The organism is Chthonobacter rhizosphaerae (assembly GCF_013839525.1).
Taxonomy (GTDB): domain Bacteria; phylum Pseudomonadota; class Alphaproteobacteria; order Rhizobiales; family Pleomorphomonadaceae; genus Chthonobacter; species Chthonobacter rhizosphaerae.
Genome location: NZ_JACDIS010000007.1, coordinates 227,200 through 284,537, shown reverse-complemented (window position 1 = coordinate 284,537; position 57,338 = coordinate 227,200). Strand labels below are relative to the sequence as shown.

The 57,338-nt window shown below is 69.8% G+C and carries 49 protein-coding genes and 1 pseudogene (2 of these 50 only partly in view); 24 read left to right on the top strand and 26 right to left on the bottom strand.

What is annotated here, in order from left to right; all coding sequences use genetic code 11:
* The 6 genes from HND91_RS15005 to pyrF form a co-directional block, all read right to left on the bottom strand.
* Positions 1-206 carry the 5' portion of an MFS transporter gene (locus tag HND91_RS15005; RefSeq protein ID WP_181707417.1) on the bottom strand. The gene continues 1,033 nt to the left of window position 1, outside the view, so only the first 206 of its 1,239 coding nucleotides appear in the window; the start codon lies at positions 204-206; the stop codon falls past the left edge of the window.
* A gap of 204 nt (positions 207-410) precedes the next feature.
* Complete coding sequence (locus HND91_RS15000) at positions 411-1,430, bottom strand: putative bifunctional lysylphosphatidylglycerol flippase/synthetase (RefSeq protein WP_181707397.1); 1,020 nt, start codon at positions 1,428-1,430, stop codon at positions 411-413.
* A 182-nt stretch (positions 1,431-1,612) separates the two neighbouring features.
* On the bottom strand, positions 1,613-4,051 hold the full coding sequence (locus HND91_RS23240) for a mechanosensitive ion channel domain-containing protein (RefSeq protein ID WP_181707396.1): 2,439 nt from the start codon (positions 4,049-4,051) through the stop codon (positions 1,613-1,615).
* A gap of 99 nt (positions 4,052-4,150) precedes the next feature.
* Complete coding sequence (locus HND91_RS14990; RefSeq protein WP_181707395.1) at positions 4,151-5,482, bottom strand: methyl-accepting chemotaxis protein; 1,332 nt, start codon at positions 5,480-5,482, stop codon at positions 4,151-4,153.
* Between the two features lie 189 nt (positions 5,483-5,671).
* Positions 5,672-7,477, bottom strand: a complete 1,806-nt coding sequence (locus tag HND91_RS14985; protein WP_181707394.1) for an ABC-F family ATP-binding cassette domain-containing protein — start codon at positions 7,475-7,477, stop codon at positions 5,672-5,674.
* Between the two features lie 52 nt (positions 7,478-7,529).
* Positions 7,530-8,381, bottom strand: coding sequence for an orotidine-5'-phosphate decarboxylase (gene pyrF, locus HND91_RS14980; RefSeq protein ID WP_181707393.1), 852 nt, complete (start codon positions 8,379-8,381; stop codon positions 7,530-7,532).
* A 190-nt stretch (positions 8,382-8,571) separates the two neighbouring features.
* Here pyrF and purU point away from each other — a divergent pair, with 190 nt between their 5' ends.
* Positions 8,572-9,459, top strand: a complete 888-nt coding sequence (gene purU / locus HND91_RS14975; RefSeq protein WP_246329491.1) for a formyltetrahydrofolate deformylase — start codon at positions 8,572-8,574, stop codon at positions 9,457-9,459.
* On the opposite strand, the pseudogene HND91_RS23365 reads toward purU, so the two are convergent.
* The 9 genes and pseudogenes from HND91_RS23365 to HND91_RS14930 form a co-directional block, all read right to left on the bottom strand.
* Positions 9,428-9,757: pseudogene (locus HND91_RS23365) on the bottom strand (HepT-like ribonuclease domain-containing protein). The gene purU and the pseudogene HND91_RS23365 sit on opposite strands and share 32 nt — an antisense overlap.
* Before the next feature lie 45 nt (positions 9,758-9,802).
* Entirely contained in the window at positions 9,803-10,111 is a 309-nt protein-coding gene (locus HND91_RS14965; RefSeq protein ID WP_181707392.1) for a nucleotidyltransferase family protein, read from the bottom strand.
* Positions 10,112-10,194: 83 nt separating this feature from the next.
* The gene (locus HND91_RS14960; RefSeq protein WP_181707391.1) at positions 10,195-11,340 is read right to left on the bottom strand and encodes an iron-containing alcohol dehydrogenase; all 1,146 of its coding nucleotides are present in this window, start codon (positions 11,338-11,340) and stop codon (positions 10,195-10,197) included.
* Between the two features lie 231 nt (positions 11,341-11,571).
* On the bottom strand, positions 11,572-12,975 hold the full coding sequence (locus HND91_RS14955) for an aldehyde dehydrogenase family protein (protein ID WP_181707390.1): 1,404 nt from the start codon (positions 12,973-12,975) through the stop codon (positions 11,572-11,574).
* Positions 12,976-12,992: 17 nt separating this feature from the next.
* Positions 12,993-13,409: a PIN domain-containing protein gene (locus tag HND91_RS14950; RefSeq protein WP_181707389.1), complete on the bottom strand. Its 417-nt coding sequence runs from the start codon at positions 13,407-13,409 to the stop codon at positions 12,993-12,995.
* Entirely contained in the window at positions 13,402-13,824 is a 423-nt protein-coding gene (locus HND91_RS14945; RefSeq protein WP_181707388.1) for a hypothetical protein, read from the bottom strand. Before HND91_RS14945 ends, HND91_RS14950 begins: the two co-directional genes overlap by 8 nt.
* A gap of 66 nt (positions 13,825-13,890) precedes the next feature.
* Positions 13,891-15,249 carry a glutamine synthetase family protein gene (locus HND91_RS14940; protein WP_210272718.1) on the bottom strand — a complete coding sequence of 453 codons (1,359 nt, stop codon included), beginning with the start codon at positions 15,247-15,249 and terminating at the stop codon, positions 13,891-13,893.
* Positions 15,250-15,341: 92 nt separating this feature from the next.
* Complete coding sequence (locus HND91_RS14935; RefSeq protein ID WP_181707387.1) at positions 15,342-16,907, bottom strand: amino acid permease; 1,566 nt, start codon at positions 16,905-16,907, stop codon at positions 15,342-15,344.
* A gap of 85 nt (positions 16,908-16,992) precedes the next feature.
* Positions 16,993-17,760 carry an N-formylglutamate amidohydrolase gene (locus HND91_RS14930; protein WP_343057348.1) on the bottom strand — a complete coding sequence of 256 codons (768 nt, stop codon included), beginning with the start codon at positions 17,758-17,760 and terminating at the stop codon, positions 16,993-16,995.
* Between the two features lie 175 nt (positions 17,761-17,935).
* On the opposite strand from HND91_RS14930, the gene HND91_RS14925 reads away from it, so the two are divergent.
* The 4 genes from HND91_RS14925 (at position 17,936) to HND91_RS14910 (ending at position 21,220) form a co-directional block, all read left to right on the top strand.
* On the top strand, positions 17,936-18,793 hold the full coding sequence (locus HND91_RS14925) for a MurR/RpiR family transcriptional regulator (protein ID WP_181707385.1): 858 nt from the start codon (positions 17,936-17,938) through the stop codon (positions 18,791-18,793).
* Positions 18,794-18,886: 93 nt separating this feature from the next.
* Positions 18,887-19,405: a bifunctional adenosylcobinamide kinase/adenosylcobinamide-phosphate guanylyltransferase gene (gene cobU / locus HND91_RS14920; RefSeq protein ID WP_181707384.1), complete on the top strand. Its 519-nt coding sequence runs from the start codon at positions 18,887-18,889 to the stop codon at positions 19,403-19,405.
* Complete coding sequence (locus tag HND91_RS14915; protein WP_181707383.1) at positions 19,402-20,868, top strand: cobyric acid synthase; 1,467 nt, start codon at positions 19,402-19,404, stop codon at positions 20,866-20,868. The genes cobU and HND91_RS14915 overlap by 4 nt, the downstream gene beginning before the upstream one ends.
* A gap of 172 nt (positions 20,869-21,040) precedes the next feature.
* The gene (locus tag HND91_RS14910; protein ID WP_181707382.1) at positions 21,041-21,220 is read left to right on the top strand and encodes a DUF1328 domain-containing protein; all 180 of its coding nucleotides are present in this window, start codon (positions 21,041-21,043) and stop codon (positions 21,218-21,220) included.
* Between the two features lie 136 nt (positions 21,221-21,356).
* Here the strand turns inward: HND91_RS14910 and HND91_RS23235 are convergent, their stop codons facing one another.
* From HND91_RS23235 to HND91_RS14895, 3 genes are all read right to left on the bottom strand, one after another.
* Positions 21,357-22,985: a histidine kinase dimerization/phosphoacceptor domain -containing protein gene (locus HND91_RS23235; RefSeq protein WP_181707381.1), complete on the bottom strand. Its 1,629-nt coding sequence runs from the start codon at positions 22,983-22,985 to the stop codon at positions 21,357-21,359.
* A 209-nt stretch (positions 22,986-23,194) separates the two neighbouring features.
* Positions 23,195-23,782 (bottom strand): sigma-70 family RNA polymerase sigma factor, encoded by a 588-nt coding sequence (locus tag HND91_RS14900; RefSeq protein ID WP_181707380.1) that lies wholly within the window; start codon positions 23,780-23,782, stop codon positions 23,195-23,197.
* On the bottom strand, positions 23,779-24,087 hold the full coding sequence (locus HND91_RS14895) for a NepR family anti-sigma factor (RefSeq protein ID WP_181707379.1): 309 nt from the start codon (positions 24,085-24,087) through the stop codon (positions 23,779-23,781). Before HND91_RS14895 ends, HND91_RS14900 begins: the two co-directional genes overlap by 4 nt.
* 311 nt (positions 24,088-24,398) lie before the next feature.
* On the opposite strand from HND91_RS14895, the gene HND91_RS14890 reads away from it, so the two are divergent.
* The 10 genes from HND91_RS14890 (at position 24,399) to HND91_RS14845 (ending at position 36,010) form a co-directional block, all read left to right on the top strand.
* Positions 24,399-25,199, top strand: a complete 801-nt coding sequence (locus HND91_RS14890; RefSeq protein ID WP_181707378.1) for a response regulator — start codon at positions 24,399-24,401, stop codon at positions 25,197-25,199.
* A 150-nt stretch (positions 25,200-25,349) separates the two neighbouring features.
* Complete coding sequence (locus HND91_RS14885) at positions 25,350-26,351, top strand: diacylglycerol/lipid kinase family protein (protein WP_181707377.1); 1,002 nt, start codon at positions 25,350-25,352, stop codon at positions 26,349-26,351.
* A gap of 192 nt (positions 26,352-26,543) precedes the next feature.
* A complete protein-coding gene (locus HND91_RS14880) occupies positions 26,544-27,440 on the top strand; it encodes an ROK family protein (RefSeq protein WP_181707376.1) in 897 nt (298 codons plus the stop codon).
* A 372-nt stretch (positions 27,441-27,812) separates the two neighbouring features.
* Positions 27,813-29,003 (top strand): ROK family transcriptional regulator, encoded by a 1,191-nt coding sequence (locus HND91_RS14875; protein ID WP_343057347.1) that lies wholly within the window; start codon positions 27,813-27,815, stop codon positions 29,001-29,003.
* Positions 28,990-30,534: a sugar ABC transporter ATP-binding protein gene (locus HND91_RS14870; protein ID WP_181707375.1), complete on the top strand. Its 1,545-nt coding sequence runs from the start codon at positions 28,990-28,992 to the stop codon at positions 30,532-30,534. The genes HND91_RS14875 and HND91_RS14870 overlap by 14 nt, the downstream gene beginning before the upstream one ends.
* Positions 30,535-30,607: 73 nt before the next feature.
* Positions 30,608-31,618, top strand: a complete 1,011-nt coding sequence (locus HND91_RS14865; protein ID WP_181707374.1) for an ABC transporter permease subunit — start codon at positions 30,608-30,610, stop codon at positions 31,616-31,618.
* Positions 31,619-31,889: 271 nt separating this feature from the next.
* Positions 31,890-32,831, top strand: coding sequence for an ABC transporter substrate-binding protein (locus HND91_RS14860; RefSeq protein WP_181707373.1), 942 nt, complete (start codon positions 31,890-31,892; stop codon positions 32,829-32,831).
* Between the two features lie 197 nt (positions 32,832-33,028).
* The gene (locus HND91_RS14855) at positions 33,029-34,045 is read left to right on the top strand and encodes a Gfo/Idh/MocA family protein (RefSeq protein ID WP_181707372.1); all 1,017 of its coding nucleotides are present in this window, start codon (positions 33,029-33,031) and stop codon (positions 34,043-34,045) included.
* A gap of 436 nt (positions 34,046-34,481) precedes the next feature.
* The gene (locus HND91_RS14850) at positions 34,482-35,198 is read left to right on the top strand and encodes an FCD domain-containing protein (RefSeq protein ID WP_181707371.1); all 717 of its coding nucleotides are present in this window, start codon (positions 34,482-34,484) and stop codon (positions 35,196-35,198) included.
* 197 nt (positions 35,199-35,395) lie between these two features.
* A complete protein-coding gene (locus HND91_RS14845; protein ID WP_181707370.1) occupies positions 35,396-36,010 on the top strand; it encodes a hypothetical protein in 615 nt (204 codons plus the stop codon).
* A gap of 28 nt (positions 36,011-36,038) precedes the next feature.
* Here HND91_RS14845 and HND91_RS14840 read toward each other — a convergent pair whose 3' ends face one another.
* The gene (locus tag HND91_RS14840) at positions 36,039-36,938 is read right to left on the bottom strand and encodes a metallophosphoesterase family protein (RefSeq protein ID WP_181707369.1); all 900 of its coding nucleotides are present in this window, start codon (positions 36,936-36,938) and stop codon (positions 36,039-36,041) included.
* A gap of 609 nt (positions 36,939-37,547) precedes the next feature.
* Between HND91_RS14840 and HND91_RS14835 the strand changes: the two genes are divergently transcribed.
* Positions 37,548-38,024 carry an NUDIX domain-containing protein gene (locus tag HND91_RS14835; protein WP_181707368.1) on the top strand — a complete coding sequence of 159 codons (477 nt, stop codon included), beginning with the start codon at positions 37,548-37,550 and terminating at the stop codon, positions 38,022-38,024.
* Positions 38,025-38,306: 282 nt separating this feature from the next.
* Positions 38,307-38,846 carry a GNAT family N-acetyltransferase gene (locus HND91_RS14830; RefSeq protein ID WP_181707412.1) on the top strand — a complete coding sequence of 180 codons (540 nt, stop codon included), beginning with the start codon at positions 38,307-38,309 and terminating at the stop codon, positions 38,844-38,846.
* 18 nt (positions 38,847-38,864) lie between these two features.
* On the opposite strand, the gene HND91_RS14825 is transcribed toward HND91_RS14830, so the two are convergent.
* From HND91_RS14825 to HND91_RS14810, 4 genes are read right to left on the bottom strand one after another with little or no spacing between them, the layout of a single operon-like run.
* A complete protein-coding gene (locus HND91_RS14825) occupies positions 38,865-40,940 on the bottom strand; it encodes a hypothetical protein (RefSeq protein ID WP_181707367.1) in 2,076 nt (691 codons plus the stop codon).
* Between the two features lie 24 nt (positions 40,941-40,964).
* Entirely contained in the window at positions 40,965-43,790 is a 2,826-nt protein-coding gene (locus HND91_RS14820) for a DUF4159 domain-containing protein (RefSeq protein WP_181707366.1), read from the bottom strand.
* Entirely contained in the window at positions 43,787-44,716 is a 930-nt protein-coding gene (locus HND91_RS14815; RefSeq protein WP_181707365.1) for a DUF58 domain-containing protein, read from the bottom strand. Before HND91_RS14815 ends, HND91_RS14820 begins: the two co-directional genes overlap by 4 nt.
* A gap of 5 nt (positions 44,717-44,721) precedes the next feature.
* The gene (locus HND91_RS14810; protein ID WP_181707364.1) at positions 44,722-45,732 is read right to left on the bottom strand and encodes an AAA family ATPase; all 1,011 of its coding nucleotides are present in this window, start codon (positions 45,730-45,732) and stop codon (positions 44,722-44,724) included.
* Between the two features lie 203 nt (positions 45,733-45,935).
* Between HND91_RS14810 and HND91_RS14805 the strand changes: the two genes are divergently transcribed.
* The 3 genes from HND91_RS14805 to HND91_RS14795 are packed head-to-tail and all read left to right on the top strand — an operon-like array spanning position 45,936 to position 48,384.
* Positions 45,936-46,547 (top strand): DUF1285 domain-containing protein, encoded by a 612-nt coding sequence (locus tag HND91_RS14805; protein ID WP_181707363.1) that lies wholly within the window; start codon positions 45,936-45,938, stop codon positions 46,545-46,547.
* Positions 46,544-47,191, top strand: a complete 648-nt coding sequence (locus HND91_RS14800) for a CoA pyrophosphatase (RefSeq protein ID WP_181707362.1) — start codon at positions 46,544-46,546, stop codon at positions 47,189-47,191. The genes HND91_RS14805 and HND91_RS14800 overlap by 4 nt, the downstream gene beginning before the upstream one ends.
* Positions 47,188-48,384, top strand: a complete 1,197-nt coding sequence (locus HND91_RS14795; protein WP_181707361.1) for a CCA tRNA nucleotidyltransferase — start codon at positions 47,188-47,190, stop codon at positions 48,382-48,384. The genes HND91_RS14800 and HND91_RS14795 overlap by 4 nt, the downstream gene beginning before the upstream one ends.
* A gap of 1 nt (position 48,385) precedes the next feature.
* Here the strand turns inward: HND91_RS14795 and HND91_RS14790 are convergent, their stop codons facing one another.
* The 3 genes from HND91_RS14790 to HND91_RS14780 form a co-directional block, all read right to left on the bottom strand.
* The gene (locus HND91_RS14790) at positions 48,386-48,622 is read right to left on the bottom strand and encodes a hypothetical protein (RefSeq protein ID WP_181707360.1); all 237 of its coding nucleotides are present in this window, start codon (positions 48,620-48,622) and stop codon (positions 48,386-48,388) included.
* Between the two features lie 97 nt (positions 48,623-48,719).
* Complete coding sequence (gene hemF / locus HND91_RS14785; protein WP_181707359.1) at positions 48,720-49,634, bottom strand: oxygen-dependent coproporphyrinogen oxidase; 915 nt, start codon at positions 49,632-49,634, stop codon at positions 48,720-48,722.
* 96 nt (positions 49,635-49,730) lie between these two features.
* On the bottom strand, positions 49,731-50,207 hold the full coding sequence (locus HND91_RS14780) for a tRNA (cytidine(34)-2'-O)-methyltransferase (protein ID WP_181707358.1): 477 nt from the start codon (positions 50,205-50,207) through the stop codon (positions 49,731-49,733).
* A 631-nt stretch (positions 50,208-50,838) separates the two neighbouring features.
* On the opposite strand from HND91_RS14780, the gene HND91_RS14775 reads away from it, so the two are divergent.
* From HND91_RS14775 to HND91_RS14760, 4 genes are all read left to right on the top strand, one after another.
* Positions 50,839-52,701 carry an ABC transporter ATP-binding protein gene (locus HND91_RS14775; RefSeq protein WP_181707357.1) on the top strand — a complete coding sequence of 621 codons (1,863 nt, stop codon included), beginning with the start codon at positions 50,839-50,841 and terminating at the stop codon, positions 52,699-52,701.
* Between the two features lie 683 nt (positions 52,702-53,384).
* Positions 53,385-55,286, top strand: a complete 1,902-nt coding sequence (locus tag HND91_RS14770; RefSeq protein ID WP_181707356.1) for an ABC transporter ATP-binding protein — start codon at positions 53,385-53,387, stop codon at positions 55,284-55,286.
* Positions 55,287-55,761: 475 nt separating this feature from the next.
* Complete coding sequence (gene petA, locus HND91_RS14765; RefSeq protein ID WP_181707355.1) at positions 55,762-56,325, top strand: ubiquinol-cytochrome c reductase iron-sulfur subunit; 564 nt, start codon at positions 55,762-55,764, stop codon at positions 56,323-56,325.
* Positions 56,326-56,351: 26 nt separating this feature from the next.
* Positions 56,352-57,338, top strand: partial view of a cytochrome b gene (locus HND91_RS14760; protein ID WP_181707354.1) — the 5' portion only. 306 nt of this gene lie beyond the right edge of the window; only the first 987 of its 1,293 coding nucleotides appear in the window; its start codon is at positions 56,352-56,354; its stop codon lies beyond the right edge, outside the window.

Below are 57,338 nucleotides of genomic sequence, written 5' to 3'. Positions count from 1 at the left end.
GCGAGGGCCGGCAGGAACTGGACAAGGCCCACGATGCCGAGGGAGAGCGGGTCGCGGGTAAGGTCGTAGACCTTCCAGCCGACGCAGACCGACACGATCTGGACGCCGAAGGTGCCGAGGGTCCGGCTCAACCAGTAATAGACGAACGGCCGGTAGGCGAAGGCATTCGGCGACGGACCCGCCGAAGCGGTTGCGGACAGGGACATGGTGCGGGCGGTCTCGGGACGACCGGACGGGTGGGCGCCGAAGCCCCTCGGCTCACCCGCCTGGGAGGCGGGCGCGAGGGCGGCCATGCCCGGGTCCGGTCCGGGACGATCCGGATAGCACGGATGGCGCGCCGCCGGAAAGTCTCGCGGGCGCGATCGGATGGCGGCGGGGCGATCGGGAGCGGGGCAGCCGGCGGGGGCTCGTCAGTCGGCGTAGTCGTCGCCGAAGGCGATCCGCTCGCGCGTCTGCCGCCGGTGCCGGACCTCGATGGCGCCGAGGAGGGCGAGCGCCAGGACGAGCGGGACGACGAAATAGATCATCCGGAACAGGATGAGGGCGGCGGCGACGTCCGGACGTTCGGCGATGCCGAGGCCGGTGACGAGCGCCGCCTCGAACACCCCGATGCCGCCCGGGGTGTTGGAGGCGATGCCGGCGATGAGGCCGACCGAATAGGCCACGATGTAGCGGGCGAGGTCCGGCGCGGCGTCGGCCGGCAGCAGCACCCACAGCGCCGCGGCGGCGGCGACGAGATCGACCGCCCCGACGGCGATCATCCCGACGGCCATCCAGGCGTTCGGCAGGCGCACGGTCCAGCCGCCGAGACGAACGGCGCGGCGCTTGCTGCCGACCCAGACCACGAAGCCGACGACGAGGAGGATGAGGACGACGCCGATCAGCCGGTCGACCGCGTGGTGTCCGAACACGGCCTCGGCGCGGCCGGGCTCCAGGGCGAGGCTGAAGCCGAGCACGGCCACGATGCCGGACCACATGGTCATCCAGCTCATGGCGATCAGGCGCCCGACGACGGAGAGGCCCGCGCCCACCATGGAGTAGATGCGATAGCGGGCGGAGCCGCCGGACAGGAGCGGCAGGCCGAGCACGTTGGCGAAGATGTTGGCGATCAGGCTGCCGAGCGCCGCGCGACGGTTGCTGAGCACAGGCTTGCGGCTGATCACCTGCACGGCGATCAGGTCGTAGCAGGCGAGGGACACGAGGCCGAGGCCGGTGAACAGGAAGCTCGCCGCGATTCGCCAGGGCGACATGGTGAGGATCGCCCGCTCCACGTCCGCGTAGGACATGGAGGTGATCATCTGCCACAGCACGAAGGAGGCGGACACGATCAGCCCGATGGCGACGACGGGACCGGCCCAGCGGATCAGGCGATGCACCGAGCCGGCCTCGACGGACCGCGCGTCCGGTTTCTCGTCGACGGGCTGCAACACGACCTCGATTACCTCCAAGGCGCCTCAGGGGCGCGGCGTCCATCGACGGTGTAGGCTGCCCAGTCGGCAGCGGTATGACAGAACGGTGTCCTCGATGTGCGAGCCGTGGACGGAAATCGAGACCGGCGCCGAGCAGAAAGCCCGAGACGGCAGATCCGTCAAGGGGGTAAGTCGCCTCATCGTCACCGGTGGGCCATGTCGTCGGCCTCGTCCTCGGCGTCCTCGTCGCGCTTGCGGGGGCTGTCGGGGACGTCGACCGTGTCGAGGGGCGTGGGCTTGCGGCGGCGCGGCCGGGGGCTGCGGGCGGGGCGTTCGGAGCCGTCCCGGCCGGTGTCCTCGGCCAGCACCCGGAGATCCGGCTCGCCGGAGCCCTTCGGGTGCCCGAACCAGACCGTCTGCTGGGGGAAGGGGATCTCGACGCCGTTCTCGTCGAACACCTCCTTGACGAACTCCGTGTAGGCACGGCCGACGCCCCACTGCTGACCGGGCACCGTCTTGATGCGGCCGCGGATGACGACCGCATTGTCGGTCAGCTGCATCACGCCGTTCATCTCCAGCGGTTCCAGGATGTGCGCGCCATGGGGCGTCGCCATCAGGCGCTCGAAGGCGACGCCCATGAGGCGCTTCACCTCGGGGATGTTCTCCTTGTAGGCGACAGACACGTCGGCCACGTGGAAGGCGAACCCGCGCATCGCGTTGGAGACGCTGTCCACGGAGGAGAAGGGGATCACGTGGTAGACGCCGTTCACGTCGCGCAGGCCGACGGAGCGGATGGTGAGCCGCTCCACCACGCCGGAGATGTTGAAGACGGTCACCACGTCGCCTTCGTTCATGGCGTTCTCGAACTGGATGAAGGCGCCGGTGATGATGTCCTGGACGAGCTTCTGGGAGCCGAAGCCGACCGCCAGGCCGAGCACGCCCGCGCCGGCGATGAGCGGGGCGATGTCGACGCCGAGCTCCGACAGGGCCAGCATGGTGGTGATGACCACGAGGAGGATCGAGAAGGCGTTCCGGAACAGGGAGAACAGGGTGCGGGCGCGCGCCGTGGAGACGCGGCCGGATGCGGGGTTGAGCCGGTACTCGATCCAGGAGGTGGCGGCGATCCAGATCACCATGGCGATCACCACGATGATGAGCGCCGTGATGATGCGGCCGACGAGGGCCCGGCCGGGCTCGGTCTCCATCCAGCCGGCGACGTCGATGACCTCCCAGGCCTGCAGGATGGCCGCGACCACGACGATGAACATCAGGATCCTGAGAACGCCGAGGAAGCTCGGGATCAGGAGGTTGAGGCGGTTCTCAAGAAGAGGCAGCGCGCGCTTGATGTCGGCCGGCAGGCGGATGCCGCCGGTGATGGCGCGCGACATGAGGCTCATCAGGCCACCGCCGAGCACGATGATGACGAGTGTCTGGACCGTGGCGGTCGCCATGTAGCTGACCGCGTCGAACGGGCGGCTGACCCAGATGGCGAAGGCGACGAGCACGTAGGAGATGACGAACAGGTGCCAGGCGCGGGCGGCCACCGCCAGCGAGGCGGAGAGGGCGCCGCCGCGGATCAGCATGGCGGCGTCGATCAGGCCGTCGCGCACCCGGGCGCGGTTGCGCAGCACCAGGGTAATGGTGGTGACGAGGGCGATGAGCACGATGGCGAGGCGCACCCCGAGGCCGACCGCGAAGGCGATGGTGGAGTTCACGATCGGGACCACCAGCATGACGCCGTAACCTAGGAAGCCGATCAGGCGCGCGATCCACCAGTTCCAGTAGCGGGCGGTGGCGTCGGTGATCGGAAACACCCGCAGCGCCGGACGGCGCGGCTGGAAGACGGCCCGGACCACCACCTTGGTGACCTCGATGAGCGCGAAGGCGTTGAGGAACAGGCTCTCGATGAGGTCAATGCGGGTGCCGGCGGTGTTGGCGACCAGATAGGTGCCGGCCGCCACCCAGCTGAGTCCGACGATGATGAGGTCGAGCGCTGTCGCCATGATGGCGAGCACCACCCGGTTGACGGGTTGACCGCTTTCGGCGGCGAGGTCGGCGAGCCTGTTCATCGGCCACTGGGCGAACCAGCGGATCGTATAGAGGGTGAAGAAGGCGACCAGGACGAGCCCGAGGAGAGGGACCACCTCCTGGCCGACCCGGTTCCAGTCGATCTCCATGGAGCCGTTGAAGAGACGGAACAGGTTGGCGAGCCCGCGCCAGATCTTGGTGACGAAGTCGGAGATCTCGCGGGCGAGGCTCTGGGTGTATTCGCCGAGTTCGCGGGCGAGGGTGTCGTCGGTGAGATCGAGCGGCGGCGAGACGGCGGGGGGCGCCGGGGCGGCTGCCTGGCCGGGAGCGGGGGCGGCGCCCGGCGCCGGCGCCGCGGGGGCGTCGGCCGGCTTGGCGAGACGGCTGAGCTCCTCAACCAGCCGGGTGCGCGCCGCCTCGTCGTTCAGGACCTTGATGAGCGCGTCGGCGGCCTCCTGCGAGGTGAGCGCGTTCGGCTCGGCCCCGTCGGCCGCCTCCGGCTCGGCCGGCTTGGCGAACCCCGGAAGGCCCGGGATGGTCTGGGCCGAGGCTCCGCCGAGGGCGGCGAAGACCACCACGAGGATGGCGAGCAGGCAGGATCGGAAGTGCGTCACGAAGCGGAGGCCCCTGATCTCGTCGAACGGGGACCCATTCAACGCCCAAGTTGGGCACGATCAAGGCTCGACGGCGCGACGCAGGCCGAAACCGTGGGCTCAGGTGGGCAGGCCGAGCGACCGGGCGAGGTCCACGATCTTCTGCATGGCTTCCGTGGACGTCTTGTCCATCGCCACATAGTGGTCGATCGCCTTGCCCATGTTGCCGCCGGAGACCTCCTGCACCATGCGGGCGGCGTCCTGTGCCATGGAGTCGGCCATGGGCGCCAGCGCGCGGAACGCCGGATGGGAGCGGACCTCCGGATCGGTGACGAGGTCGTAGGCTTCGCCGAGGGGCTTGTTGCGGGTGCCGAAGCTGCGCGGATCCAGCGGCCTCAGCCCGACGAGGCATTCCGCGAGGCTCCGCTTCCAGCGCATGTGGTCGGCGCGCATGCGCCGCTCGTTCATGCCGCTGATGCCGAGGGCGCGGGCGTCGTCCAGCTTGCGGCCGAGAAGCTGCTCGGCCTTCTCGATGTAGTTGGCGGAGCTCTTGGTATCGGTCTCGTTCTGGCCGGCGAGCCGCGCGATCTCGGTCAGGCTCTTGGCGATGGACTCGGTCGCGTTCTGCTGGTCCGCCAGCATGCTGGCGATCGAGCCGATCGACCCGTTCACCTCGCCGACGCAGCCCTGGATGCTCTCCATGTCGTTGACGACCGCCTCGAAGGTGGCGGCGCCGTCACGGACCTTGGAGCCGCCTTCGGCCATGGCGTGCAGCATGGACTGCATGACGTCGGCGAGGGTGGAGAGCTGCCCCCGGATGAGCTCGGTGGTCTTGGACGTCTCCTCCGACAGGGCCTTCACCTCGGCGGCCACGACCGCGAAGCCGCGGCCCGCCTCGCCGGCGCGCGCCGCCTCGATGGTGGCGTTGAGGGCGAGGAGCTTGGTCTGGCTGGAGATGTTCTCGATCTCCTTGGCGAAGCCGCCGATCGACTCGGTGGCGCTGCCGAGCATCTGCATGCGCTCGTCGAGACCGCTGAACGCGGCGGAGATCTCCGACATGGCGCGGCCGGCGGACTGTGCCCTGGCGGCGCCGACGCCGACCAGTTCGCGGGCGTCGCTGGATCGCTGCTGGGCGCCCTCGCTCAGTTCGGCGATATTCTGGATCGTCCGGGCCATCTCCTCGACGGCGCCGGAAATCGCCACCGTCTCGCCGGACAGTTTGCGGACGTTGCCGTTCGACCAGGCCATCAGGCACATGAGCTCGCTCATGTTGACGGAGAGGTCCACCGTCTGCCCGAAGTCGACCGAAAGCCGGCCCCTGAGATCGGCAAGATCCTTGTGCGCGGCGGACAGCTGAGCCTCGCTTGCCGCCGCAAGCGCCCGGATCTCCTCGGAGCCGGTGCCGGACGACGCCGGGTTTGCGCCGACCGATTTCTTCGCCAGACCGAACATGGTCCCCCCTTCAATCAACCTTCAAGGCCGACCTGGAGTGGACCACGCACCTGTTAAAGTTCCATTTCTGTTGATAATGCCGACAAGTTTGCTGCAGTGCAGTACAGGTCGGGCCAATAAGTAGATGTGCGTATAGTAGCTTAGAGATTTACACGGCGTTGGAGATCGAGCCTAGATAGATTCGCGGGCTCAGCCCAGCTCCTCACGGAGCATTTCAAGCCTCAACCATTCCTCCTCCATGGATGCAATTTCCGCTTCCGTATTTGCGAGGAGATTGGCCGTTCGAGAAAACTTCCCGTGATCGGTCCCGTAGAGAGCCGGGTCGGCGAGTTCTGCCTTGAGCTTGGCGGCCTTGGCGGTCAGAGCCTCGATCCGGCCCGGAAGCGTCTCCAGGGCATGCTTGTCCTTGAACGACAGCTTCGATCGGGTCTTCTGGGGAGCCGTAGTCTGCTGCGACGGCCGCGTGGTCCGCTCTTCGTCCGGCGCCCGGCGGGCCTCGACGCCCTTCCCGCGCTGGGCGACCATGTCGCTGTAACCGCCCGCATACTCCGTCCAGCGCCCGTCACCCTCGGCCATGATCACGGACGTCACCACCCGGTCGATGAAGTCGCGGTCGTGGCTGACCACGATCACCGTGCCGGCATAGTCGCCGAGCAGATCCTCCAGGAGATCGAGGGTCTCCAGGTCCAGGTCGTTGGTGGGCTCGTCGAGGACGAGGAGGTTGGACGGCCGGGCGAGCGCGCGTGCCAACATGACGCGACCCCGTTCGCCGCCGGAGAGGGCGGACAGGGGCGTGCGGGCCTGTTCGGGCGTGAACAGGAAGTCCTTCATGTAGCCGATGACGTGGCGCTTCTCCTCGCCGATCACCACCCAGTCGCCCTTGCCGTCGGTGAGGGCGTCGGCGAGCGTGGTGTTCGGGTCGAGGCTGGCGCGGCGCTGGTCGAGGGTCTGCATCTCCAAAGAGATGCCGAGCTTCACCGTGCCGGCGTCCGGCTCCAGGTCGCCGGTGAGGAGACGCAGGAGCGTGGTCTTGCCGGCGCCGTTGGGGCCGAGGATGCCGATCCGGTCGCCGCGGGCGACGCGGGTGGAGAAGTCCGACACGATCGGCCGCCCGGCGTAGCTCTTGGAGAGGCCCTTCGCCTCGATCACCAGCTTGGAGCCGGCTTCCGCCTGGGCCGCCTCCATCCTGACGGCCCCTGTGGGGCCGCGGTGCTCCCGCTTCTGGCGGCGCATGTCGGCCAGGAGACCGACGCGTCGGACGTTGCGCTTGCGCCGGGCGGTGACGCCGTAGCGCATCCAGTGCTCCTCGGCCTTGATGCGCTGGTCGAGCTTCTGGAGTTCCCGTTCCTCCTCGGCGAGCACCTCGTCGCGCCAATCCTCGAAATGGGCGAAGCCGCGCTCGAGGGTGCGTGTGACGCCGCGGTCGAGCCAGACCGTGGTGCGCGACAGGTTCTCCAGGAAGCGCCGGTCGTGGGAGATCAGCACGAGGGCGGAGCGGAGCGACTTCAGCTCGCTCTCCAGCCACTCGATGGCGGGCAGGTCCAGGTGGTTGGTGGGTTCGTCGAGGAGCAGGATGTCGGGCTCCGGGGCGAGCACGCGGGCGAGGGCCGCCCGGCGCGCCTCGCCGCCGGAAAGGCCGGCGGGCTTCTCCTCGCCGGTGAGGCCGAGCTCGGTGAGGAGATACTGGGCGCGGTAGGCGTCGTCGCCCGGGCCGAGACCGGCCTCCACATAGGCGAGCGTGTTCGCGTAGGCGGAAAGGTCCGGCTCCTGCGGCAGGTAGCGGATCGTCTTGCCGGGCTGGACGAAACGTTCGCCGTCATCGGCTTCCACGAGGCCGGCGGCGATCTTGAGGAGCGTGGACTTGCCCGACCCGTTGCGGCCCACGAGCGTGATGCGGTCACCCTCGCCGACGACGAGGTCCGCCCCGGTGAGGAGCGGAGTCGCCCCGAAGGTGAGGCGGGTGTTCTTCAGGAAGAGGACGGGAGGCGAAGCCATGAGCGAGCGATCTGTCCGGAACGGATGGGGCTGAGGGCCGCGGACCTGGAGGTCAGCCGCGAAGGGCGAACGCCTCGTCGCGGAGGCCATCGGTCACCTCGCGGATGCGGGCGCGGGTCGGCCCGGCGTGGCCGATCTGGCGCGAGACGGTGGGAAGCGTGCGCCTGGAGGCGGCGGAGCCGAAGCGCAGGCGCACATCCTTCATGGTGGCGCCTTGCGCGCCGATGCCGGGCGCCAGGATGAGCGACGTGCCGAGCCGCTCCAGCACCGCGTCGGCATCGTCGAGGGTGGCCCCGACGACGGCGCCCACGGGACCGATCCTCTCGCCGGTGAGGTGGGCGGCGTTGAAGGCGGTGAGATCGTCGGCGAGCGCGTCGGCCACGGTTCGGTCGTCCTCCTGGCGGGCGTTCTGCAGCACGATGCCGTCCGGGTTCGACGAGCGGACCACGACGAAGAGGCCGGCGCCCGCCGCGATCGCGCGCTGGACCACCGGACGGAGCGAGCCGGACCCCATGTAGGCGCCGAGGGTGATCGCGTCCACCGGCAGGCCCGCGTCGTCGCCGAGCCAGGCGGCGGCGTAGGCTTCCAGGGTGTGGCCGATGTCCATGCGCTTGACGTCGGCGAGCGCCAGGGCGTCGGCGGAGCGGATGTGGCTCACGACCTCCTCGAGCGCCTTCAGGCCCCGCCAGCCGAACCGTTCGTAGAAGGCGACCTGGGGCTTGAACACGCCGATCCGGTCGCCGAGGGCTTCCACCATCTCCAGGCCGAACACGCGGACGCCTTCGGCGGAATAGGGCAGGTCCCAGAGCTTCAGGGTTTCCGGCGCCGGATCGATGCCGACGCAGAGCGGCGATCGGGCGGCGGCAAGCTTGGCGAAGCGGTCGGCGAAGGCGGTGACGGGCATTTCGGGTCTCGCGTCGGGACTTTTCGAGAGGGTCTTAGACCGTTCCGCCGGAGCCGTGAAGGCTTTGATGGATTCCGCCGCGAAAGCGACGGCGGATGCTGCGTACCGGTCGCGTTCGGACTAGAAGCGGGGGCGGAAAACCGTGAACCTCACGGTCGGCCGATCAACACAGACCAAAAGACCGTCCCCCATGTCCACCCTGTCCCCCATGAGCACCGAAACTCCCGCCGAGACCCGTTTCATCCTGACCCTGTCGTGCGACGACAAGCCCGGCATCGTGGCCGGCGTCGCCTCCACACTCGCCAACGCGGGCGGCAACATCGTGGAGAGCCACCAGTATGGCGACGCCGAGACCGGCCGCTTCTTCATGCGCGTGCTGTTCCAGGCGCCGGCCGGCGTGATGGCCGGCGACGTGAAGGGCGCGCTCGGCGCCATCGCCAAGCGGTTCGAGATGACGTGGGACGTGGTGGACAGCGCCGCCAAGGCGCGGCTCGTCGTGATGGTGTCGAAGTTCGACCACTGCCTTCAGGACCTGCTCTATCGCTCCCGGATGGGCGCCCTGCCGGTGGAGATCGTGGCGATCGTCTCCAACCACCAGATGAGCCGCGGCACGGCGGAGAGCCACGGCATCCCCTTCCACCATTGGCCGGTGACCCCGGAGACCAAGGCGGCCCAGGAGGAGCGCCTGTTCGCCCTGGTAGACGAGGTGAAGGCGGATCTCGTCGTGCTCGCACGCTACATGCAGGTGCTCTCCGACGCGGCGTCGCAGCGGATCTCCGGGCGGGCGATCAACATCCACCACTCCTTCCTGCCGGCCTTCAAGGGCGCCGCCCCCTACAGCCAGGCGCACCGGCGCGGCGTGAAGCTGATCGGCGCCACGGCCCACTATGTGACCGGCGACCTGGACGAGGGGCCGATCATCGAGCAGGACGCCGAGCGGGTGACCCACGCGGACAGCGCCGAGACGCTGATGATCAAGGGCCGCGACATCGAGGCGCGTGTGCTCGCCCGCGCCGTGAAGGCGCACGTGGAGCGGCGGGTGTTCATCAACGGGGTGAAGACGGTGGTGTTCGGGTGAGGAGGGAGGCCGGGGCATTCCGCTCCAGGATACCCTGGACGACGACGACCAGCCCCGGCAGATCGGTGACGACCATGTCGATGACGCGATCCCTCAGAATGCCGTCGTAGTCGTGGCGGAGGATGTTGCCGAGGCTCCTGAGCGCCTTCCAGGGCTAATCCGGCGCTTGATCCTCCGCCCAAGACCCGAGCTTGGTTGCCGCTTCGGAGATGCGTCCGAGGCATCGCTCGACGGCATCATAGGCCATGTCGCTTCTTTCCAGCGTGTCGCGATCGAAGCCATTCGAGTAGCGCCGGATCCGCTCGGCGTTGTCAGGATATCCTCCAGACGTACGAGCGGCCGGCTAGAAGACAACGGAGCGGTCCTTCGCGATCTCCCGTTCCAGGCGCGAGCCGGGTCGCGGCTCTGGGATGACATCCACGCTCCGGCCGAGCATCCGGCCGAGGTCTTGCTGAAGGTCGTCCAGGAAGCCGAAAAAGCCGAGGCCCTTCGGCACGCGTCTTTCATCGAGGCGGACCACGATGTCAATGTCGCTTTCCGGCCCGGCGTCGCCGCGGGCCACCGAGCCGAACAGGGCGGCACTCACCACCCCGCGGGACCGAAGATCCCGCTGGTCCTGTCTCAGGCGCTCCATGACGTCGGTCTTGCTCATGGCTCAAGCATACAGCAAGAGGCGACCTGGCTTCCACTCCGGTCGGGCGGGCGGCGGAACCTGACCCGCCACCCGGATCATGCTCACAGGGCCGAGCGGAAGATCGCCTTGGCGGCGGTCTCGTCGAGGGGGACCGGGTTGCCGCCGGCGGTGGGGTCGACCACCGCCATGGCGGCGATCTCGTCCAGGCGGGCGTCGTCCACGTCGAGGCCGGCGAGGGTGTGCGGGATGCCGATCTCCCGGCGAAGGTCGAGGATCCAGGCGACGAAGGCGTCGAACGAGCGCTCCAGGCCGAGATAGGCGGCGGCGCGGGCGAGGCTTTCCTCCACGGCGGGGCGATTGAAGTTCAGCACGTAGGGCATGAACACCGCGTTGGTGAGGCCGTGGTGGGTGTCGTAGAGCGCGCCGACCGGGTGGGAGAGCGCGTGGATGCCGCCGAGGCCCTTCTGGAAGGCGGTGGCCCCCATGGCGGCGGCCGTCAGCATGGCGCCGCGGGCGTCGATGTCGTCGGGCGTCGACACGGCGCGCGGGAGATTGTCCTTGACGAGGCGCATGCCTTCCAGGGCGATGCCGTCGGCCATCGGGTGGAAGCCGGGGGCGCAATAGGCCTCGATGCAGTGGGCGAGGGCGTCCATGCCGGTCCAGGCGGTGATCTTCGCCGGCAGGCCGACGGTGAGCTCCGGATCCAGGATGGTGACCGAGGGCATCATCTTCGGGTGGAAGATGACCTTCTTGGTGTGGGTCGCCTCGTGGGTGATGACGCCCGCGCGGCCGACCTCCGAACCGGTGCCGGCGGTGGTGGAGACGCAGATGTTCGGCGCGATGCCGGCCGGGTCGGCGCGGGTCCACCAGTCGCCGATGTCCTCGAAGTCCCACATGGGCCGGGTCTGGCCGGCCATGAAGGCGATGACCTTGCCGACGTCGAGCGCCGAGCCACCGCCGAAGCACACGACGCCGTCGCACTTGCCGAGGCGCAGGCGGTCGATGCCGGCGTAGACGTTGCTCTCCACCGGGTTGCTCTTCACCTCGGAGAAGACCGTGACGGCGAGGCCGGCCTCCTTCAGGGACTCCACGGCCGCCTGGGTCATGGGCAGGTCGACGAGTCCGGGATCGGTGACGAAGAGCGGGCGGGCGATGCCGGTCGCCTTGCAGGCGTCGGCGAGTTCCCGAATGCGGCCGGCGCCGAAGCGGACGGCGGTGGGGTAGTTCCAGTTGGCGCGGGTGGTCATTGGGTCGTGACTCTGGTTGGGATGTCGGCGCCGGCACCCCCCACCCCAACCCTCCCCCACAAGGGGAGAGGGGGCCGGGCGGCGGGTCAGGCGGATTTCCGAGGGTCGGGCCTCAGCCGTCGGGATGATGGCGGTTCACGCCCGACGACTGTTTCGGGCAAGGAACCCTCCGCCTTAGGAGGGAAGGCAGGGCGGGTGGAGCACCACCCTTGATCGAGAGGAGCCCCCTTCTCACACCGGCGCCTTGCGGACGTACCAGCTCTTCGGGCGGGTGAGGCCGTGGAAGCCGAGGGGCGAGAGGGCGGCGCCGCGGCCGGTGTCCTTGACGCCGGTCCAGGTGAGGGCGGGGTCGAGGTAGTCGCAGCGGTTGACGAAGACGGTGCCGGTCTCGATCCGGGCACCGATCGCCTCGGCGGCGTCCAGATCCTCGGTCCAGAGCGAGGCGGTGAGGCCGTAGCGGCTGTCGTTCATGAGCTGGATGGCCTCCTCGTCGTCGCGCACCTTCATGATGCCGACGGCCGGGCCGAAGGTCTCCTCGGTCATGAAGTCCATCTGGTGGTTCACGTCCGTGAGGATCTGCGGCGCCAGATAGGGGGTGCCCTCCGCGTCGGCCGCGAAGCTTTTCGGGTCGAGATGCGCCTTGGCTCCGGCGCGGACCGCGCGGGCGATCTGGTCGCGCACGAACGAGGCCTGCCGGGCGCGGGCGAGCGGGCCGAGGGTGACGGCCGGGTCGGTGGGGTTGCCGAGCACGTAGCCCTTGGCGAACGCCACGAGGCCCTCGACGAACTCGTCGTAGACCTTCTCGTGCACATAGACGCGCTCCACGCCGCAGCAGCACTGGCCGGAGTTGAAGAAGGCGCCGTCGGCGACGTTCTCGATGGCGAACTGCATCCTGGCGTCCGGCCGGATGTAGGCGGGGTCCTTGCCGCCGAGCTCCAGGTTGATGGGCAGGAACCTACCGACGGCCGCCCGCTCCATGGCCTCGCCGCCCGCCACCGAGCCGGTGAAGGCGACCATGTCGACGAGACGGGACGCGATCACCCGGCCCGACTGTTCGTGGGAGAGGACGACGTGCTGGAACACGCCCTTCGGCAGGCCGGCCTGATCGAACGCCTTCTGGAAGCGCTCGGCGACGAGAAGGGTCTGGTCGGAATGCTTCAGCACCACCGTGTTGCCGGCCATGAGGGCGGGCATCACGGAATTGACCGTGGTCAGGAAGGGGTAGTTCCACGGGGCGAGGACGAAGACGACGCCGAGCGGCTCGCGGGTGATCTTCCGATGGGCGCCCGACGTGCCGTTCTCAAGCCCGGAGTCGAGGGGCGCGAGGCTTTCGGCCGCGATCTTCGCCATGTGGCGGGTGCGCTGCTCGACGCCGTTGAGCTCGAACGGGGTGTAGCGGATCGGCCGGCCCATCTGCCAGGTGAGCTCCTCGGCGATCTCCTGGCGCATGGCGAGGAGCGCGTCGAGCGCCTTCAGGCAGTAGTCGATGCGCTCGTCGAGGGGCAGGGCGGCCCAGGCCTTCTGGGCGTCGCGAGCGGCGGAGAAGAGGCCGGCCACCTCGGCTTCGGTGGCGAGCGGACGCTCCGCGTAGAGGGAGCCGTCCACGGGAGAGATGAGCTTCAGGGTATCTGTCATGATGGGCTCGTCATGGTTCAGCAGGCGAGGGCCGACACGTGCCCGGCGTCCGCATAGGACAGGGTCAGGCGGTCGCGGGTGAGGATGGTGAGGTCGTGTGCGCGGGCGGTGGCGATGATGATGCGATCGAAGGGGTCTCGCGGCGGATCGCCGGGCAGGTAGGACGACGCGATAGCGACGTCCGCGCGGAGCGGCTGTTCCTTGAAGCCGGCGCGCGAGAGGAGAAGGCCGAACAGGTCGTGGGGCTCGGCGCCGAGGCTTAGACGGTTGCGGCTTGCCAGCATCCCGAGTTCCCAGGCCGTGATGGTGGACACGAACACGGGTCGCCCGAGATCGAAGGCGTCGTCCATCGCCGTGATGGCAAAGGACGAAAGCTCCGCATCCTCCAGGATCCAGATCGCCGCGCAGGTATCGACGAGGAGTCCGTCAGCCACCGTACGTCTCTTCCAGCCAGTCGGACTCGATGGTGGGCTGCGTCAGGTCGTAGCCGGGCGCCACCGAGATCAAGCCCTTCAGCGCTCCGAACGCGGGGTGGCGACGGCGCTTGCGGCCGTGCTCGTCGGACGTGGGCTCGACGCCGGCCGCCTCGAGATTCGCCGCGTGGGTCGGCCCGGACCGGTGCAGGACGACGCGCAGAGCGGTCGGGTCGACGTCAGCGGGGACGAAGCCGGCCTCGGACAGGTCGCGATGAATGCCTTCCGCGTCGGGCTGGGGATCGACCCAGCCGTTCGCCACTCTCAAGGAGTCCGGAAGCGCCTCTCCGCTCAGCATCTCGATCTGACGGAACGAGAGGGTGACCCGCTCCGTCGGGGAGGCCTCCAGAAACGACTTGAGATCCACCTTGCCCATGGCTCACTCCTCCCGTGGGCCGAACCTTCCTGCATCCGAAGGATATGCGCCCAATCCGGACCGCCCTCAATAGCGCTCGAACCCACGCTTGAGCTCCCAGTCGGTGATGCGGCGGTCGTATTCGAATTGCTCCCATTCGGCGGTGTGCACGTAGTGCTCGACGACCTCGTCGCCGAAGGCCTTGCGGAGCATTTCCGAGCCCTTCAGCGTCCCGATCGCCTCGCGGAGCGTCTTGGGGATCTCGCGGATGCCCTTGCCGCCGTAGGCGTCGCCGACGAAGGCGGGCTCCAGCTCCATCTCGTTCTCGATGCCGGAAAGGCCGGCGGCCAGCATGGCGGCGTAGGCGAGGTGGGGGTTGAGGTCGGCGCCGCCGACGCGGCATTCGGCGCGGATCGCCTTGGAGCCTTCTCCCACCACGCGGAAGCCGGCGGTGCGGTTGTCGCCGCTCCACACGGCCTTCGTGGGGGCGAAGGTGCCGACCTGGAAGCGCTTGTAGCTGTTGATGTAGGGGGCGAGGAACCAGGTGATCTCGCGGGCGTGGTGGAGGAGGCCGGCGAGGTAGTGGCGCATGAGCGTGGACATGCCGTGCTCGGCGTCCTTGTCGAGGAAGAGCGGGCCATCCTTCGACCAGAGCGACTGGTGCACGTGGCAGGACGAGCCGGCGAGGTCGTAGGCGTATTTGGCCATGAAGGTGACGGCCTTACCCTGGAGGTGGGCGATCTCCTTGATGCCGGTCTTCATGATGGCGTGCTCGTCCGCCATGGTGAGGGCGTCGGCGTAGCGGACGTTGATCTCCTCCTGGCCCGGACCCCACTCGCCCTTGGAATTCTCCACCTTGATGCCCGCGCGGGAGAGCTGGTTGCGGATCTCCCGCATGAACGGCTCCTCCATCGTGGTCGGCAGGATGCCGTAGTCCTCGATGTAGGGCGTGAAGGTCTTCAGCTGACGGTAGCTCTTGGCGTTCGCGGACGCGTAGGTCTCGTCGAACAGGTAGAACTCCAGCTCGGACGCGAAGTAGGCGCTCCAGCCCCTCTCCTCCAGGCGGGCGATCTGCTTCTTCAGGAGCCCGCGCGGGGAATGCGGCAGGTCGTGGTGATGGTGGTCCTGCACGTCGCAGAGGATGAGCGCCGTGCCGGGCAGCCAGGGCGTCCGCCGCAGGGTGGCGAAGTCGGGCTTCAGCACGAAGTCGCCGTAACCCTTCTCCCAGCTCGCCGCCGCGTAGCCCGGCACCGGCTCCATGTCGATGTCGACCGTCAGGAGGTAGTTGCAGGCATGGGTCTCGTCGTGGCTGTCCAGAAAGTGCTCCGCGTGGAAGCGCTTGCCCATCAGGCGGCCCTGCATGTCCACGAAGGCGACGTTCACGGTGTCGATGGTGCCGGCCGCGACCTCGGCCTTGAGGGTTTCGAGCGTCAGATTGCCGGGCATGGTGATCAGCGTTCCTCTCTGCGTCTTCTTCGTCGGGTGGTCGGGAAGGCCGCCGGGCGGGCGGCCTTCCGTCTTCGGTCAGATACGGGCGGTCAGTGGATCTCGCCGACGGCCCTCTCGGCCTCCAGGATCTCCTTCTGGCGCTTGGCGATCATGTCGCCGAGCGGCGGGCCCTGGAAGCGGCGCGTCTCGAAGCCGAACCAGACCACGGCGGTGATCACCAGGAAGCCCACGGTGATCGGCAGCGCCCAGTCGTTCGGCGGCTGGATGCCGATGTAGAAGATCAGCGCCATGGCGACGATCGCCAGGACCGCGACCACCTTGTAGGTTCCGATACCCATGTTCCACGGCCCCATCACCGGCCATTTCGGGCTGCCGATGGTGACGAGCCCGAGGGCGATCGGCAAGGCGAAGGAGAGGAACAGGAAGATCACCGTGCACGAGACGACGATCGAATAGGCCGGCGTGCCCGCGATGGTGATGGCGGAGGTGAACCAGACGAAGAGGACAGAAAGGGCGGCGCCGGTCCATATCGCCGCCACCGGCGTGCGGTGCTTCGGGCTGACCTTGGCGAGCGCCGACGACGCGGGCAGGCCCTTGTCGCGGGAGAAGGCGAAGATCATGCGCGAGCAGGAGGTGACGGTGGCGAGGCCGCACAGGAACTGGGAGACGAAGATCGCCACGTAGAGGATTTCCTTGATGACCGGGTTCACCTGGGCGTCCATGGCCCAGAAGAACACGTTCCAGCCCTGCTTGGCCGCTTCGTCCATGTTCGGGATCATGAGCACGAACGAGCAGAGCATCACGTAGCCGAAGACCGCCGACCAGATGACTGACGACACCATGCCCTTGGGCACCGAGACGGCTGCCTTCATGGTCTCCTCGGAGGTGTGCGCCGAGGCGTCGTAGCCGGTGATCGTGTAGATCGGCAGGAGAAGGCCGAGCAGGAAGGCCATGGTGCCCGATACGGCCACCGGCCAGACGCCCGAGGCGCCTTCGGTGCCGGTGTAGTTGGCGAAGGTGAAGAGGCGCGAGACCTCCCAGTTGTCGGCCGCCCCGAGGCAGACCAGCGTCAGCGCGATGGCGGTGGCGAAGATCAGGTAGCCGGAGAAGTCGGTCAGCTTGGCGGTGAGGCCGATGCCGAAGTGGTTGATGAGCGCCTGCAGGCCGGTGATCACGGCGACGAAGAGGACCCGGTCGAACAGGGTGTCCTCTAGGCCGATGTAGCTGCCGAGGGCGCCGAGGAAGAAGTAGAAGGTGCCGACGTTGATGGCGCCGAGCACGGTGACGAGGCCGAGGAGGTTCAGCCACGCGGCGAGCCAGCCGGTGAAGCGGTTGCCGAGGATGGATCCCCAGTGGTAGAGGCCGCCCGCCGTCGGGTAGGCGGACGAGATCTGGGCGAGCCCGAGCGCGAAGATGCCCGAGATCAGGCAGCCGAGCGGCCATCCGAGCCCGATGGCGGCGCCGCCCGCGCCGGCGGTGGCCTGTCCGAGCGAGTTGATGCCGCCGGACAGGATGCAGATGATCGAGAAGGAAATGGCGAAGTTGGAGAAGGCGCTCATGCGCCGTTCCAATTCCTGGGCGTATCCCATGGAGTGCAGGTGATGGACGTCCTGCTTCCGGTCCTGTTCCGTGTAGCCTTGAGAACCTGTCGACATGTCTCAGCGTCCCCGTCTCTGAAGTCCGGCGCGCGGCCGGAGGTCTTTCTTCCACGCCGGATCGACCGATCGGCGTGCCCCTGCGTCAATCGTCGGCAGCGCCCGGTTTCCGGGTCATGGCGCCGACGAGCATGTCCGCCCAGCGTGCCTGGGCGTCTTCGGTCCGCACTTCGTCGTTGCGGATTTCGATCATGACGTTCGGCAGGCCGCGCGAGACCGCGTGCCTGTCGAGCGTCCAGTAGACTTCGTCCGCCGGTCCGTAGGGCTCGTTGGCGGCGGCCACGATGCCGGGCTCGGCCCCGAGCGCCGCCAGCATGGGGGCGGCGAGGCGGGTGTCGCGGCCGTGGAGGATGCCCACGTGCATGGGCCGGGGGACGCCCTTGTAGACGGGCGTGAAGGTGTGGACGGCGACCACGGCGACGTCCGCCGCGCCCCTGGCGGCGCAGGCGGCGGTGTGCCGCTCCAGGAGCGCCTCCAGGGCGGAATGGTACGGCTCGTAGACCGCGGCGACGCGCGCGGCGCGGTCGTCGGCGGAAAGGGTCCGGTTGCCCGGGATGGCGGTGGTCTCGCTCACCTCCGGGATCAGCGTGGCGGAGGACAGCGGGCGGTTGAGGTCGAGCACCAGGCGCGACACGGTCGCCCGGAATAGGGGGGCGTCCAGCGTCTCGGCCATGCGCCGGGCGACGCCGAGGGCGCCGGGATCCCAGGCGATGTGCGTCTCCATGGCGTCGGGACCAACGCCGAGGTCGCTCCACGGGGCGGGCAGATGGTTGCTGGCGTGGTCGACGACGATCAGATACGGGCCGCGGCCGGCCTCGTTCTCGATCACGAAGGGGTCGGATGACTCACCCACCGTCGTCTCCCAGGGTAGCCGCGGCAAATCCTCCTCCGCGCCGGCGTGTAACATCCTGGTCACCCTGTTGCCGCGAGTCAATTCCTGTAACGAGGGTTACAGATTTTCGTGCAATCTGGCGAAGGAACTGGCAGGCTTTCGGCCATGGCTTGAGCAGACCCCGGCGGGAGGGCGCATGGACGGCAGCGGCACGGGCGACCTGACGATCGCGGAACGGATCCGGGACGACCTCCACCGCTTCACGCCGACCGAGCGCAAGGCCGCCCACGTGCTTCTCGCCAACTACCCGGTCGCCGGTTTGGAAACGACGGCGGAGTTCGCCAAGCGGGCGGACGTAAGCGCGCCGACGGTGCTGCGGTTCGTCTCGCGGCTGGGGTTCCAGAGCTATCCGGACTTCCAGCGGGCCTTGCGCGAGGAGCTGGACAAGCAGGGCCAGAGCCCGCTCGCCAAGAAGGCCTACGGTAGCGGGGAGGCGGGGATCGGCGGTCCGCTGGCGGCGTTCCGGGACGGGCTGGTGGACAACATACGGGAGACTTTTCGGCACGTGCCGGCGGCGGAGTTCGACGCGGTGGTGACGCTGCTCGCCGACCGGCGGCGGCCGGTGCACCTGATCGGCGGTCGCTTCACCGACGTGCTGGCGGCCCACATGACGGCGCACCTGCGGGTGGTGCGGCCGGGGGTCGGCCACATCTCCGGCCAGCCGGGCAACTGGCGCGACCAGGCGGTGGACTATGGCCGCAGCGACGTGGTGGTGATGTTCGACATCCGTCGCTACCAGGACGATCTCGCCCGGCTCGCCGGTGTGGCGGCCGGGCGGGGCGCCACGGTGGTGCTGATGACGGACCAGTGGCTTTCGCCGATCGCCCGCCACGCCCGGCACGTGCTGTCGGCGCGGGTGGCGGTACCATCGCGCTGGGACTCGCTCACCGCCATGCTGGCCCTGTCGGAAGCGGTGCTCGCGGCCGTGACCGAGCGGATCTGGCCGGACGCGGAGCAGCGGATCCAGGCGATCGACGGTCTCCGGTCGAAGTGACCATCGGCTCGACGGGAGGAGCGTCGCCGAAAGTCGCGCTCCCCGACGCGTGGCCCCATGCGGTCGCGCGGCCATGATGCTATGACGGCGGCCATGACAGCCTTCTATCCCCACCTCGTCCTCGGCGGCGCGCGGTCCGGCAAGAGCCGGTTCGCCGAGAACGCCATCCGCGCCGCCGGGCGCGACCCTTGGGTCTATATCGCCACCGCCGAAGCCTTCGATCCGGAGATGGAGGCGCGGATCGAGCGCCACCGGCTGGACCGGGGCTCCGGCTGGGTGACGGTGGACGCGCCCCACGACCTCGCCGCCGTGCTGGACGACATGGGCGCGGGCGACCAGCCGATCCTGGTCGACTGCCTGACGCTCTGGCTCTCCAACCGGCTCCTCGCCGACGCGGACCTGGAGGCCGACTGCGAGGAGCTCGTGGCGGCGGTCCGGCGGGTGACGGCCCCGCTCGTCCTGGTTTCCAACGAGGTGGGGTTCGGCATCGTGCCCGACAACGCGCTCGCCCGGCGATTCCGGGACGCGCAGGGCCGCCTCAACCAGGACATGGCCGCGATCGCCGCGCAGGTGACGCTGGTGGTGGCCGGGCTGCCGGTGTCGGTGAAATGACCGGCCGGGCGGTGATGATCCAGGGCACGGGCTCGGACGTCGGCAAGTCGCTGACGGTGGCGGGGCTGTGCCGGCTCGCGGTCCGGCGCGGGCTGCGGGTCATGCCGTTCAAGCCGCAGAACATGTCCAACAACGCGGCCGTGACGGAGGACGGCGGAGAGATCGGACGGGCGCAGGCGCTGCAGGCGCGGGCGGCCCGGGTGCCGCTCACCGTGCACCTGAACCCGGTGCTCCTGAAGCCGCAGAGCGAGATCGGCGCCCAGGTGATCGTGCACGGCCGCCGGGTGGGCACCACGAAGGCGGCGGACTACCAGACGCTGAAGGCCTCGCTGAAGGCGGCGGTGCTGGAGAGCTTCGCGCGTCTGAAATCGGACGCCGACCTCGTGATCGTGGAAGGGGCGGGAAGCGCGTCGGAGGTGAACCTCCGGGCCAACGACATCGCCAACATGGGCTTCGCCCGGGCGGCGGACGTGCCGGTGGTCCTCCTAGGCGACATCGATCGAGGCGGCGTGATCGCGAGCCTCGTCGGCACCAAGGCGGTGATCGACCCGGCGGACGCGGCCATGATCCACGGCTTCATCGTCAACCGCTTCCGGGGCGACCCGCGCCTCTTCGACGACGGCATGCGGTTCGTCGCCGAGGCGACTGGCTGGGAGGCCCTCGGCCTCGTGCCGCACATGCCGGCGGCGGCATCGCTGCCGGCAGAGGACGCGGTGGCGCTGGACCGGGCGCGGGGAACGGCGGGGGCCGGCCGAGTGACGATCGCGGTGCCGGTGACGCCGCTGATCTCAAACTTCGACGATTTCGACGCGCTGGCCCTGGAGCCGTCCGTGGACCTCGTGTTCGTGCGGCGGGGCCAGCCGATCCCGGTGGCCGACCTGGTGATCCTGCCGGGGTCGAAGGCGACGATCGCCGACCTCGCGGCCTTCCGGGCCGAGGGGTGGGACGTGGACCTCGCGGCGCACGTGCGCAGGGGCGGCCGGGTGCTCGGCGTCTGCGGCGGCTACCAGATGCTCGGCCGGCGCATCGGCGACCCGGACGGGATCGAGGGACCGCCGGGCTCGGTGGAGGGCCTCGGCCTTCTCGACGTGGAGACGGTGCTGACGCCGGTGAAGGCGCTGACCCGGGTGACGGGCCGCAGCCTCGCCGACGGAGCGGCGCTCGACGGCTACGAGATGCACGTGGGCAGGACCGACGGCGCCGGGACCCGACGGCCTTTCGCCGAGATCACGGACGCGGGCGGAGCGCGGCTCGACGGCGCCGTGTCGCCCAGCGGCGCGGTGGTCGGCACCTACCTCCACGGCCTGTTCGGATCCGACGCGCAGCGGGCGGCCTGGCTCGGGCGGATCGGCGCCGGATCGTCGCTCGACTACGACGCCGCCGTCGAAACGGCGCTCGATGCCGTGGCGGATACTCTGGAGCAGCATGTGAACGTGGATCGGATCTTCGCGATCGCCCGGTGACGACTCGGCCGAGCGGTCATGCCCTTCGCATTCTCACGTTAAGCGAGAGTCATTCTTCCCCAGTTTTCGTTTCGGACCTCGGAACCGGATCCTCGCTGCCTCAGTTGAAAGAACATGAGATCGACGACTGCTGGTGTACTCGTCGATCGAAGTCTGAAACGGAGGGATGACTATGCTGGGCTGGGCACTCACTTTCCTGATCATCGCGCTGATCGCGGCCGCTCTTGGTTTCGGTGGAATCGCCGGTACTGCAGTCGGTATCGCCAAGCTGATCTTCTTCGTCGCGATCGTCCTGTTCGTGATCTCTCTGATCTACGGCCTCGTGTCGGGTCGTCGTCCGCCCGCCGTCTGACGGGCGTCGAACAACGACGCTGATCTTCGATCGCTGAAGTGAAAAGCCGGCCGGGTCACCCCGAGCCGGCTTTTCCATTCCTGGGAGAAAAGGCCGGGAGCCTGGCGGGCGGGCGCGGGCGCGCGAGCCGTCGCGCTCAGGGCTCCAGGCTGACCTCGATGGCGTGACCCTCGCGGCGGACCTCGGCGCCGAGCTGGGCCGCGTAGGCGCGGGCGAGCCGGTCGGCGAGGGGGCGCGTGGCGGTCGCGTCCTCATGGCCGGTGACGATGCAGGCGAGAATGCGGGTCCGCTCCGGATCGACCCAGACGGTGGAGATGCGCACCGTGTCGTCGGTGGTGCGGGCGCGGTCGAACACCGGGACGAGCAGTTCGGTCATCAGGAGGGCGAACGGGATGGCCCGATCCAGGTGCAGCGACATGCCCTCGCCGAGATCCTCGATGGTGACGGACCGGGAGGTGAGGTCGGCGCTTTCGCGCAGGCGCTCGATGAGGTCGACCATCAGGGTGGCGATGGGCACCTGTCCGGTCTCCCCGTCGGCGTACGACGCCCGATAGGCGGCGGCAAGCGCCTGCACCCGGTCATGCGCCTCCCGGATGGCGGCCTCGGTGGCCGGCTCCGCCTCGCGGCGCTGCAGGGTGAGGAGACTTGCGATCATCTGGAAATTGTTCTTCACCCGGTGATGAAGCTCGCGGACGAAGTGGTTCTTCTCGGCGAGCGCCCGCTCCAGGTCGGCCGACCGCGCCTCGATGCGGGCCGCCATGGTGTCGAAGCTTTCGCCGAAGGCCCGGAACTCCTCCGGCGCCTTGTCCATGGAGCCGACGCGCACGGAGAGGGCGCCCTCGCCATAGTGGCGCGTGACCCGGCCGAGCTTGCGGACCCAGCGGTTGACCAGCCGGTCGACGCCGAACCAGGCGATCGCCACGGCCGCGACCAGGAACAGGAACGGGACGCCCGCCACGAGGGCGAGACGGACGGGGAGGGGCTGGTTGACCGCGCTCGCGTCGCTCGTCACGGCGACGCGCACGTTCGTGGACGCGACGCGGGCGATGGCGACGTAGCCGGCGCCGGGCGCGTTCACCTGCACGACGGGAAGGGCGCCGGAACTGACGCCGTGCACGGCGGCGAGAATGGCGGAGATCTCGGACGCTTGCACGACGCCCTCCGGGTCGGCGATGACGCCGCCGGCCTCGGTGAGGAGGAAGACCCGGCCTCGTCCCAAGCCGGCGATCGAGGTGGTGACGCGCTCCCAGATCGGATCGAGCGCCACGTGGACGACCGCGAGCGGGCCGGGACCGGCGTGGCGCGTTCGGACGATGCGGATGGCGGGCTGGCCCGAGGCCCCGATGGCGACGACCGCGTCGGACCGGGCCTCCACGACCGGCACGCCGCCGGTGATCGGCACAAGGCCGTTGGCCGCGCGGACGAGGCCGCAGACCCGCTCGGACCCGTTGAGAACCGACGCGTCGGCGATCTTGGTCACCAGCGTCATCAGCCGGGTCAGGTTGAGGGTGCAGCGGGTGGGGTCGGATCCGATGCCTTCGGTGGCGAGCGTCACGTCGGTCGCCCGGGCCGCGCCTTCGGTGACCGACTCCACGAGGCCGGCGACCACGCGCGCGGTCTCGTAGCGGGCGCGCATCTCCGCCTCGCGGGCGGTCTCGCCCGCGGTCCAGCCGTAGACGGCGCCCAGGGTGGCGAGCGGAAGCACGGCCGCGACCAGCAGCAAGCCGATCCGCACCCCGAGAGGAAGCCCGCCCGTGACGGTCACGCCACGCTCCGTTCGACCAGTCCGCACACCTTCAGACCCACTTCACGGCTCCAGCCCGACGCGACCTCGTTTTCTTCAGAAGGCCGGCGGACCGGCGGACGGAAAGATGGTGGCTCGCGGCGACCCGGACGTCGGACAAGGCGGGGCCGCGGAGCGCCGGGCGGGATGTCGGTCCGTCCCGGCGCGCGCCAATGGCGGAAGCGATCCGGTCAGGTCCCCGACCGGACGGCCACGAGCGAGTCGCCCATCACGGCCTGCGTCGCCTCGTCGGGACCGAACACTTCGGCCGACGGGATGGCCATGATCTCGGCAAGCTTGTTGCGGGCCCGGTTGACGCGGCTCTTCACCGTGCCGACCGCGCAGCCGCAGATCTCGGCCGCCTCCTCGTAGGAGAAGCCGCTCGCGCCGATCAGGATCAGCGCCTCGCGCTGGTCGTCGGGCAGACGCCCGAGCGCCTCGCGAAAGTCGGCGAGGTCCATGTGGCCGTTCTGGCTCGGGTGGGTGGCAAGGCGCGCCGCGTGCTCGCCCTCCACGTCCTGGACCTCGCGCCGCTGCTTGCGATGGTTGGAATAGAAGGTGTTGCGAAGGATGGTGAACAGCCACGCGCGCATGTTCGTGCCCGGCGTGAAGCTGTCGAGGTTCGACCACGCCTTCACGAGCGTTTCCTGCACGAGATCGTCGGCCCGGTCGGCATCCGCGGTCAGCGACACCGCGAAGGCCCGCAGGGGCGGGATCGCGGCGAGCAGCTCGTCCCGGAGCGCCCGCTTACCCCCCTTGGCCTCATCGCTTTCGGTCATGGGCGTGCGTCCGATCCGATCGTGTTCAGCTGGTCGGCGGGCGCATCGTCGCCGGCCGCCGAACCGGCGGCGCCGGCCGCCTTCTGGCCGGCCGCGGCCCCGGTCGCCTCGGCGGAGTCCAGGCGGTCGAGCAGCTGCGCGAAACGGTCCGGGATGGGCTCGGAGAGAACGCTGTCGTAGAATGCCTTCAGGCGCAGGCCGATATGCGCCTGGAGGTCCGGCGACATGGGCCGGCCGTCCCGGTCAGGCTGCGATCCAGTCAGGGCCCGTTCAGGCAGGTCCTTGTTCATCTTGTCGCGGGTCAAGAGTGGTGTCCTTCGCGGTGGTCTTCGTCGCGGCGGGTGCGGCTCCGCTCGTCTCAGGTCCCATGGAAACTCGAGCTTTGAACGCCGCAGGACGATCCTGGTTCCGGAGTTTCGAAGCGATCCGAAAAAATAGCTCCAGGTATGCGTATCTTCGGAACCGGACGGCCGAGTCGGCGTTACGATGTTGGCCGAAATCGCCCGCGGGCGACGCTTCGGCCGGCCTCGGGGGGGATGGGCGGACAGGGTCCACGGATCCTCCTCGATCGCGCCGACAGATCATAACGTCGAAAAGACGAGGAGCCGCAGATAGCATGTCGCTGTCCGAGACCATCGCGCCGCACCTTCCCTATCTTCGCCGGTACGCCCGGGCCCTGAACGGAACCCAGACCAGCGGCGACGCCTATGTCGTCGCCGTCCTGGAGGCGCTCGTGGCCTCGCCGGACTCGTTCGACCGCTCGCTCCCGGCCCGCGTGGCGCTTTACCGCGTCTTCTCGCAGATCTGGAACTCCGTCGCGGTCAACGGCGAAGATCCCCATGAGCAACCCGGCACCGGCATGCGCGCCGTGGAAGCCCTGACGCCAAGGCCCCGGCAGGCGTTCCTGCTGACCACGGTGGAGGGATTCTCCTCCGCAGAAGCCGCTCTCGTGCTGGATGTCGAGGAAACCGAATTGACAAGCCTCATCGATGCCGCCGGGCGCGAGATCGCCGGCCAGGTCGCCACCGACGTCCTCATCATCGAGGACGAGCCGATCATCGCCATGGACCTGGAGATGCTGGTGGAAAGCCTCGGCCACACGGTCGTCGGCAACGCCCGCACCCACAAGGAGGCGGTGGAGATGGCCGAGAGCAAGCGCCCGGGCCTGATCCTCGCCGACATCCAGCTAGCGGACGGCTCCTCCGGGCTCGACGCGGTGAACGAGATCCTGCCCGGCCTGTCCGTGCCGGTGGTCTTCATCACCGCCTATCCGGAGCGTCTTCTGACCGGCGAGCGGCCGGAGCCCGCCTTCCTCATCACCAAGCCGTTCCGCCAGGACATGGTGAAGGCGGTGGTGAGCCAGGCGCTCTTCTTCCGCGACACCGCCGGCGACACGCGCCAGGCCACGTACGCCTGACGACAGCCGGGCGACGACGGGCGCCTGACGACGGACGCCCGGGGAAGACGTCTTGACCACGGGCGCCAATCTGCCGAGCCCGGATCCGATCGGGGCGCGTGTGTCCATCCAAGGGGCGCATCGCCCCGTTCTGACGAGGGCCGGTGGGTCATGAGCAGGCTGCAGGACGCTCCATCCCGCGACGCGACGCGGCCCGTGGGCCGGGTGGTCGTGGTGGTCAACGCCAAGGCGGGCGCGGCCCGCGCCTCGGACCGGACCGAGCTGATCCAGCGGATCCGCGAGGCCGTCACGCCGATCGGGTCGCTCGTCGACATCGAGTTCGTCGAGCCGAAGCTGTGGAGCCGCACCCTGAAGCGGCACGCGGAACGGCCGGACGTGGACACGGTGATCGTCGGCGGCGGCGACGGGTCCATCTCCAGCGCCGGCGAGATCTTCGTCGGCACCGGCAAGGCCATGGGGGTGATCCCGCTCGGAACGTTCAACCTGTTCGCCCGCTCCATCCAGATCCCGATCGGATTCGACGACGCCCTGGCGACGCTCGCCGAATGCGAGGTGCTGCCGGTGGACGTGGGCGTCCTGACCGACGAGAGCGGGCGGCGCTCCATCTTCCTCCACCATGTCAGCCTGGGCTTCCACCCGCAGTTCATCGAGGTGCGGGAGGCGATGCCCTACGGGTCGCGCATCGGCAAGATGATGGCGTCCCTGAGGGTCTGGCTGCGGACCGTGCGTTCGCTGAAGCAGATGTCGCTCGCCTTCAGCGGCGACTTCACCCGGCCGCGCTCGCGCTACTACCAGGTGGCCGTGACGGTTGGGTCGTTCCGGGAAGGGTTCGGCGACTTCCCGCACGCGGAGGACCTCACCCAGGGCGATCTCGACCTGGTGCTCCTGCCGGCGCGCGGGCGGCTCGACTTCCTGCTCGCCGCGCTCCAGGCGGCGCTCGGACGCTGGCGGTCGAACTCGCGGCTGGAGGTGAACGCGGTGCGGCGCGTCTCCATCGCCAGCCGGCGTCCGAACCTTCGTGTCTCCGTGGACGGCGAGCTCAACCGGCTGCCGCCGCCCTTCCACCTTCAGGTGGATCCGAAGGCGCTCCTTGTGCTGATGCCGCCTCGGCCCCCGCGCGGCGAGAGCGAGCCGCCGATCACCTACGTCTGACGCCTTCCGCCGGCCGCCATGACAGGGCGGGACCGGTCTGCTAGAGCAATCTCCGTTCAAGTTGCACGACCTGTTCGCCGAGAGAATGCTCCAGCTTATTGAATCTGGGCCGATTTCTTGTCGACCTGACGATTCCGCCAGGTCGGAAGGCGCTCTCGGTCAGGGGCGAACGACAGGGCAGGGCAGGGCTTCATGCTGATCGGCATCGACTGGGGCGGCACCAAGATCGAGATCATCGGGCTCGACGCGGACGGAACGGAGCGGGTGCGCCGGCGCATCGCCACGCCGCGCGAGGACTACGAGGGGTCGATCCTGGCCGTGCGCGACCTGGTCGCCTTCGCCGAGGCGCAGACCGGGCTCAGCGGCTCGGTCGGCATCGGCATCCCGGGCAGCCCGAACCCGAAGACCGGCCTCGTGCGCAACGCCAACTCCTGGTGGCTGAACGGCCGGCCCCTCGGCCGCGACCTGGAGGCCGCCCTGGGGCGGCCGGTGCGCCTGTCCAACGACGCCAACTGCTTCGCCATCTCGGAGGCTGTGGACGGCGCAGGCGCGGGGGCGCGGGTGGTGCACGGCATCATCATCGGCACCGGCCACGGCTCGGGCATCGCCATCGACGGCCGGCCGCATGACGGCTTCCAGGGCCTCGGCGGCGAGATCGGACACTACACGCTGCCCTGGCCGAAGCCCGACGAGATACCCGGCTCGACATGCTGGTGCGGGCGGCGCGGGTGCCTGGACATGTACTGCTCCGGCACGGGCTTCCAGGACGAGTACGAGCGCCGCGCGGGCACGCGCCCGTCCGGGGCGGAGATCGTCGCCATGATGCGCGCGGGCGATCCGGTCGCGCGCGCCACATACGAAATCTACGCGGACCGGCTGGCGCGTTCGCTGGCGCTCCTGATCGACATCCTCGATCCGGACGTGTTCGTGCTCGGCGGCGGCATGTCGAACGTGGACGAACTCTATTCCGACCTGCCGGGTCTGATCGCCCCCTACGTGTTCTCCGACCAGGTGGAGACCCCGATCCGCAAGGCGCGGCACGGGGACAGTTCCGGCGTTCGCGGCGCCGCCTGGCTCTGGAAGACCTGACCGGCGCAACCTCCCGCCTGCCTTCGGTTTAGGCAGACGTGCGGGAATTTCTGCGCTCCGCACGCATCGGCTGTTGCGCCCAGGCCGGAAGAGCGTATGGTCAGGACTCGACCGGGGCCGCGACGGTAAGTCGCGACGAGGCTCCCAGACAGGCGGTTTTCCGCTGCACTGCAAAAGATGCCGGAACCCGCACGAGTGCCCTTGACGGCCCGTCCATCCGACGCTTTAATAACTCACAATGAATTAATAAAGGTGGGTGCCTGAGCTTCAGGCTGCGGGTGGCTCTGGGAGGAGCGCGTGGTACCGGTTCGCATGTCGCGGACGGGGCAGGGGTCGAACTCGGCCCAGCTTCGCCATTTCAACGAGCGTATCGTGCTGCAGGCCCTTCGCCGCCTCGGCGAGGCGTCGAAGGCGGATCTCGCCCGGGCGGCCGGCCTCACGAACAATTCCGTCGGCGGCATCATCCGCGATCTGGAGGCGCTCGGCCTCGTCCGGGACATCGGCAAGAAGCGGGAAGGGCAGCGGGGCCAGCCGGCCACCATGCTGACGCTGGATCCGGCCGGCGCGTTCGCGATCGGCGTGCGCCTGGACCGGGTGGGCATCGAGGTGGTGCGGGTGGACTTCGGCGGACGGATCCTGGCCCGACGCGGCCACGACATGGTGCTGCCGGCGCCGGACGTGGCGGTCGACCTGGTGACGCGGGACGTGGAAAGCCTGCTCGCCGAAGTGCCGCCCGCCGAGCGCGTTCGGCTCGCCGGGATCGGCGTCGCCCAGCCGTTCAACCTCGGCAGCTGGCTGCGGGAGCTGGAACTGCCGTCGTCCTCGTTCAAGCTCTGGGACGACTTCGACTTCGCGGAGGCGCTCGGCCGGGCGACCGGCCTCACGGTGTTCGCCGAGAACGACGGCAATGCCGCCGCCATCGCGGAGCTCTTCTACGGCAAGGGCCGGCAGATCGACGACTTTCTCTACGTGTTCATGGGCGGCGCCATCGGCGGCGGTCTGGTGATGGCCGGCGACTGCGTCCACGGGGTGACGGGCAACGCCGGCGACATCGCCATGATGCCGGTGCCGGGCTCCAGGCTTCCGTCGGCGCCGGCGCCGACGCGGCCCTTCGACGTGCTTCTCACCCGGGCGTCGCTGACGGCCCTGAAGCGCCATCTCACCTGGCACGGCATCGAGGCGGAAAGCCTCGCCGAGGTGTCCGAGGTGCTGGCGCGCCGGCCGCGCCCGAAGGCGGTGAGCGAGTGGATCGACGACTGCGTGGCGGCCCTGGTGCCGGCCTTCCTGTCGGTCGTCTCGCTGATCGACATGCCGCACATCGTCATCGATGCGGACGTGGACGGCGGGCTCCTGAACGAACTGATCGACGACCTCGACCGGGCGCTCGAGGCAGCGAGCCCGGAGAGCGTGCGCCGCCCGCTCTTCTTCCGCGGCTCGTTCGGGCCGGAGGCCGGCGCGCTCGGCGCGGCGACGCTGCCGCTCTTCTTCAACTTCTCCCCGCGGTCCTCGATTCTGACGGGCGCCGCCGGGTCCATCCGGGAGACCCACCATGCAGCCGAATAAGGCTCCCATCCTGGAGATGCGCGGCATCTCCAAGACGTTTCCGGGCGTTCGGGCCCTCGCGGGCGTCGACCTCACGGTCTATCCGGGCGAGGTGCACGCGCTGATGGGGGAGAACGGGGCCGGCAAGTCCACCCTGATGAAGATCCTCTCCGGCGCCTACACGGCCGACCCTGGCGGCGAGATCCGCGTCGAAGGCCGCCCGGTGACCATCGACGGGCCGCTTTCGGCCAAGCAGCTGGGCGTGGCGGTGATCTACCAGGAGCTGGCGCTCGCCCCGAACCTCAGCGTGGCGGAGAACATCTATCTCGGCCGCGAGGCCAAATCCGGCGCCCAGGTGGATCGCCGGGCCATGCGCGAGGGCTGCCGCGGCGTGCTGCAGCGGCTCGGCGCCACCTTCGGCCCCTCGACCCTGGTGCAGGACCTCTCCATCGCCGAGCGCCAACTGGTGGAGATCGCCCGCGCCATCCACGCGGACGCCCGCATCCTGGTGATGGACGAGCCGACTACCGCGCTCTCCAGCCGCGAGACGGACAAGCTGTTCGACCTGATCCGCCAGCTGCGCCAGGAAGGCCTCGCCATCATCTACATCTCCCACCGGATGGCGGAGGTGTACGAGCTGTCGGACCGCTGCTCGGTGCTGCGCGACGGGTCCTACGTGGGCACCCTGACGCGGGAGCAGCTGAACGCGGACGCCCTCGTCAAGATGATGGTCGGGCGCGACCTCTCCAAGTTCTACAAGAAGGACCACGACGCCCACGGCAGCCGCGGGCCGGTGATCCTGAAGGTGGAAGGCGTCGGCGACGGCGGGCGGGTGAAGCCCTGCTCGTTCGAACTGCACCAGGGCGAGGTGCTGGGCATCGCCGGCCTGGTCGGCTCCGGCCGGACCGAGCTCGCCCGGCTGATCTATGGCGCGGAGCAGCGCACCAGCGGCACCATCACGCTGCTCGGCAATCCGATCTCGCCGAAGAAGCCCCAGGACGCCATCGACGCGGGCCTCGTCTACCTGACCGAGGACCGGAAGGGTCAGGGCCTCTTCCTCGACATGTCGGTCGCCGACAACATCAACCTCGGCGTGATCGGCCGGGACGCCAAGCTGTTCGGCATCCTGGACCGGGGCATGGCGCGCCGTCGCGCGGCGGAGGGCATCAGGTCGCTGTCGATCCGGGTGGCCGGGCCGCAGGTGGAGGTGGGGTCGCTCTCGGGCGGCAACCAGCAGAAAGTGCTGCTCTCCCGCCTCCTGGAAACGAGGCCCAAGGTCCTGATCCTCGACGAGCCGACCCGCGGCGTCGACATCGGCGCCAAGTCGGAAATCTACCGGATCATCGACGACCTCGCGAAATCGGGCGTCGGCGTGATCGTGATCTCGTCGGAACTCCCCGAGGTGGTCGGGATCGCGGACCGCGTCCTTGTCATGCGCGAGGGACACATCGCCGGCGAGGTCGGCGGCGCCACCGGGGTGCCGGTGACCCAGGAAACCATCATCGCCTACGCGACCGGCGCCTCCACGGCGCCGGGCGCGACCGTCCACTGACCGTTCCCGTTCCCGCCGCCCGCGCAGCCCGGCAGGGATGCGGGCGCCCCGGGGAGCCCATGGAGTTCGCCTGATGGCCGACCAGACCACCACCGCTTCCGGCACCGCCGCGGCCGACCGCGCCGCCGCCGCCCGGAAGATGAGAATCCAGACCATCATCCGCACCGTCGGCATGCTGCCGGTGCTGATCATCCTGGCGATCGCGTTCGAGAGCATGACCGGACGGTTCATGTCGGGCCAGAACCTCTCGATCGTGGCCCAGCAGGCCGCCATCAACATCGTGCTCGCGGCCGGCATGACCATGGTGATCCTGACCGGCGGCATCGACCTGTCGGTCGGCTCCATCCTGGCGGCGGCGGCCATGGGGGCGGTGATCGGCTCGCTCATCCCGGAAGCCGGCATGTTGGGCATTCCGATCGCGCTCGGCATCGGCCTCGTGTTCGGCCTCGTGAACGGCGCGCTGATCGCCTTCGTGAAGCTACCACCCTTCATCGTGACGCTGGGCGCACTGACGGCGGTGCGCGGCGTCGCCCGCCTCCTCGGAGACGACACCACGGTGTTCAACTCCAACCTGCCGTTCGCCTTCATCGGCAACGGCACCCTGTTCGGCGTGCCGTGGCTCGTGGTGATCGCCTTCGCGACCATCCTCGTGTCGTGGTTCATCCTGCGGCGGACGGTGCTCGGCGTGCACATCTACGCGGTCGGCGGCAACCCGGACGCGGCGCGCCTGTCGGGCATCAAGGTCTGGGCGGTGCTGCTGTTCGTCTACGGCTTCTCCGGCCTGATGGCCGGCCTCGGCGGCGTGATGAGCGCGGCGCGCCTCTACGCGGCCAACGGCCTGCAGCTCGGCCAGTCCTACGAGCTCGACGCCATCGCGGCGGTGATCCTCGGCGGCACGTCCTTCGTGGGCGGCATCGGGTCGATCTGGGGCACGCTCGTCGGCGCCCTCATCATCGCGGTGCTGACCAACGGCCTGATCCTGACCGGCGTCAGCGACATCTGGCAGTACATCATCAAGGGCCTGGTGATCATCGGCGCCGTGGCGCTCGACCGCTACAGGACCAAGGGGTCGGCCCGCACCTGACGGGCCGGCGGAGGAACACGGGCGACGGGCCGCAGGAGCCCTCGCCCGCGGGACGGAACCGGGCCGTCGGGGCCCGGCATCCGGACCGAACCACTCGGGTGGCCGCCCGGGAAGGCGTCGGCAAACGCCTCCCCGGTGGCCTGCCCCGGGAGAAACCGGCGGCCGCGACCCTCGCGATGCGAGGAGCGGACGCCGGCATGCAAGGAACCGCCGGTCAGGGAGTGACATCAAGGAACCGGCGGAAACCAACCCCAGGAGGAGTCACACAATCATGAAGTCCAAGACCATTCTTCTCGCCGCCGTCGCCGCCCTGGCGATGACCGGCGCCGCCGCCGCCAAGGACCTGAACAAGATCGGCATCTCGCTCGGCTCCATGGGCAACCCGTTCTTCGTGGCCCTCGCCGACGGCGCGACCGCCAAGGCCAAGGAGATCAACCCGAACGTGGAAGTGCTGACGGTCGGCTACGACTACGATCTCAACAAGCAGTTCACCCAGATCGACAACTTCATCGCCGCGGGCGTCGATCTCATCCTCCTCAACCCGGGTGACCCGAACGCCATCGAGCCCGCGATCAAGCGCGCCCAGGCCGCCGGCATCGTCGTCGTGGCCGTGGATACCGCCGCCAAGGGCGCCGACGCCACCGTGACCACGAACAACGTCCAGGCGGGCGAGATCGCCTGCCAGTACATCGTGGACAAGCTGGGCGGCAAGGGCAAGGTGATCATCCAGAACGGCCCGCAGGTGTCGGCCGTGATCGACCGGGTGACCGGCTGCAAGAGCGTGTTCGAGAAGGCCGAGGGCATCGAGATCCTGTCCGACGACCAGGACGGCAAGGGCTCGCGCGACGGCGGCCTCGCGGTGGCGCAGGGCCACCTGACCCGCTTCCCGGAAGTGGACGCGATCTTCGCCATCAACGACCCGCAGGCGATCGGCACCGACCTCGCCGCCAAGCAGCTCGGCCGCAACAACATCATCATCACCGCGGTGGACGGCGCGCCGGACATCGAGGCGTCGCTGAAGGACCCGAACTCGCCGATGATCCACGCCTCGGCGAGCCAGGATCCCTACGCCATGGCGCAGCTCGCGACCGAGATCGGCGCCAAGCTGCTGAACGGCGAGAAGCCCGCCGAGACCGTCACCCTGCTGCCGTCCACGCTCGTGACCCGCGACAACGTGAACGAGTACAAGGGCTGGACCGCTCCGCGCAGCTGACCGCCGCACGCGCCCCATCGAAGAGGGCGCGACGTCAACGGGCCGCAGTAACCGACGTGCCGCCGCCCGGGAGCGATCCCGGGCGGCTTTTCTCGAGCCGTCCGCGCCCGAGACCCGCCGGTTCCGACAGGATGGCGGCAGCCTGGGCCGGGCGATAGAACTGCAAACCTCCACCTCGAAAACCTGAGAGGCGCCCCATGGCCCCCGTCCGCCCCGTTCGCATCGGCATCCTGTCCACCGCCAAGATCGCGCGCGACAAGGTGATCCCCGGCTTCCGGACGACGCCGTGGCTGGAGGTTGCGGCGATCGCCTCCCGCGACGAGACGAAGGCGCGCGAGGCCGCGGACGCGCTCGGCATCCCGACCGCCTACGGCTCCTATGAGGCGCTGATCGACGATCCGAGCATCGAGGCCGTCTACATCCCGACGCCGAACGACAGCCACGTGGACCTGTCGCTGAAAGCGGCCGCCGCCGGCAAGCACGTGCTTTCGGAAAAGCCGGGCGGCATGAACACGGCCGACGCGGAGCGCCTGCTCGCCTTGCCGGAGGGCATCGTCTACCTGGAGGCCTTCATGGTCCGCTTCCACCCGCAGTGGATCGCGGTGCGGGATCTCGTCCGCACCGGCCGGATCGGCGCGCCGGTGGGCGTCCAGGCCTGGTTCAGCTATGCGAACGCCGATCCGGGCAACATCCGCAACAAGCCGGAGACCGGCGGGGGCGCGGCCCTCGACATCGGTTGCTACCCGATCGTGGTGTCCCGCTTCGTCCTCGACGCGGAGCCGACCCGGCTGGTGTCGCTGGTCGACCGGGACCCGACCTTCGGGACGGACCGGCTGACGAGCGCGCTGGTCGATTTCGGCGACGGGCGGCACCTCACCTTCACGGTCGGCACCCAGTGCGTGCCGTACCAGCGGGTGACGGTGGTCGGCACCGCCGGCCGGGTGGAGGTGATCATCCCGTTCAATGCGCCGCAGGGCGAGGAGACCGAGATCCGCGTCCATGACGGCAAGGTGCTCGGTGACGAGGGCGCCGAGCGGATCGTGCTGCCTCCCTCGGACCAGTACGGGCTGCAGGGCGAAGCCTTCGCCAAGGCGATCCGGCAGGAGGCCGTCCTGCCCTACGGTCCGGCCGACACGGTCCGGATGATGCGGATCCTCGACGCGGTCTTCGCCTCGGAGGCCACCAACGGTTGGGTGATTCTCGACGAAAAGTAAGTGCCGGAAGAGGCCGTCGGCGGCGATTCGGGCGGCGGATCCCCGCATCGGACTGCGTCAAAACCGCTGATCGTAGAAAACCGGGGGAGAAAGATCGACTTTTGCAAATCTTGATCAGGATCGCCCCGCCGGCCCTGGACGCTCTACCGGCTCAGGAAAAAAGCAGCGGCCTCAACGCTTTATCGCAGGGTTGCCTCGACCGACTCTCAACACAAATGACATAATCTGCGAAGATGTGCGCGGTTCGACGGTATTTCCTTCGCGCAGATGCCGATTGCATTTTAGTGACCGCAGCCTATTTTCCAGTGGCAAACATGCCGGTGTACAACGCCGCAAAGGGCTTCCCGCCGTACTCGCATTCCCAGCGGCCGGACCCGAGTTGCCAAGGGGGCGAGCGGGCGCGATGTACTTTTCAGACAGCCTGCCGAAAGGCCGGGTGAGACGCAATCTACACGAGCAGATCGCTCACGCCATCGGCCTTCAGATTGTGCGTGGCGATTACAAGGAAGGCGACCTGCTGCCGACCGAGGTGGCGTTGGCGGACCGCTATCGCGTGTCGCGCACCGCGGTTCGCGAGGCGTTCCGGATCCTCGCCGCCAAGGGGCTGACCAACTCGCGCCCGAAGATCGGCACCCGCGTCCGTCTCCGGGGCCAGTGGAACATTCTCGACCAGGACGTGCTGTCCTGGCACCTAGAGGAGCCGGTCAACGAGACCTTTCTGAAATCCCTGTTCGAGCTGCGTCTCCTGGTGGAGCCCGAGGCCGCCGCGATGGCGGCGGACCGGCGGACGGAGCGGCATCTGCGCAGCCTCGCCCAGGCACTCGCCCTCATGCAACGCTCGGCGACCCAGGACGGCATGGTCGAGGGCATCCTGTCGTTCCACCAGGCGGTGCTGGACGCCAGCGACAACCCGCTGGTGCGATCCCTCGGCACGCTGATCGAATCGGTGCTGCGCCTTTCGCTCTCGTGGGAGAGCCGACTGGAAAAGTTCGGCGTGGACGGCGTGTTCGACGAGATCGTGATGTCGCACGCCGGCGTCCTCGACGCGATCCACGACAGGAACGGCCCGATGGCGCGGGAGCTGATCACTACAATCATCCGGATGAGCTATTCGGACATCCAGGCGTCCGTCGACCGCAACCGCGCGGTCTGACCGGCCGACCTGCGCGCCCGTGGCGGGCCCCCTCGTTCGGCGACTTAAAAAAGCCGAAGCGATCCGTTAAGCTTTGGTTTACTGCTGGCGGACGATGGCCGCGCGCCTTCCTGTCCCGGCGCGGCTCGCCGCCGCCGGACCACGGGGGAACGACGGCCGACAGGCCAGAACCAGGTGGCCAGATCGGGAGACGGGCCATGAGCGACCAGCTCGGCAATAGCACCTCGGCGCCGAACGTGCGCAAGCTGACCGATGCGATCCGCCGCGTCCGCATCGCCGACACGGAGCGCCTCGACGCGGTGGCGGACCTTCACGATGCGGAGAAGGCCCGGCTCGGCATGCTGGCCGAGGAGTTGGCCGGCGTGTTCGCCGACATTCCGGCGGACGACGGCTATTTCATCTGCCGCCTGGACGCCGGGCAACCGCCCCGCTTCTGGATCGACCCGACCACCCACGTGGTGATCGGCCGCGACCGCCGGACCTATCGCCTCCTGAAGGACACCCGTCTCGGGCGGGTGGTGCTGGTCGAGACGGGCGACCCGCAGGCGATGGCGGACAGCGTGACCGACTATATCGCCGAGCGCGTGGTGGAGCGCGAGCGGGCGCTGGAGAGCGACTTCCTGCTGCGCAAGATGGGCGCGGCCGCCATGGCGTCGGCGACCCGTCCCGACCTGACGGTCCGGCCGCGGGAGCAGGCGCCGGACGGCGCCCGATCCGGCGGGTCGACGCTGATCTGGGCGCTGATCGCGTTCCTGTTCGGCCTTGCGGCCGGCGTGGCGGCGCTGTTCGCCTACGCGTGGTTCCTCACCTGACGAGAGGTCCGGCCGGGCAAGGAGGCGGTCAGGCGGCGATGTCCCACCGGCCGCCGCCGATCTCCACGAAGTCGCCGCCGGGCCTCAGCACCCGATGCTCGCGAAGGCCGATGCGCCAGCCGGCGTTCCGCCGCTCGATCTCGAACAGGTTGTAGCCCGACCCGGGCTTCGGGCCGCCCGGCTCCTGGCTGGCGGACGGCACGCCGATGACCGGCACCGGGCCGCGCGGCCCCTCGATCTCCATGCGCGTGGCGAGATGGGTGTGGCCGTGCAGGACGAGTTCGGCCCCGCTCTGACGGACGGCCGCGCGCACGCGGCTGCCGCCGATGAGGCGTTTGTGCCAGTCCGTGGAGCCACGGATCGGCGGATGGTGGATGAGAACCACCCGGCAGAAGCCTTCCCGGCCGAGCGCCTCCAGCCGCTCGGCGAGCAGCGTCGCCTGGGGGACGGACACGTGGCCGGTCGCCATGAAGGGGCCGGACGCCCGGGCTGTGGAGACGCCGACGAGCGCCACCTCGCCGCGCTTGCGCACGAAGGGCCAGTTGGGCGCACCCGGGTCGCCGTCGCCCTGCATGTAGGCCCGCCAGGCTTCGGTCGCCTTCATCAGCGCGCCGGGAACATAGGCGTCGTGGTTGCCCGGCACGACCGAGACGTCGCTGCCGTGCCCGATGGACTGGAGAAAGCGGGTGGCGGGTTCCAGCTCGGCCGGCAGCGCGATGTTCACCAGGTCGCCGGTCACGGCCACATGGTCCGGCGCTTCCGCCTTCACGGCGTCCACGAGGCGGCTGAGGAGGTCGCCCCGCATGGCGACAGCGCGGTTGCGATGCCAGTTGATGTAGCCGAGGAGCCGCTTCGACGCGAGGTCGGCGACCGAGGCGGCGGGAAGCGGCCCGATGTGCGGGTCGGACAGGTGGGCGAGACGGAACATGCCCCGAGCCCTACAAAACCACGCCCGGTGCGGCAAGCCCGACATGGGTGCCGTCGCGGACGTGAGGTCGATCCGGACCCGGCCGACCGAGTGTCCGCGGTCGGATCCGTCCCGCGGTTCGGATCGGTGCTCGGGCCCGGGTGGACCCGAACGGCGGAGCCTACGGGGAGGCGGTGGCTCCCGCCGACCTGCCTGGTCCGGCGGCCACCGCCCGCGTCTTGGACGCCGCATCGTGGAAGGAGAGGGGCCCGGCCCCGCGAGCATGCGCCGGAGCATGCCCGTCAGCGGGCGGGATTCGCGTCAGCGAGCGGACAGGGCGAGGAGCGTTGCGACGATGCGGGGGTTGGTCACGTCCACGGCGGGCGCCCACTGGAAACGCGGGGACCGGTTGCCGCGACGGCTGAACAGGCTAAACATGATGACCTTGCGTGTGGTGTTGATGCTTGTGTGGATGAACGGACGCGCCACAAAACAGTCGTCCGCGCTCCGTAGAAATAGCATCCTGAGCCGTCAGTCGCCACGTGCCCGCGAGCGGGGCTGATCTGCGCCTACCGCATGATCATTCTGACCGGTTTTTAATCAGAACCTACTGAAAGCCTTGAGGTGCCCATGTCTCCAGTCCCCGCCAGCCTCGAACCCAGCCTAAGACGTGTGCAGTCGCTGGTGCTTCGGGTCACCAAGGGGGTGACGTTCGGGATCCGCGGTTTCGTGACGGACGCGAACGGAGGCGTGCTCCTGGTCCGCCATTCCTACGTGCCGGGCTGGCACCTGCCGGGCGGGGCGGTGGACCCGGGCGAGACGGCGGCCGAAGCGGTGGCGCGCGAACTCGCTGAGGAGGCCGGTATCGAAGCGCTCGGGCCGTTCCGCCTGATGGGCGTCTACTTCAACAAGGCCATGGCGGGCCGCGACCACGTGGCCGTCTACCACGTGGCGGAGTGGCGCCAGCCGTCCGCCTTCGTGCCGAACCGCGAGATCCTGGAGGCGCGCTTCTTCCCGCTGGCCGACCTGCCGGCGGAGACGTCCACCGGATCGCGGCGGCGGGTCGAAGAATATCTCGGCCTGGCGGAGCCGTCCCACCTGTGGTGAGCCGGCGGCGCCTCCGGCCGCCTTGCCGCGACCTTTGCCGCGTGCTAAACGCGAGCCTCTTTCCGGGCGGCCCCCATGGGCCGCTTCGGCTTTCAGAGCGACACGCCATGGCTCTTCGCGCGGACCTGCGACGACGACGGACGGAAGCGGCCTTCAGCCGCCGTGCCGCCGCGCGCACTGTCCGCTTCGCCTGACCGCCGGTCCGCGGCGGCGACGGGCGGGTGGCGCGGGGGATTGCCCGTTCGCCACAGACCACCGTCGAGCCGCCTCATGACCGCGACCATGCCTGCCGATCTGCCCGCCCAGCCGCTGCCCGTCAACGCCTTCCTGAATTCCCTCGTGATCCGCCCGGAACGCTCGGCGGACGCGGACGCCGTGGAGGGTCTCCATGCGGCCGTGTTCGGTCCGGGGCGCTTCGCCCGCACGGCTTTCCGGCTGCGCGAAGGCGTGCCGCACGACCCGGACTTCAGCCTGGTGGCCTTCAAGGGCGAGGATCTGGTCGGGGCGGTGCGCCTGACGCCGATCCGGATCGGCGAGACGCCGGCGCTTCTGCTCGGACCGCTCTGCGTGCGGCCGGAGTTGAAGAACCTCGGCGTCGGCAAGACGCTGATGCGCCGCTCCATGGAGGCGGCGCGGGTCGCCGGGCACCGGCTGGTGCTTCTGGTCGGCGACCTGTCCTACTATTGGCCGTTCGGCTTCCGGGTCGTTCCGCCCGGCGCGGTGGAGATGCCGGGGCCGGTGGACCCCGCCCGGCTGCTCATCGCCGAACTGGTTGCAGGCGCCAGCGAGGGCCTTCACGGGAAGGCCCGAGGCGGCGCCTGACGACCGGTCCCGATCCGGTCAGCGGCCTTCGCGCCACCAGGTGGTGCCGAGGGCGGCCAGGAAGAGGGCGAGCCCGATGAAGCCGGCGAACAGCCGGGTGCGCTCGATGCCGGTGACCTCGTAGGCGTCGGTCATGTCGAGGCCGAGCCAGCCGGCGCCGCCGAACGTGCTGCCGCCGCGCTGGGGCACCACGCGCGGGATGGCGGGGTCGTCGCCGGCGCCCTCCTTCAGCCGCTGCACCGTGCCGCCGGTCGCCTCGGCGATCGGCTCCAGGAGGGCGGTGGTGGAGAGGAGCGAGCGGTATTCCTTAGGATCCGTCGGCCCGACGTGGGCGAGGGCGGTGCGCTCGCCGTCGGTCGCCTGATAGAGGCCGAACGGCGCCTCGTCGATGGCGGCGCGGAAGAGGCCGGGCTCGGCCTCGGTCAGCGGCGTTTCGCGGACCTCGCCGTTGGGCATGGTCACCCGGACCGGCGCGACGGCGTCCTCCAGGGTTTGGCGCTCCACGATCAGGTCGCCGGCCTCCGCGCGCAGGCGCAGCGTCTCCTCCTCCAGGTCCGGTTCCTTCATAAGCCAATGGGCGAGCCGGCGCAGGAGCGGCACGTGGGGGCCGCCGCCTTCGAAGTTGCGCGCCCAGAGCCAGACCTGATCCGACAGGAGCATGGCGACGCGGCCCTCGCCCTCGCGGGAGAGGACGAGCAGCGGCTTGTCGTCCGGCCCGTTCATGATGGTCTCGCCGCGCTCGGCGACCGCGTCGATCAGCCGGAACCAGCGCGACCAGGCGGGGGGAGAGGCCTCCGACCCGGGCAGGTCGCGGGTGACCGGATGGCGCTCGCCGATGTCGGTGACGTCGGCCTTGAAGGGCAGTTCCACCGTGGTGCCGGTGGGGCGAGCCGGCAGGGTGGGGGCGAGCGGCGTGTCGTAGACGCTGTCGTTGCTTTCGCCGTCCGGACCGGCGGCGATCAGCACCGCGCCGCCCTCCGACACGTAGCGGGCGATGTTGTCGAAATAGATGAGCGGCAGCACGCCGCGCCGCTGGTAGCGGTCGAAGATGATGAGGTCGAACTCGTCGATCTTGGTGGCGAACAGCTCTCGGGTCGGGAAGGCGATCAGCGAGAGTTCGTTGATGGGCGTGCCGTCCTGCTTCTCCGGCGGGCGCAGGATGGTGAAGTGGACGAGGTCCACCGAGGCGTCCGACTTCAGGAGGTTGCGCCAGGTGCGCTCGCCGGCATGCGGCTCGCCGGACACGAGGAGCACCCGGAGGTTCTCCCGGATGCCTTCCACCACGGCGACGGCCTTGTTGTTGATCGGTGAGAGCTCGCTCTCGATGACCGGCGTCTCGATCTCGAAGATGTTCGGGCCGCCATGGGCGATCTCCACGTCCACCGAGAATTCCGCGCCGGGCGCCACCTGCTGGCGGGCGAGTTCCTCGCCGTCGCGCTTGATCACGACGGTGGCGGGCGGGCGGGTGCCGGCGCCGGCGCCCTGGTCGTCGATGCGGACGCGGAGGGTCTGGGTGCTGTCCACGAGGCCGAACTTCGGGGCGGAGACGAGCGCCATGCGCCGGTCGATCTCGTCCGTGTGGCCGGTGATCAACGCGTGGACCGGGGCGTCGAACCCGAGCTTCGCCCGGTCCTCCGGCACGTCGTGCACCTCGCCGTCCGTGACCGCGATGATGCCGGCCACCCGGTCTGGCGGAACGTCGGCGAGGGCGCGGGAGACGTCGGTGAACAGCGTGGTGCCGTCGCCGGAGGTCGGCTGGGTCTCGACCACGCGCACGTCGAGGCCCGGCAGGCGGCGGAGCCGGTCGGTGACGGCCGCCACCGCGGCGTCCGTGTCCTCCCGACGCGTCTCCACGTCCTGGGACGCGGACCGGTCCGCCACCACGGCGACCACGCTTTCGAGCGGCGCCCGTTCCTCGCGCACCAGGGACGGATCGGCGAGAGCGGCGAGGAGAGCGAGGAAGACGAGGCCGCGCAGCAGCGCGCCGCGGATCCGCCGGACCGCGCCGAAGGCGACGAGCCCGAGGGCGATCAGGCCGAGCACGGCCAGCGCCCACCAGGGCAGGAAGGGATCGAAGGCGAGGGACCAGGCCAAGGGCGCGTGTTCCTATGTGTCCGACTACTGGCCGAGCCGCTCGAGGAGGGCCGGGACGTGGACCTGATCGGCCTTGTAGTTGCCCGTCAGGCTGTACATGACGATGTTGACCCCGGCCCGCAGCGCGAACTCGCGCTGGCGGGGTTCGCCCGGCACCACCGGGTAGAGGAACTGGCCGGCATCGTCGGCCGCCCAGGCGCCGGCGAAGTCGTTGCCGGTGATCAGGATGGGCGACACGCCGTCGCCGGTCCGCACCGGCCGGATGTCGCCGCCCTCGGCCGCGGCTTCCGCCTCGGCCGACGCGGACGCCTCCACCCACAGGGGACTGCCCACGTAGCGGCCCGGGAAATCGGTCATCAGGTAGAAGGCCTTGGTCAGCACGTGGTCGGGCGGCACGGGTTCGAGCGCCGGCACGTCGAGCGTGGAGAGCATGTCCCGCAGGCGTTCGGAGGAGGGGGTCGACCCGCCCTGGAGATTGGAGAACTGGTCGCGCGTGTCGAAGAGCACGGTGCCGCCGGTCTTCATGAAGGCGTCGATCCGCGCCATGGCGGCGGGCGTCGGCGGCAGGGTGGACGTGTCGATCGGCCAGTAGATCAGCGGGAAGAAGCTGAGCTCGTCCTTCTCCGGGTCGAGACCCACCGGCTCGCCGCCCTCGAGGGCCGTGCGGGCGGCGAGGAAGCGGGTGAGGGCCCAGAGGCCGAGCCTGCTCGTCTCGTCCACCTCGCTGTCGCCGGTGCGGATGTAGGCGAGGCGGGTGACCGACACCGCGTCCACGATCGCTTGGTCCTCCGGGGCGAGCCCCTGGGCGCGGGCATCCTGGGGCGCGACCGCCGACAGGCCCACCGCGAGAGCGAAGGCGGCCGCGGCGGCCGGCCTGCGCCGGAGCAGCGCCCCGATGCCGCCGACGAGGACCAGCACCGCGATGGCGTCCACCACGAGGAGCAGGAAGGCCAGCGAGAAGAGCCAGGGCTCCAGCGGCACGCCGGTGTCGGTGGAGAGCGGCGCCCGGGTGGCGCCGGTCAGTCCGGACAGGTCGAGACGAGCAAAGGGCGTATCGGGGCGCATCAGGTTCACCGCTCGGAAGGCGTCGTCGGTGCCGTAGAGGCCGGGCGGCGTCTCGCGGCTCGCCGTCACCGACCCGAAGGCGGTGGACGGGATGCCGCGCACGTCGGACGGCGGCGAGGTGAGGCGGCCGCGGCCGTCGAGCACCGACAGAGGCGCGAGGAGCGCCTCGGTGGTGACGGTGCGCTCGCCCGTCACCACGCCGCCCGCCTGCCCGAGGGCGACGGTGCGGCGAAGCATCTCGACGAATGCGCCGGAGATCGGAAGGTTCGACCAGGTGGTGTCGGCCGTCACGTGGAAGAGCACGAGCCAGCCGGCGCCGACCGCCCGGGCGGTGACCAGCGGCGTGCCGTCGGCGAGCGTCGCCCAGGTGCTGGCGTCGAGGTCGGGCGAGGGCTCGGCGAGCACCTGACGCTCCACCGACACGTCGCCCGGCACCGCCACGTCGGAGAACGGGCCCGTCTCGGAGAAGGCCGCCAGGGCCTGCGGCTCCTCCCAGGAGAGGGAGCCGCCGAGGGTGCGGCCGCCGCGCCGGAGCGGAACGGGCACCAGCTCGTCCTCGCCGGCGGCGAGGCGCGGGCCGGCGAAGCGGATGAGGACGCCGCCGTTCTCCACGAAGGTCTCCACCGCCGTGGCGGTCTCGCCGGTGAGCGTGCCCACGTCGGCCATCACGATGGCGGCGATGCCTTCCTCGACGTAGGCCTTCACGGCCGCGTCCACCGCCGGCGAGCGCGGCTCCCGGATGTCCGCGAAGGGAGAGAGGGCGCGGGTCAGGTAGTAGGTCGGCGACAGGAGCGGCTGGGCGCGGTCGGCGGTGGCGCCGGAGATGAGGCCCACGGTGCGCCGCCGCCAGCGGTCGTCGAGCAGCTGGACGCCGGCGGCGCTGTCGCCACCGACCACCTCGATGCGGGCGATCTCGTTGCGCAGTTCGAGCGGCAGGCGGAAGCCGACGGTCGCCTCCAGGGCGTCGCCCTCGAAGGCGAACGGCTGTTCGTCGAGCAGGGTGCCGCGACGATCCACCGCCCGGACGGAGCCGCCGGCGGTCGCCGCCGCATCGATGCGCTTGACCGTGGCGGCGATGCCCTCGGCGTCGTGGGCGACCGTCACGGTGGCGACGGGCGGCGGGGAGTCGGCGCCGGCGACCGTGAGCGCCGCGCCGGGGGCGAGGTCGCGGAGCGTGGCCGCGAAGGCGGCGCCGGAGCCGTCGTCCACCGGCTCGGCGATCCAGACCACGTCGCCGGGCGCCGCTACTTCGGCGGCCCGGGTGAGCGCCGGCGTGAGAGCGCCGTGGTCCGGCGACCAGCCGCGCGGCGACAGGGCCGCGAGCCTCGAGCGGGCGTCGCCGGGGTTGGCGGCGCCGATCTCGCGGGAAAGGCCGTCCGCCGTGCCGACCACGAGCACCGGGCGGTCCGCGTCGGCGGCATTGGTGATCACGCTCTCGGCGGTGGCGCGGCGCGCCTCCCAGTCGGGGCCGGCGGAATAGCCGTTGTCGACCAGGAGCCAGACCGGGCCGGTGCCGGTCAGCCGGTCGGCGGCCGGTCGGAAGGTCGGCCCGGCGAGGGCGAAGATCACCAGGGCGGCGAGAAGGAGGCGGAGAAGCGTGAGCCACCAGGGCGTGCGCGCGGGCGTCTCCTCTTCCACGCGCACGTCGCGCAGGAGCCGGAGAGGCGGGAAGGTGACGAGGCTCGGGCGCGGCGGGGTCACGCGCAGGAGCCACCAGAGCACCGGAAGAGCCAGGAGGCCGGCGAGCACCCAGGGCGCCGCGAAGCTGAGCGGAAGGCCCATCATGAGGCGCCTCCCGCGACGCCCGCGTGCGCCATGCCGGCGGCGAGCCGGCCGTGGAGGGTGAGCAGCACCTCCGCGGGCGGCTTGTCCGTGTGGTGGATGAGGAAGCTCCAGCCGGGCCGGCGCGTGGCCGCCGTCAGGGCGTCGCGCTGGCGGGCGAGCGCCTCCAGGTAGCCCCGGCGCCAGGCCTCGGCGCGGCCGGCGGTGAGTCGTCCGCCGGTCTCCGGGTCCAGGAACTCGGTGCGGCCGGTGAACGGGAACGTCTCCTCGATCGGGTCCATCACCTGGATGAGGTGCACCCGGGCGCCGGCGCCGGAGAGGCGCGCCAGCTCGGCGGAGATCTCGTCGGGGGAGTCGAGCAGGTCGCCGAACAGCACGACCTCGTGGAAGCGGCGGACCGCGCCGGTTCCCGGCCGCGCCGCGTCGTCGTCCAGGTGGCTCAGCGTCATGGCGAGCCGTTCGGCGGCGGAGCGGCTGGCGATCGGCCGGCCGTGACCGAGGAGGCCGATGCGCTCGCCGGAGCGGGCGAGCAGTTCGGCGAGGGCGATCATCAGCACCACCGCGCGGTCGCGCTTGGTGCCGGCCGCCAGCTGCGAGCGGTAGCGCATGGAGGCGGACAGGTCGGCCCAGAGCCAGACCGTGTGGGCGTTCTCCAGCTCCTGCTCGCGGACGTAGAGGTGGCCCTCGTCCCGGGCGGAGCGGCGCCAGTCGATCCGGCGGGCCGGTTCGCCGAACTGGAAGGGCCTGAACTGCCAGAAGTCCTCGCCGAAGCCGGCGCGCCGCCGGCCGTGCCAGCCGGACGCCACCGTGTTGGCGACCTGCTGGGCCTCCACCAGGAGCTCGGGCAGGGAGGCGGCGAGCGAACGGGCGCTCGCCGTCATGGACGGCGTGAGGAGCGGGGCGTCGGCGGTCTGGGACGAGGCCGCCATGCGGGTCACCCGATCCGGCCGGTGAGATCGGCGATCACGTCGCGGATGGTGACGCCGTCGGCGCGGGCCGCGAAGGTGAGCGCCATGCGGTGCTGGAGCACAGGCTCGGCAAGGGCACGCACGTCGTCGAGCGACGGGGCGAGCCGCCCCTGGGCGAGCGCGCGGGCGCGGACGGTGAGCATCAGCGCTTGGCTGGCGCGCGGCCCCGGGCCCCAGGCGATCGCCTTGCCGTGGCGGCCGACGCCGCTGTCCGGGCGGGCGGAGCGGACGAGGTCGAGGATGGATTCCACCACGCTCTCGCCCACGGGCACGCGGCGGACGAGGCGCTGCAGGGCGATGATCTCGGCCGGGTCGAGCACCGGCTCGGCGCGCGCCTCCTCGGCCCCGGTGGTCTCCAGGAGGATGCGGCGCTCCGACTCCCGGTCCGGGTAGTGGACGTCGATCTGCAGGAGGAAGCGGTCGAGCTGGGCTTCGGGCAGCGGATAGGTGCCCTCCTGCTCCAGCGGGTTCTGGGTGGCGAGCACGTGGAAGGGCTCGGGCAAATCGTGCCGCTGGCCGGCAACGGTGACGTGGCGCTCCTGCATGGCCTGGAGGAGGGCCGACTGGGTGCGGGGGCTGGCGCGGTTGATCTCGTCGGCCATGAGGAGCTGGGCGAAGACGGGGCCGCGCACGAAGCGGAAGGCGCGGGTGCCGTCGGTCGCCTGCTCCAGGACTTCCGAGCCGAGGATGTCGGAGGGCATCAGGTCGGGCGTGAACTGGATGCGACGTTCCGAGAGGCCGAGGACGGTGCCCATGGTCTCCACAAGCTTGGTCTTGGCAAGGCCCGGCACGCCGACCAGGAGGCCATGGCCGCCGGCGAGCACCGTGATGAGCGCCCGCTCCACCACGCTCTCCTGGCCGAAGATGACCCGGGCGATCGCGGTGCGCGCGGCGACGATCCGCTCGACCGCGGCCTCCGCGTCCGCGACGATCCTGTCGGTGTCGGTGGCCGTCGAAGCGATGAAGGGTGCGCTCATGGAAACTCCCGACTCCTCAGGTCTTGTCGCCGCGTCATCCGAGTTTGACATCTCTTTGCGGAGGACGCATCCCATCCCACACGGAGTTACATGGATGCCGATGCGGCTTCGTCCACGGGACCGATGCGAAACGGCGAAAAGGTGGCGGCGTGGTGAACGCCCGGTCACGACAGCGTGATGGCCAGAAACGGAGCGGAATGCCCATGTCCGACCCTCGCGACCTTCCCAAGGAGCGCGGCGCCGACGGCCTGGCGGCCCTGATCGCCCGGGCTGCGCCGGATGGTCGCAAACCCCCGGTGGAGCGCTGGAACCCGCCGTTCTGCGGCGATCTCGACATGGAGATCGACCGGGACGGGCGCTGGCACTACATGGGCTCGCCGATCGGCCGCGAGGCGCTGGTGCGCCTGTTCGCGAGCGTGCTGAAACGGGAGGACGACCGGTATGTGCTGGTCACGCCGGTCGAGAAGGTGGGCATCCGCGTGCTGGACGCGCCCTTCATGGCGGTGGAGATGCATGTGGACGGAGCCGGCGAGGAGCGGCGGCTGACCGTGCGGACCAACGTGGGCGACCTGGTGGAGGTGGGGCCGGACAACCGGATCCGCTTCGTTGTGGACCCGGCGACGGACGGCCTGAAGCCCTACCTCCATGTCCGCGCGGGCCTGGAGGCCCGCTTCACCCGGGCGCTGACCCACGATCTCGCGGCGCTTCTGGACACGGGTTCCGAAGGCGGCCCGGGCGTCTGGGCGGGCGGGCTGTTCCACCCGCTGCCGCCCGACGCTGGGATCGACGGGGCCGACGCGGGGCCGGCCGCATGACGGCGACGACGACGGAGCCCTTCACGGTGGCGGATCTTCTGGCCCGGCGCGACAGGCTGCACGGCTTGGACGCCGGGCGGCTGGTGCCGCGGCTCCACGCGGGCGATCACGTGACCGACCCGTCCCTCGCCGAATTCATGGAGGGGCTCACGCTCCGCGACGCGGCCGTGCTGATCGGGATCGTCGAACGGGACGGGGCCGCGACCCTGCTGCTGACCCGGCGGACTGACCACCTGAAGGCGCACGCCGGCCAGATCGCGCTGCCCGGCGGCAAGATCGACCCCACGGACGCCGGCCCGGTGGCGGCGGCGCTCCGCGAGGCGGAGGAGGAGGTAGGGCTCGACCGGCGGATGGTCCGGCCGCTCGGCCTGATCGACCCCTATGTGTCGAACACCGGGTACCGCATCTTTCCGGTGGTGGGACTGGTGGATCCGGAGGCGCCGCTGACGCCCAATCCGGACGAGGTGGCGGACGTGTTCGAGGTGCCGCTGGAGTTCCTGATGACGCCCGGCAACCACCTGATCGAACAGCGCCCGTTCCGCGGGCGCGAGCGACGCTACTACGCCATGCCCTGGCAGGAGCGGCGGATCTGGGGCGTGACCGCCGGCATTCTCCGAGTGCTCTACGAGCAGGTGTACGCATGACAGCGGCGGAGGTGCCGACCAGCATCGCGGGCGCGCCTTTCCTGCAGGAAAGCGGCTTCCGCGCCGTCGTCCGCGCCCTCGCGGTGGACGGGACGCGGGTGCGGGCGGTGGGCGGGGCGGTGCGCAACACCCTCCTCGGCGAGCCGGTGGCGGACGTGGACCTCGCCACCGACGCTCGGCCGCAGACCGTGATGGAGCGCGCCTCGCGGGCGGGGCTGAAGGCCGTCCCGACCGGGATCGAGCACGGGACCGTGACGGTGGTCGCCAAGGGCCGCGCCTACGAGGTGACCACCCTGCGGGCGGACGTGGAGACGGACGGGCGGCGGGCCGTGGTGGCCTTCACGGACGACTTCGCCGAGGACGCGGCGCGGCGCGACTTCACCATGAACGCCATCTATGCGGATGCGGACGGCACCCTCCACGATCCGGTGGGCGGAGTGCCGGACGCGCTCGCCCGGCGGGTGCGGTTCATCGGCGATCCGGAGGCGAGGATCCGGGAGGATTATCTCAGGATCCTGCGGTTCTTCCGGTTCCACGCGGTCTATGGCGAGGGGGAGCCGGACCCGGCTGGTCTTGCGGCTTGCAGAGCCCTGAAGGAGGGACTCGACCGGCTGTCCCGGGAGCGGGTGGGCCAGGAGACGCGCAAGCTGGCGGTCGCGGAGCGGGCGGCGGAAACCCTTGATCTGATGAAGGAAATCGGGATCCTGGAGCGCGTTCTCGGGCGGCCCGGCGAGCCGGCGGTGCTCGGCCGGCTGGCGGCGCTGGCGTCGGAAGCCGGGGTCAGGATCGACGCGGCGCTGGCGATCGCGGCCGTTTCGTCGGCCGAGGAGGCGGATGCGGCGGAGCTGGCGGAGCGGTTGCGGCTTTCGAACGCGGACCGGGACCGGATCGCGGCGGTGGCGGCACTGGCCGGGCGCATCGGACCGGAAACGGCGGAAAACGCCGTCCGGGAGGCCGTCTACCGGGAAGGAAACGCCACCACACTCGGGGCGCTGCTGCTCTCGGCCGCCCGGCAAGGTTCGGGATTGCCCGCGACAGTATTCGTCGCGCGCGACTGGACCGCTCCGGCGTTTCCGCTGACGGGCGCGGACCTGATCCGGGAGGGACTGAAGCCGGGGCCGGAGCTCGGCCGGGTGCTGAAGGAGCGCGAGGCGGCCTGGATCGCGTCGGGATTCGGCGAGCGGAAGCAGTAGGTTAGCTATCCGCCTCGGGGCGGCCGGCTAGGCCGCAGTAGCCGTGGTGCTCGAAATCGGCGCCCTTCACGTGGCTGTAGCCGAACGCGCGCCAGCCCATGCAGGCCGACCCGATGCAGTGCTGGACGGCGTGCTCCGTATCGAAACCGCCGGTCAACATGTTGTTAAGCCGGTTCGGTCCGTCCAACCGCACGAACGGACACCACTTCTTCTTGGCTTCGGCTTCGGTGACACGCATGGCCTGATCTCCTGGACAGAAGGAGACTAGGCGCAACTGCGTTTCTATATGGTATATGCTACAGGTTTTCTGTCGCGACGAATGCTCTGGCGCGCTCTCAGGGCCACTTCGCCACCGGCGGCATGGAGGACAAGATGCTGGCGATGTTGCCGCCGGTCTTCAGGCCGAAGATCGTGCCTCGGTCGTAGAGGAGATTGAACTCCACGTAGCGGCCGCGGCGCACCAGCTGCTCCTCCCGGTCGGCCTCGGTCCAGGGCGTTTCCATGTTGGCCCGCACAAGCCTCGGATAGACATCGAGAAACGCGAGGCCCACGTCGCGCGTGAAGGCGAAATCGGCGTCCCAGTCGCCGGTGTTCCGGTAGTCGTAGAAGATGCCGCCGATCCCGCGCATCTCGTTCCGGTGCTTCAGGAAGAAGTAGTCGTCGCACCAGGCCTTGTAGGCGGTGTAGTCAACGCCCGGATGAGCGTCGCAGGCGGCCTTCATGGCGGCGTGGAAGGCGACCGTGTCCGGATCCTCCTGGGTGCGGCGGCGGTCGAGCACAGGGGTGAGGTCGGCGCCGCCGCCGAACCACTGCCGGGTGGTGACGACCATGCGGGTGTTCATGTGGACCGCCGGCACGTGCGGGTTCTGCATGTGGGCGATGAGCGAGATGCCCGAAGCCCAGAACCGCGGATCCTCGGCCGCCCCCGGGATCTGGCCGCGGAATTCCGGCGCGAACTCGCCATGGACGGCGGACACGTGGACGCCGACCTTCTCGAACACCCGGCCGTTCATCATGGCCATTTCGCCGCCACCGCCGGGCGCGCCCGTGTGGTCGGTGCGGGTCCAGGGCGTCTTGACGAAGCGGCCGGCCGGGCGGTCGGCGAAGGGGCCGCGGACGTCGTCCTCGATGGCCTCGAACGCGGCGACGATCCGGTCGCGCAGCTCCGTGAACCAGGCCGTGGCCGCCGCTTTCTTGTCGTCGATGTTGTCGGGGATTGTGGCGTCGGCGAGAGCGGCGGCGGGATTCATGGTCGGCATGTCCGGTTGGCGGGCGTCGGCTGGGGATGTAGGCCGGAACGGCCCGGCTGTCACCCGGTGCCGTCGTCCTGGACGGGGGCGGGGACGTCAGGCGGACGGTTGGCCGGGCTCCGGGAGGGCGGCCGTCTGGCGGAGGGCCTCGCCGAGGATCATGGCGCCGGCGAGGGCGACGTTGATCGATCGCAGGCCCGGCCGCATCGGGATGGTGACGCGGACGTCGGCGCGGTCGTGGACCGCGTCGGGTACGCCGGCGGACTCGCGGCCGAGGAGGAGCACATCCCCTGGCAGGAAGGCGTGAGCGGGGTAGGGGCGATCCGACCGGGTGGTCGCGAGCACGATGCGCCGACCCTCCGCCTCGACCCAGTCCAGGAAGGCGGTCCAGCCGGCGTGGCGGTGGAGGACGGCCGCGTCCAGGTAGTCGAGGCCGGCCCGCCTGAGCGCCTTGTCGGAGAGGTCGAACCCGGCCGGTCCGATCACGTGGACGGGGACGCCGAGACAGGCGCCGAGGCGCAAGAGCGTGCCGGTGTTCTGGGGAATGTCGGGCTGGTAGAGCGCAAGGTCCATGACGCCGGGTATAGCGGGCGCCGGCCGGTCCGTTAAGGGCTCCGCCCCCGGCCGCGCCCGGTGGAGCGCTTGAGCGAACGAGGGGAAAGCCCGGGTCGGAGGCTTGAGGGAAAGCACCCGACCCGGGAGAGGTCTTGACGGACACCCTAGGGAAGGCGACCGCGGACAGAGAGCCTGACCGGATGGTGCGGTACCGTCCGGCTTCGCGTGCAGTGGTTGGAGACGGACCACCAACGCGGGTTCAACTTATCGCAGGTGTGCTGCGCCTGGCGTCACTCAAAAGGGTGATGACGCGCTGCACAAGAATGTATTCGGCATATAAAATTAGCCAAGGCGGGCGCACTCCCGTCCCGCCGACGGCCGATCGGGCGACCGGCTCCGCCTGCCCGGAAAGGCGTCGGACGGCCTTCCTGTTCGCGACGAAAAGCGCTATGTCCCTGGCCTGGAGCGAACAAAGCGCCCGGCGCCCGTTCATCGCCCTTGCCGCCAGGCCATGGGTGCGGGCCATGCCGACGAGAAGCGCGCACCACGTTCCGGCAGCAGGGGAAGTGCGGCCCGAGGGCCGACGACCATATCGCGCCGCGGCCTCCTCCGCGCCGCGCCCGTGACCCGTCGTGGAGTCGGCCCGCTCATGTTCGCGTTTTTTGAAAGACTGATCGATCCGTTCCGCTCCCATCCGGTGGTGCAGCCGCCGTCGGACCTGCGGGCCTTCTACTGGCACCACGTGCGCCAGATGTGGCCGGTGCTCGTCGCCCTCCTGGTGGTGGGCTTCTTCGTGGCGCTGATCGAGGTGCAGCTCTTCCGCTACATCTCAGAGCTCGTCGACCTTCTCGCTTCCACGACGCCGGAGCGGGTGTTCGCCGACCACGGCTGGACCTTCGTCTTCATGGCGCTGGTGGTGGGCGTCGGCCGGCCGCTGGCGACCTTCCTGCACGACCTTCTCGTCCACCAGGCGATCGCGCCCGGCTTCACCAACCTGATCCGGTGGCAGAACCACCGGCACGTGCTGCGGCAGTCGATCAGCTTCTTCAACAACGACTTCGCCGGCCGCGTCGCCACCAAGGTGGTGCAGACCGGGCCCTCGTTGCGCGAGTCGATCGTGACGGTCGCGGACGCGCTGTGGTTCGTGTCGCTCTACGTGGTGAGCGCCCTCGTGCTGTTCTTCCAGGCCGACTGGCGCCTCGCGGCGCCGATCGTGATCTGGATCGGGATCTATCTCGTCATCCTGCGCAGCTTCATCCCGCGCCTCGCCAAGGCGGCGGAGGTGATGTCGGAGGCGCGCTCCACGCTGACCGGCCGCATCGTGGACAGCTACACCAACATGCAGACGGTGAAGCTGTTCGCCCATGCGGAGCGGGAGGACGACTACGCCCGGGACGCCCTGACCGACCACACGAAGAAGTTCCAGCACCAGCAGCGCCTGATCACGTCCATGACCACGTCGATCAGCGTGACCAACTCCATGCTGCTGCTGATCATCGGGTCGCTCGCGGTCTACCTCTGGAGCCTCGGGGCGATCTCGGTCGGCGCCATCGCGCTGGTCGGCGGCCTCGCCATCCGCATCGTCAACATGTCCGGCTGGATCATGTGGGAGGTGACCGGCATCTTCGAGAACATCGGCACGGTGCAGGACGGCATCACCACCATCGCCCAGCCGCACACGGTGCTGGACCGCCCGGCCGCCCCGGCGCTGGCGGTGACCGGCGGCGAGGTGCGATTCGACGACGTGCACTTCCACTACGGCAAGCGGAAGGGCGTGCTCGACGGCGTGTCGCTGACCATCCGGCCGGGCGAGAAGATCGGCCTTGTGGGACCGTCGGGGGCGGGCAAGTCCACGCTGGTGAACGTGTTCCTGCGCCTCTACGACCTGGAGGGCGGTCGCATCCTGATCGACGGGCAGAACATCGCCGACGTGCGCCAGGACTCCTTGCGCGCGGCCATCGGCATGGTGACGCAGGACACCTCGCTGCTGCACCGCTCGATCCGGGACAACATCAAGTACGGCCGGCCGGACGCCTCCGACGAGGACATGATCGCTGCGGCGAAGGCCGCGCACGCCCACGACTTCATCCCGGACCTTTCCGACAACCACGGCCGGCGCGGCTACGAAGCCCATGTGGGCGAGCGGGGCGTGAAGCTTTCGGGCGGGCAACGGCAGCGGATCGCGATCGCCCGGGTGCTGTTGAAGAACGCCCCGATCCTGGTGCTCGACGAGGCGACGAGCGCCCTCGACAGCGACGTGGAGGCGGCGATCCAGGACAGCCTGGACACGCTGATGGAAGGCAAGACGGTGATCGCCATCGCGCACCGGCTGTCGACCATCGCCCGCATGGACCGACTGGTGGTGATGGACCGGGGCCGCATCGTGGAGATGGGTAGCCACCAGGAGCTGGTGGAGAAGGGCGGCCTCTACGCGGGCCTCTGGACGCGCCAGACCGGCGGGTTCCTGCACCTCGACGACGGGGCGGCGGAGCGGGAGCAGGCGGCGGAGTAGGGGGCGCCGGTGCCTGGCGCCGTGATGCGGGGGGTGATTCACGCTCGCGGGCCATGACGTTGGGAGGTGGAATGCGTGGGTGGTCCGCGTTCGCGGACCATGACGGTCGCGGCGGGGGCGGGCAGGTGCGCCCCTCGCTCTCGCCGTCGCCGCCGTCAGGGTCCGGTTCATCCGGACCATGGACGCGTCTCATCGGTCGGTGGTGGGGCTTGAGGCGACACATGCGTGGGTGGTCCGCGTTCGCGGACCATGACGGTCGTGGCCGGCGTGCAGGTGCGCTCCTCCCTCTCGCCCCCGCCGTCGTCATGGTCCGGTTCATCCGGACCACCCACGCATTTCATAGGTCGGTGGTGGGGCTTGAGGCGACACATGCATGGATGGTCCGCGTTCGCGGACCATGACGGTCGCGGCGGGGGCGGGCAGGTGCGCTCCTCGCTCTCGCCGTCGCCGTCGTCAGGGTTCGGTTCATCCGGACCATGGACGCATCTCATCTGTCGGTGGTGGGGCTTGAGGCGACACATGCGTGGGTGGTCCGCGTTCGCGGACCATGACGGTCGCGGCGGGAGCGGGCAGGTGTTTGCGGGGCGGGAGGGCGGGACTGCTGACAGGTTCCGGCGGCGCGGGCCTTGCCAACGGGCGGCGGGTGCCCACAACTCCCCGACATGACCGCGACCGCTCCCCGCATGCTAGACCGCCTGTTCGGTTTCTTCGAAAGCCGGATCGATCCCTTGAAGCCGACGGAGGGCCTGCATCCGCTGGCGCCGCCGACCACCGTGTGGCGGGTGGTGAAGGCCTTCTTCGCCGAGACCGGGTGGGCGGTGGTGCTGATGATCGCGCTCACCAGCCTGACCACGGCGGTGGAGATCGCGATCCCTTGGATGATCGGGCGGATCGTGGACCTCGTCTCGGCGACGCCGTCGGACGCCTTCCTGGAGGCGCACTGGGCCGATCTGGTGGCGTTCGCGATCCTATTGGTGGTGGTGCGGCCGCTGGTGACGGTGTTCGCCTCGCTGGTGCGCAACCAGACGCTGCTCCGGAACGTGGGCGTGCTGGTGCGCTGGCGGACCCACGAATACGTGTCGCGGGCGGACATCTCCTTCTTCCAGAACGACTTCGTCGGCCGGATCGCCACCAAGGTGGGGCAGACCGGGCAGGCCATCCGGTCGCTGGTGCGGCAGATGGCGGACCAGCTGCTCTACGCGCTGCTGTTCCTGTCCGGCACTGTGGCCTTCCTGCTGGCGCAGCATCCCTATTTCGCCGCGCCGGTGCTGCTTTGGGCGGCGGCCTTCGTGGCGATCCTCCGGGTCTATCTGCCGCGAAGCCGGGCGGCGGCGCGGCGGGTGTCGGAGACGGCGTCCATCTTCACCGGGCGGATCGTGGACGGCTATTCCAACTACATGACCGTGCGGCTCTTCACCGGCGTCGGGCGCGAGGACGGGCACGTGCGCGACGCGCTGGTCTCGGGCATCGAGGCGAGCACGGTGCAGCAGCGCTACCTGACCACGCTGGCGGTGACGCTGACCTTCATGAACGGCATCCTGCTGGCCTCCGGCGCGCTGATCGGCGTGCACCTGTGGCGGCAGGAACTGGCGAGCGCCGGCGACATCGCGGCGGTGCTGGCGCTGCTGGTGCAGATCCACGGCCTGTCGCGGGCGGCGGTGTTCAACCTCGGCGACGTCTACGATTCCATCGGCACGCTGGAGGACTCGGTCCGCTCGCTGGCCAAGCCCCAGGTGGTGCGGGACCGGGCGGACGCGCCGCCGCTGGCGGTAAGCCGCGGCGAGGTGCGGTTCGAGGACGCGCGCTTCGACTACGGGCGGCTGGTGGAGGGCGGCGCGCGGCGGCCGGCGCTGGACGGGATCGACCTCACCCTGCGGCCGGGCGAGAAGATCGGGCTGGTGGGGCCTTCGGGGGCGGGGAAGTCGACGCTGGTGAACGTGCTCCTGAGGCTCTACGACCTGGAGGGCGGGCGGATCCTGATCGACGGGCAGGACATCGCGGCGGTGCGGCAGGACAGCCTGCGGGCGGCGGTGGGCGTGGTGACGCAGGACACCTCGCTGCTGCACCGGTCGATCCGGGACAACATCGGCTACGGACGGCCGGAGGCGAGCGAGGACGAGCTGCGGGCGGCGGCCCGGCAGGCGCGGGCGGACGCCTTCATCGAGGACCTGATCGACGCACGCGGGCGGCGCGGCTTCGACGCCCACGTGGGCGAGCGCGGCGTGAAGCTGTCCGGCGGCCAGCGGCAGCGGATCGCCATCGCGCGGGTGCTCCTGAAGAACGCCCCGATCCTGGTGCTGGACGAGGCGACGAGCGCCCTCGACAGCGACGTGGAGGCGGCGATCCAGGAGAGCCTGGACGAATTGATGAGAGGCAAGACGGTGATCGCCATCGCGCATCGCCTCTCCACCATCGCCCGGATGGACCGGCTGGTGGTGATGGACCAGGGACGGATCGTGGAGACGGGCACCCACGCCGAGCTCGTCGCCAAGGGCGGGCTCTACGCGGGGCTCTGGACGCGGCAGACGGGCGGATTCCTGGGGCTGGACGAGAAGGAGGATGCGGCTGCCGAAGCCTTGGGCTGAGCCGCCGCGCGCGGACCGGCCGGACACCGGCATTTGTCGGACCAGCGGCGGCGTCGCCTGAAGCATGCATGCCGTTTTCCGGAGGTGCGGCGGATGGGCGCAGACGAGCGGCCCGGAAGCCGCGGTTTTCCGCCACAAACCATGCCGATGGGCTGATCGGCCACGCTAATGGTGCGTTGCGACAAAGCGTCATGACCCGATGCCGGGCATCCCCTTTCTGCCTAACTGGACTTCTGCAAGGGATGGTGCAAAAAGAACGCCGATCCGGGTAAGAAACCAGCGGTCGGCAGGGGGCGGACTCACGGCCCTCCCACACGTCCGTTCGGCTTTCATCCCGCCCGCCATCGGTTTTGCGCGCCATGCCTTTCGCACGGCGACGCCCGGCCGGGGCGGCATGGTTGCATGACCTGCGGCCCCACCGTTCGGTGGCGTGAAAGGACCGGCCGCGAGGGTCTCGTCGAGAAGGAACTCATTCGTGGCCAATACCGCCAGTCCCGCCGATCCGACACGCCGCGACTTTCTCTACCTGACGACCGGCGCCATGGGCGTCGTCGGCACCGCCGCGGCCCTCTGGCCGTTCATCGACCAGATGAACCCGGACGCGTCCACGCGCGCGCTCGCCTCCATCGAGGTGGACATCGGCGCGATCGAACCCGGCCAGTCGATCACCGTGCAGTGGCGCGGCAAGCCGGTGTTCATCCGCAACCGCACGCCGGAGGAGATCGAGGCCGCCAAGTCCGTGCCGCTCGCCGAGCTGCGCGACCCGCTGGCGCGCAACGACAACGCCGCCGCGGACGCGGACGCCTCCGACGCCAACCGGGCGACGGACGGCATGGAGAACATCCTCGTGATGGTCGGCGTGTGCACCCACCTCGGCTGCATCCCGCTCGGCCAGCAGGGCGAGTACGGCGGCTGGTTCTGCCCGTGCCACGGCTCGCACTACGACACGGCCGGACGCATCCGGAAGGGTCCGGCGCCCGAGAACATGCACGTCCCGGTCTATACCTTCGTCAACGACACCCGGCTGCGCATCGGCTGACCCCAGCGCTTCGCGAGGAGAATTCCATGTCCGGTCATTCGACCTACGAGCCCCGCACCGGGGTGGAGAAGTGGCTCGAGCGGCGCCTTCCGATCGTGCGCCTGATGCACGACACCGCCGTCTCCTATCCGACGCCGCGCAACCTGAACTACTTCTGGACCTTCGGCGCCATCCTGGTCTTCATGCTGGTGGTGCAGATCCTCACCGGCGTGGTGCTGGCCATGCACTACGCGGCCAACTCGGCCGTGGCCTTCCAGTCCGTCGAAGCCATCATGCGCGACGTGAACTGGGGCTGGCTCCTGCGCTACATGCACGCCAACGGCGCGTCCATGTTCTTCATCGCCGTGTTCATCCACATGTTCAAGGCGATGTACTACGGCTCCTACAAGGAGCCGCGCGAGCTTCTGTGGATCCTCGGCGTGATCATCCTGCTCCTCATGATGGCGACCGCCTTCATGGGCTACGTGCTGCCGTGGGGCCAGATGAGCTTCTGGGGCGCCACCGTGATCACCAACTTCTTCACGGCCATCCCGCTCGTCGGCGAGCCGATCCAGACGCTGCTGATCGGCGGCTTCGCGGTCGACAACGCGACGCTGAACCGCTTCTTCTCGCTGCACTATCTCCTGCCGTTCATGATCTTCGGCGTGGTGATCCTGCACATCTGGGCGCTGCACGTCTCGGGCCAGAACAACCCGCTCGGCATCGACACCAAGTCCGAGAAGGACACGGTTCCGTTCACGCCCTACGCCACCCTGAAGGACGTGTTCGCGCTGGTGGTGTTCTGCCTCTTCTTCGGCTGGTTCCTGTTCTTCCAGCCGAACTACCTCGGCCATCCGGACAACTACATCCAGGCCAACCCGCTGGTGACGCCCGCGCACATCGTGCCGGAATGGTACTTCCTGCCGTTCTACGCCATCCTGCGCGCCATCACCTTCGACATCGGGCCGATCAACTCCAAGCTCGGCGGCGTCATCGCCATGTTCGGGTCGATCGCCATCCTGGTGTTCCTGCCC

What these genes read in the sequence shown, in the direction of transcription:
- HND91_RS14885 (WP_181707377.1), top strand. Translation starts at nt 25,350, where the DNA reads ATGAGCAGGCTGCAGGACGCTCCATCCCGCGACGCGACGCGGCCCGTG.
- HND91_RS14900 (WP_181707380.1), bottom strand. Translation starts at nt 23,782, where the DNA reads ATGACCGAAAGCGATGAGGCCAAGGGGGGTAAGCGGGCGCTCCGGGAC.
- HND91_RS14985 (WP_181707394.1), bottom strand. Translation starts at nt 7,477, where the DNA reads ATGGCTTCGCCTCCCGTCCTCTTCCTGAAGAACACCCGCCTCACCTTC.
- hemF (WP_181707359.1), bottom strand. Translation starts at nt 49,634, where the DNA reads ATGAATCCCGCCGCCGCTCTCGCCGACGCCACAATCCCCGACAACATC.
- HND91_RS14845 (WP_181707370.1), top strand. Translation starts at nt 35,396, where the DNA reads ATGAGCGACCAGCTCGGCAATAGCACCTCGGCGCCGAACGTGCGCAAG.
- HND91_RS14965 (WP_181707392.1), bottom strand. Translation starts at nt 10,111, where the DNA reads ATGAGCAAGACCGACGTCATGGAGCGCCTGAGACAGGACCAGCGGGAT.
- HND91_RS14860 (WP_181707373.1), top strand. Translation starts at nt 31,890, where the DNA reads ATGAAGTCCAAGACCATTCTTCTCGCCGCCGTCGCCGCCCTGGCGATG.
- HND91_RS14880 (WP_181707376.1), top strand. Translation starts at nt 26,544, where the DNA reads ATGCTGATCGGCATCGACTGGGGCGGCACCAAGATCGAGATCATCGGG.
- HND91_RS14810 (WP_181707364.1), bottom strand. Translation starts at nt 45,732, where the DNA reads ATGAGCGCACCCTTCATCGCTTCGACGGCCACCGACACCGACAGGATC.
- HND91_RS14865 (WP_181707374.1), top strand. Translation starts at nt 30,608, where the DNA reads ATGGCCGACCAGACCACCACCGCTTCCGGCACCGCCGCGGCCGACCGC.
- HND91_RS14945 (WP_181707388.1), bottom strand. Translation starts at nt 13,824, where the DNA reads ATGGGCAAGGTGGATCTCAAGTCGTTTCTGGAGGCCTCCCCGACGGAG.
- HND91_RS14910 (WP_181707382.1), top strand. Translation starts at nt 21,041, where the DNA reads ATGCTGGGCTGGGCACTCACTTTCCTGATCATCGCGCTGATCGCGGCC.
- HND91_RS14815 (WP_181707365.1), bottom strand. Translation starts at nt 44,716, where the DNA reads ATGGCGGCCTCGTCCCAGACCGCCGACGCCCCGCTCCTCACGCCGTCC.
- HND91_RS14870 (WP_181707375.1), top strand. Translation starts at nt 28,990, where the DNA reads ATGCAGCCGAATAAGGCTCCCATCCTGGAGATGCGCGGCATCTCCAAG.
- HND91_RS14795 (WP_181707361.1), top strand. Translation starts at nt 47,188, where the DNA reads ATGACAGCGGCGGAGGTGCCGACCAGCATCGCGGGCGCGCCTTTCCTG.
- HND91_RS14855 (WP_181707372.1), top strand. Translation starts at nt 33,029, where the DNA reads ATGGCCCCCGTCCGCCCCGTTCGCATCGGCATCCTGTCCACCGCCAAG.
- HND91_RS14890 (WP_181707378.1), top strand. Translation starts at nt 24,399, where the DNA reads ATGTCGCTGTCCGAGACCATCGCGCCGCACCTTCCCTATCTTCGCCGG.
- HND91_RS14915 (WP_181707383.1), top strand. Translation starts at nt 19,402, where the DNA reads ATGACCGGCCGGGCGGTGATGATCCAGGGCACGGGCTCGGACGTCGGC.
- HND91_RS14830 (WP_181707412.1), top strand. Translation starts at nt 38,307, where the DNA reads ATGCCTGCCGATCTGCCCGCCCAGCCGCTGCCCGTCAACGCCTTCCTG.
- HND91_RS14770 (WP_181707356.1), top strand. Translation starts at nt 53,385, where the DNA reads ATGCTAGACCGCCTGTTCGGTTTCTTCGAAAGCCGGATCGATCCCTTG.
- HND91_RS14780 (WP_181707358.1), bottom strand. Translation starts at nt 50,207, where the DNA reads ATGGACCTTGCGCTCTACCAGCCCGACATTCCCCAGAACACCGGCACG.
- cobU (WP_181707384.1), top strand. Translation starts at nt 18,887, where the DNA reads ATGACAGCCTTCTATCCCCACCTCGTCCTCGGCGGCGCGCGGTCCGGC.
- HND91_RS14800 (WP_181707362.1), top strand. Translation starts at nt 46,544, where the DNA reads ATGACGGCGACGACGACGGAGCCCTTCACGGTGGCGGATCTTCTGGCC.
- purU (WP_246329491.1), top strand. Translation starts at nt 8,572, where the DNA reads ATGTCCACCCTGTCCCCCATGAGCACCGAAACTCCCGCCGAGACCCGT.
- HND91_RS14775 (WP_181707357.1), top strand. Translation starts at nt 50,839, where the DNA reads ATGTTCGCGTTTTTTGAAAGACTGATCGATCCGTTCCGCTCCCATCCG.
- HND91_RS14790 (WP_181707360.1), bottom strand. Translation starts at nt 48,622, where the DNA reads ATGCGTGTCACCGAAGCCGAAGCCAAGAAGAAGTGGTGTCCGTTCGTG.
- HND91_RS14955 (WP_181707390.1), bottom strand. Translation starts at nt 12,975, where the DNA reads ATGACAGATACCCTGAAGCTCATCTCTCCCGTGGACGGCTCCCTCTAC.
- HND91_RS14990 (WP_181707395.1), bottom strand. Translation starts at nt 5,482, where the DNA reads ATGTTCGGTCTGGCGAAGAAATCGGTCGGCGCAAACCCGGCGTCGTCC.
- HND91_RS14935 (WP_181707387.1), bottom strand. Translation starts at nt 16,907, where the DNA reads ATGTCGACAGGTTCTCAAGGCTACACGGAACAGGACCGGAAGCAGGAC.
- pyrF (WP_181707393.1), bottom strand. Translation starts at nt 8,381, where the DNA reads ATGCCCGTCACCGCCTTCGCCGACCGCTTCGCCAAGCTTGCCGCCGCC.
- HND91_RS14940 (WP_210272718.1), bottom strand. Translation starts at nt 15,249, where the DNA reads ATGCCCGGCAATCTGACGCTCGAAACCCTCAAGGCCGAGGTCGCGGCC.
- HND91_RS14805 (WP_181707363.1), top strand. Translation starts at nt 45,936, where the DNA reads ATGTCCGACCCTCGCGACCTTCCCAAGGAGCGCGGCGCCGACGGCCTG.
- HND91_RS14960 (WP_181707391.1), bottom strand. Translation starts at nt 11,340, where the DNA reads ATGACCACCCGCGCCAACTGGAACTACCCCACCGCCGTCCGCTTCGGC.
- HND91_RS14835 (WP_181707368.1), top strand. Translation starts at nt 37,548, where the DNA reads ATGTCTCCAGTCCCCGCCAGCCTCGAACCCAGCCTAAGACGTGTGCAG.
- HND91_RS14925 (WP_181707385.1), top strand. Translation starts at nt 17,936, where the DNA reads ATGGACGGCAGCGGCACGGGCGACCTGACGATCGCGGAACGGATCCGG.
- HND91_RS14840 (WP_181707369.1), bottom strand. Translation starts at nt 36,938, where the DNA reads ATGTTCCGTCTCGCCCACCTGTCCGACCCGCACATCGGGCCGCTTCCC.
- HND91_RS14820 (WP_181707366.1), bottom strand. Translation starts at nt 43,790, where the DNA reads ATGATGGGCCTTCCGCTCAGCTTCGCGGCGCCCTGGGTGCTCGCCGGC.